This is a genomic window from Thioclava sp. NS-SX20, assembly GCF_057380695.1.
The window spans coordinates 1,775,832-1,831,296 of record NZ_CM170816.1 but is presented as its reverse complement, the minus strand read 5'-3'; the positions used below and the strand labels follow the sequence as shown (position 1 = coordinate 1,831,296).

Here is a 55,465-nt window from a genome sequence, read left to right as displayed (position 1 = left end):
CAGGCCAACGCGATGGCGCGCAAGCTGGCGGATGGTCTGGCAAGCCTGCCCGAGGTGCGGATGCTGCATCCCACGCAGGCCAATGCGGTTTTTGTGGCCATGCCGCGCCATTTGCACCAGAAGCTCCACGATCACGGTGCCTATTACTATTTCTGGCCCTTCGATCAGGATCTGGAAGGCGATGCGGAAGAGGTGCTTTCGGCGCGGCTGGTATGTTCGTGGTCGACCACGACGCCCGAGATCGAGACCTTTCTGGGGCTTCTGGGCTGGGTTGCGCCTGCCAGATCGCTGCCCGAAGCGCCGCGCAGCCTAGCGCCGCAGGAGGCCGAGCCCGATCCCGCCCAGCACGAGGGCTCCCGCTAGCCAGAAGCGCGGGCCGGGCAGTTCGGCCAGAAACACCGCGCCGCCCAATGCGGCGATCAGCGGCACGCTCAACTGCGCGAGAGCCGCCTGCGTCGCGGGGATCTGCGGCAGCACCCGATACCACAGCGCATAGCCTAAGCCCGATGTTATCGCCCCCGACGCCAGTGTGGCCCAAAGCCCGTAGGAGGCCCCCGCCATCGGGCCGCCGGCCCCGAGCCACCAGAGCAGCGCAAGAGGCGTGGCAAGGGCGAAGTTGAACGCCGTGGCCGTCAGCGCATCGCGTGCCTTTGCCCCGTTCAGCGAATACAGCCCCCAGCCCATGCCTGCCGCCATCATCCATGCCAGTCCGGTCATGTCGATACGCAGATCTCCTTGCGGCCACAGCAGAACCGCCAGCCCCGCGAGCGCCATGCCTGCCCCCAGCCAGCGTAGCGGGGGGATGTGTGTCTTGCGGAAGACCGCGGCCCCGAACATGGTGATCTGCACGGTGCCGAACAGCGTCAGCGCGCCCACACCGGCATCCAGCCGTCCGGAGGCGCGTGAAAAGCCCCAGATATACAGAAACAGGGTCGCCACACCCAAAGCCAGCATGGCAGGCGGGGGCGGATGGCGCAGGCGCATCCCGCTGAGCAGGCATAGCACCACCGCCCCCGCCCCAAGCCGTAGCACCCCGACAAGCGCCGGATCCCAGCCCGCCCCGAACACGGCCATCCGGTTCAGCACCGAATTGGCCGCAAAAGCGATCATCACAAGGCAGGTGGTCAGAAACAGGCGCATCCTGTCACTCTGCCGGTCCTAAGCCAGCTTGGCAAATGCGACTTTCGGGCAATGAAAAAGCCCGGCACTTTGGCCGGGCTTTCGGATCGTATCGGAGGCGGTCTTACGACTGGCTATACATGCCTTCGTAGATCGGCTTGATGGTTTCGGTTTCAAACAGCGACGAGACCGAGGTGCCCGACCATGTGTTCAGGATGGCTTGGGCAAACATCGGCGCGGTCGGCACGATGCGGATATTGGGGCATTTCTTCACCGCTTCGGTCGCTTGGATCGAGTCGGTGATCACCAGCGATTTCATGACCGATTTCGACACGCGCTCGACAGCGGGGCCCGACAGGACACCGTGGGTGATATAGGCATGAACCTCGACAGCGCCCGCTTCCATCAGCACTTCGGCGGCTTTGCACAGCGTGCCTGCGGTATCGCAGATGTCATCGACGATGATACATTTCTTGCCGGTCACATCCCCGATCACGGTCATGCCGGCCACTTCGCCCGCTTTCTCGCGGCGTTTGTCGACGATGGCCAGCGGCGCACCGATGCGCTTGGCGATCTCGCGGGCACGGGCCACACCGCCGACATCGGGGGAGATGACCATGACATCATCCATATCGCCTTTGAAGTGGTGCATGATATCGAGCGAGAAGACCGGCGAGGCATAGAGGTTATCCACCGGAATATCGAAGAAGCCCTGAATCTGCGTCGCATGCAGATCCAGCGTCAGGATACGGTTCACACCGGCTTCGGTCAGCAGGTTCGCCACCAGCTTGGCCGAGATCGGGGTGCGGGCCTTGGTGCGGCGGTCCTGGCGGGCATAGCCGAAATAGGGGATCACGGCGGTGATACGATCCGCCGAGGAGCGTTTGAGCGCATCGGCCATGATCAGCAGTTCCATCAGGTTGTCATTGGCCGGATTGGAGGTGGGCTGGATGACATACATGTCTTCGCCACGAACGTTCTCGTAGACTTCGACGAAGATTTCCTGATCGTTGAACCGCTCGACGCGGGCATCGACGAGGCCCACGGACATTCCGCGATGCATCGACATCCGGCGGGCAATGGCTTCGGCCAACGGGCGGTTGGCATTGCCGGCGATCAGTTTGGGTTCAGTCATGGCGGACATGGGCTTTGGCTCCGGGCAGCGCCGCAAGGGAAGGTCGCGGCAGAGATTCGCTTACATTGCGCCTGCCTTAGCACCGAGGTAGCGTCTGGGCAAATCCAAGGGTGCAAGGGAGACATGCGAATGTCACATATTGATTACTACTTCTCGGTTTTTTCGCCTTATACCTATTTCGCGGGGCTGCGTCTTGAAGAGATTGCAACCCGTCACGGGGCGCAAGTGACCTATCGGCCGCTGGACCTGATGGCGCTGTTTGATCGCACGGGGGGCACCCGTCCGGCGGACCGCCATCCGTCGCGGATGCAATATCGCAATCAGGAGGTCACGCGCTGGTCGCAAAAACTGAGGCTGCCGATGCCCAATATCTCGGTGCCCGTGCCCAATGCCGCCCCCGCCTCTTATGCGATCATCGCGGCCCAGAAGGCCGGTGGCGGCGATCTGGGGGGGCTGGTCCATGCCATTGCCCGCGCCCGTTGGGCCGAAGGGCGCGACATCGCCGAGGAAGGGCTGATCCGCGCGGCGCTGGAGGCCAATGGTTTTGACGGCAATCTGGTGACGACGGGGTTGTTTGACGGGGCGATTGCCTACGAGAAAAACCTTGAAGACGCGGTGGCCGCAGGGGTCTTCGGCTCGCCCTTCTATATCGTGACCGACACCGACCAGCGCTTCTTCGGGCAGGACCGGCTGGCGTTTCTCGACAGCTATCTGGGGACATGTGCATGATCGATGACCGCAGGGGCGTCCAGATCGCCTCGGAATTGCTCGGGGGCGGCGAACGCCCGGCTTTGGCGATCCACTGCATGCTGGGCAATGCCCGCGCATGGGAGCCGTCCTTCGCGCTGCTGGAAGACCGGATGACCGCGCGGGTCTTCGACCTGCCGGGGCACGGGCGGTCGGGCGAATGGGCCGTAGAAGAGGCCGCCGGTGCCTTCGAGAGGCTGGTGACACAGATTGCGGCCAGTTTCATCGACCGCCCGCTTGATCTGATCGGGCATAGCTTCGGCTCCAGCGTGGCGCTGCGGCTGGCGGTTGCGGCCCCCGAGGCCATCCGCAGCCTGACGCTGATCGAGCCCATTCTTTTTGCCGCCATCGAAGGCACGCCGGAATATGATGCGGTGGCCAAGGACCAGAAACATCTGATGCAGCTTCTGGCTGCAGGAAAGCGCGAAGAGGCGGCACGGGCCTTTCTGGCGCAATGGGGCAGCGGTGTGCCTTGGGAGGCTTTGCCAGAGCATCAACGCGCGCGTTTCATGGAGCAGATGCCCATTCTGGCCAATACGACCACAGCAAATTTCGCCGACCCCGGGCAGATCCTGCGGGCGGACGGGATCGAGGCGATTGACGCGCCGGTCCTGCTGGTTCACGGCGACCAGACCCACCCTTCGGTGCCGCTGGTCTGTGCCGAACTGGCGGTGCGGATGCAGAATGTCGGGACGGCGACGGTGCCGGGGGCAGGGCATATGCTGCCGCTGACGCATTTTGAAAGTCTGGCCGATCTGATCGGCGTCAATCTCGACCGCTCCTGAAGCGGACGCCGCGCTGATCGGGCGCGGCGTTCACTCTCATATCAGCCTGTTTACATGGCCCATCTTGCGGCCTGGCTTGGCCTCGGCCTTGCCGTAAAGATGGATCTGCGTGCGCGGGGTCTTGGCAAATTCGGGCACGCGCAGCACATCATCGCCGATCAGGTTGAGCATCTCGACATCGGCATAGCGCGCGCCATCGCCCAAGGGCCAGCCCGCGATCGCGCGGATATGTTGCTCGAACTGGTCGACGGCACAGCCCGCCTGCGTCCAGTGGCCCGAATTATGCACACGCGGCGCGATCTCGTTGACGATCAGCCCCCCCTTGGTGACGAAAAGCTCGACCCCCATCACGCCGACATAGTCCAGCGCATTCAGGATCTTTGCCGCCATCAGAACGGCATCCATGCGCAGGCTGTCAGGGATTTGCGCCGGCACGGTGGTGGTGTGCAGAATGCCGTTCTTATGAACATTCTGACCGGGGTCGAAACAGGCGACCTCACCGGTGGTGCCACGCGCGGCAATCACCGAAATCTCCATCGAGAAGTCGATGAACCCCTCCAGAACCGCCTCGGCCCCTGCCATCGCGGCCAGCGCCTCGGGGGCATCTTCGGGCGCCATGATCCGCGCCTGACCCTTTCCGTCATAGCCCAGACGGGTGGTTTTCAGGATTGCGGGCGTGCCGATCTCGGCAATCGCCGCGTCGAGGCTGGCCGTATCGGTGACCTTGGCCCACGGTGCGGTCTTCAGCCCGATCTCACCCAAGAAGCTCTTCTCGATAATCCGGTCCTGCGAGGTCGCCAGGGCGCGCCGGTTGGGATGCAGCGGGCGGATGGCCTCGAGGATATCCAGCGCCGAGGTGGGGATATTCTCGAACTCATAGGTGATCACGTCCACCGAGCGGGCGAAGGCGCGCAGGGCCTCGGCATCCTCATAGGACGCTGTGGTCACCTGATGTGCCACATCGGCTGCGGGCGGATTGGCGCCGGGTTCGAAGATATGGGTCTTGAAGCCCAGACGCGAGGCCGCAACCGAGAGCATGCGTCCCAGTTGTCCGCCGCCCAGAATGCCGATCATGGCTCCGGGTTGCAACGAGATGTCGGTCATGGATGAACGTCCTGCGGCTCGTCAGGGATCGAGTCGGACAGGGTCGTGCGCCATGTGTCCAGCCGCTCGGCCAGCGCCGCGTCCTGAAGCGCCAGAATGCCCGCTGCCAGAAGGGCCGCATTGGGCGCACCGGCAGAACCGATCGCCATTGTGGCCACAGGGTAGCCTTTGGGCATCTGGAGGATAGAATAGAGGCTATCGACCCCCGAAAGCGCCTTTGTCTGCACCGGTACACCGATCACGGGCACACGGGTCTTGGAGGCCATCATGCCGGGCAGGTGGGCCGCGCCGCCTGCACCTGCGATGATCACTTGCAGCCCGCGCTCGACAGCGGTCTTGCCATAGGTCCACAGGCGATCGGGTGTTCTATGTGCCGAAACGATCTTCGTCTCGTAGCTGACCCCGAGATCGTCAAGGATCTGTGCTGCGCCCTTCATGGTCGGCCAATCGGACTGGCTCCCCATGATGATTCCGACTTTTACGCCCAATGGTACCTCCTGAAACTTTGAAAGCGCACTATAGGCGCGCAGCCGTTCTGAGCAAGACCAAAGGGGGGATTCGGGGCTTAGGCGAGGATGTCGGGGATCAGTTTGTCTTCGATACGGGCGATCTCGTCTTTCAGTTGCAGCTTCTGCCGCTTCATGCGCGACAGACGCAACTGGTCGCAATGGGCCACAGCCTGAAGGGCTGCAATGGCTTCATCAAGATCGCGATGTTCCTGACGTAGCACCGCAAGTTTGACCCGCAGGACTTCTTCGTGTTCCATTTCGACATGCGCATTCATGATGGCGTTCCGTAGATTGCTGTATGGCGCCGGCCTTAAAGGGTGACTCGGCAGGTGTTCATTTTTATTAATACACGATTTTTTGGAATTTCGGAAGAAAATCGACGTTAATCCTTCTCTGGCAGGGTCTTGCGGTATGCGCTGCGGCTGACCATATTCATAGGGAAGGGCCGCCGGTGCATGGGGCCCGTTCGCTGCACGTCGCTTTGAAAAGGGCTTGCCTGATGACGAAACTAGGCTTTGGGTCGCATCCGTATCTGCTGGGCTTTGACCAGCTGGAACGATTGGTGGAACGGACGGCCAAAACAGGGTCGGATGCCTATCCGCCCTATAATATCGAACAGTCGGGGCCGGATTGCTACCGGATCACTCTGGCGGTGGCGGGATTTGCCGAAGAGGATCTGTCGATCACGATGGAGGATCGCGCGCTTGTGATCCGTGGTCGGCAGGGTGAAGACGGTGCGGACCGCGTTTATCTTTACCGTGGAATCGCTGCACGCGCCTTCCAGCGCAGCTTCGTGCTGGCGGATGGGGTCGATGTGGCGGGCGCGTCGATGGAAAACGGGCTCTTGCATGTCGATCTGCGGCGGGTGGTGCCCGATCCCGTCGTGCAGACGATCCCGATCTCGAAAAAATAACATCAGGCAGGAGGACTTGCGATGCATACGAAATTCGACTTTGCGCCCGAAGGCCAGACGGACCGGATTGCCTATATCCGTGCGGTGGATGCGGGCGATCTGCCCGAAGAGGTGAAAGCCCAGCTGGGCGATGTCAAACAGCTTTACGCGCTGCATTCTTCTGACGGCGAGCGGCTGGCCTTGGTCCGTGACCGCGAAATGGCCTTTATCCTTGCGCGGCAGAACGACCTTGCGCCTGTGACGGTGCATTGATCGCAAGGGCCGTCGGCAGAAGACAAATCCAGCCTCTGGAGGCGGGAGGCTGACTGATATCGGGGTGCCGCATAGGCGCCCCGTTTTATTTCGGTGTGAGGCGTGTCCGGCGGCTGGTCCCAAAGGGGGGGCATGGCCCGCCGGACCCTCAGGCCACGCCTTTTTCCAGGCCCCGCGATTGGGTATGTGGCAGCAGCGCCGGACCCAGTTCGCGGCAAATTCTGCCGGAGAGGGCCGGATAGGCCAGCGGGCCGTAATCTGCGGGTAGGCGGGAAAGCTGGGGCAGCGATTGCCGGATCAGCTTCTGGCAGGCGGGGCCGAGCATCGCCCATGCCTCGGTGCCGGGATAGAGGGTTTCGGCCCATGCGCCTTCGGCCATGATGACCTGATGATGCTCGGTCAGGATGTGCCAGTATCGCAGCCGCGGATAGGCGACGGGCTGGATGCCGGACCTGAGCCCGACAAGGTGACGCGCCGCAGCCAGACCCTGCCTGTATCCCGTAAGGTCTTCTAAGGCGGGATGGCTGACCAGCACCCGATGGTGGGCCGAAACAAGCAGCGCCCGCGTGTTGCCCAATATGCCTTTCGCAAAGCGGATAGGCGCGGCGCGCCCGAGGGCCGCGACCTCGCGGCAACCGATCCAGAGAATACGGGCGGGCGGACCGTGAGGGGTGATCAGCCTGTCGCGCGGGGTCAGGTTTTGCACGGGGCGGGGGCCATCGACTGTCATGATGCGGGTGTCCTGCGCAAAGCAGACGAAGGGAGCATCGACATGGGCGATGGTCACGCCATCATATTCGACCCCGTCCCATGTGCCCAATGTGATGGACTGGACATTACTGTAATGCACCCCCGCCGGAATGGAACTGTCCATCAGGCGGGCGCCCCATGTGCCATCGGTGAACAGCGTGACCTCGATCTCCAGTCCGCTATAGGTGACCCCGTTCACCACCATCGTCGAGTTGGTATAAAGCGCGATTTCCTGCGGATAGAGGTTGAGCGAGGGGCCCGAGATATATTCGGCGGGATCGGGGCTATGCACGTCATCGGTGTCATAGTCCCAGATAATTCCGTCGTTATTGGTGTCATGTAGCGTGATTTCGGTATAGCCCGCCGGATCGACCGAGCGGCCATTTCCGCTGGCATTGAGGTTGTCCTGCGAGGCTGCGGAATAGCCCGGCCATGTGCTGGAGGAATACCATCCCCAAGAAGATGTATCTGCCATAGGTTACAATCTATGCTTCAAAACCCCGTTCTTCGGGAGATTGGCAAACAAAGCTTAAATTGCGGTGAAATGCGCCGGAGGCCGCAGGCCATAGGGGGCGGCAGAACGGAGCGGGCCTGAACAGGGCAGGGGAAACCGGAAGGCAAAAAACCGCCCCGAGGGGGGGCGGCTTTCCAGAGGTTTGTCAGGTTCCGTGTGTGACAGGGTTATTCGGCCAGACCCTGCTCGGCCAGCCAGCGTTCGGCATCCAGCGCGGCCATGCAGCCCATGCCTGCCGAGGTGACCGCCTGACGGTAGGTGTGATCGGTCAGATCGCCTGCGGCAAAGACGCCCTCGATCGAGGTGCGGGTCGAACCCGGCTCGACCCAGACATAGCCGCCCTCCTGCAGTTTGAGCTGGTCCTTCACCAGTTCCGAAGCGGGCGCATGGCCGATGGCCACGAAGAAGCCGTCACAGGGGATCTCGCGTTCCGCGCCATCGGCGGTGGATTTCACCCGCACGCCGGTCACGCCCAGGGGCGCCTCGGTGCCAAGAACTTCTTCAACGGTGTGGTTCCAGACCACCTCGACCTTGGGGTTCTTGAACAGGCGTTCTTGCAGGATCTTCTCGGCGCGGAAGCTGTCGCGGCGGTGGATCACGGTGACCTTGGAGGCGAAATTGGTCAGGAAGAGCGCCTCTTCCACCGCCGTATTGCCGCCGCCGATCACCACGACCTCCTTGCCGCGATAGAAGAACCCGTCGCAGGTGGCGCAGGCCGAGACGCCGAAGCCCTGGAATTTGTCTTCCGAGGGCAGGCCCAGCCATTTCGCCTGAGCGCCGGTGGCCAGCACGACCGCATCGGCCACATAGGTGGTGCCCGAGTCGCCTTGCGCGGTGAAGGGGCGTGCGCCCAGATCGAGCGAGGTGATGTAATCACCGATGATCTCGGTGCCCATCGCGCGGGCATGCTCTTCCATCTGCACCATCAGGTCGGGGCCTTGCACCTCGGTATGGCCGGGCCAGTTCTCGACCTCGGTGGTGATGGTCAGCTGGCCGCCCGGTTGCAGGCCCTGCACCAGAACGGGCTGGAGCATGGCGCGCGAGGCATAGACGCCTGCGGTATAGCCAGCGGGGCCGGAGCCGATGATGAGCAGTTTTGTTTTCTTGGTCGTCTCGGACATGCCGGTCTCCTGAGATTCCTGTCTTGCAGCGCGTTTGATGCGGATATAGACACCGCAACCTGCGACGAAAACCCCCCGCCGAGCTCGACGGAAGGATTGATGCGATTGTGCCGCGCGGCGGATCAGGTCTGCCTTTGCGAAATCAGGGTGCGATTGCGCTTGCAGATAAAGATGTGAAATATTATTGCGCAGCTGCGATATTTTCGATAGTTTTCGGCGCAAGGCGGAGGTGTGATCATGGCCAGTTCAAAGCTTGACGAAATCGACCGGAAAATCTTGGCCGAGTTACAGGCCGACGGGCGTATGACGAATGTGGAGCTGGCAAAGCGTGTGGGGATCTCGGCACCGCCCTGCCTGCGGCGTGTGCGCACGCTGGAAGAGGCGGGATATATCCGCGGCTACCATGCTGATGTGAACCCGCGCGAGCTGAATTTCGAGGTGCAGGTTTTTGCCTCGGTCCGGCTGCATTCGCAATCCGAGGCCGATCTGGCGCAGTTCGAGGCGCGTTGCAATACATGGCCGCTGGTGCGGGAATGCCATATGCTCAATGGCGAGATCGATTTCATCCTGAAATGCGTGGCCCCCGATCTCTCGACCTTCCAGAGCTTCCTGATGAGCGATCTGACCGCTGCGGAAAACGTGGCCAGCGTGAAAACCTCGCTGGTGATCCGCTGTGCCAAGGACGAGCCCGGTGTGCCTTTCGACGTGCTGGAAAGCCGTCTGGCCAAGCAGGCCTGAACCTGTCTGGCCACGGGGCGGGGCGCGTGAAGCCCCTGACGGCCAAGAAGGTAGCCCCGAGCGAAGGGGCCGCATCTGGCAGCCGCGCATAAATTCGTGAGCCTCTGTGCAAAAATCGCGGTGTGCAGTCGGGCTGTTTCGGGCTAGACTGGCTGCATGGACAAGCCTCTTTCTCTATGGTCGCGCATCGCGGCGGCACTTGCTTCCCTGACGCGGGGGGAGGCGCTTTCGGATGTGTTCGACCAACTGCGCGCGCCGCCCGAACGGTCGGTGGCCTTCACCATTGCGGTGATCGCGCTGGGGGCAAAGATGGCCAAGGCCGACGGGCAGGTGACCCGTAACGAGGTCGAGACATTCCGCCGGATTTTCTCGATCCCGCCGGGCGAAGAGACCAATGCCGCGCGTGTCTTCAACATGGCGCGCACCGATGTGGCCGGTTTTGATGCCTATGCGCGCAAGATTGCCGCGATGTTCGGTCCGGGCAACGGGGTGTTGAAAGACGTGCTGGAGGGGCTGTTTGCCATTGCGGTGGCCGATGGTGATTTCCACGAGAATGAAGAGATCTTCCTGAAAGAGGTGGCGCGGATCTTCGGTTTGAAGGACTGCTGCTATAGCGCCATCCGTGCCAGCTACGTGGCAGGGCCCGATCCGGACCCTTGGGCCGTGCTGGAGGTCGCGCCGGATGCGAGCCTTGACGAGGTGCGCAAGGCGTGGAAGGCGGCGATACGCGAGGCCCATCCCGATCGCGCGATTGCCCGCGGGATGCCGGAAGAGGCCGTGCGTCTGGCCCAAGACCGGACAGTGGCGCTGAACCGTGCGTGGGAAGAGATTCGCACGCGGCGGGAGATGGCCTAGGGGCATCATGCAGCGCGATATCAATTTGCGGATCGCGACCTATAATGTGGAGTGGTTCACCAATCTGTTCGATGCGCAGGGCGAGCCGTTATTTGACGGGCGGCCCACGCGCCACGAGCAGACGACCGCCGCCGGTCAGGCGCGGGCGGTGGCGCGGGTGATGGCCTCTGTCGATGCCGATCTGATGCTTGTGGTCGAGGCCCCCGATGACGGGGTCGGGCGGCATACACGGGTCAGTCTGGAGCTGTTTGCCGAGTATTTCGGGTTGCGCACCCGTGCCTGTCTGCATGGGGCGGCCAGTGTGACCCAGCAAGAGATCGCCTTGCTCTATGATCCTGATCGGGTGGCGGTGAGGCTTGATCCGGAACCGGGAAGCCATCCGGTGCCGCGCGTGCACGGGCTGAGTGCGGCCGATCATGTCTTCGACAAGCCGCCGCTTGAAGCGATCATCGAGAGTGCGGGCAGTACTTTCCATCTGATCGGGGTGCATATCAAATCGAAGGTCTCGCATGGCCAGACCGCGCGGAACATGCACCGGCTGGCGTTGCGCAGCCGTCGCAAGCAGCTTGTGCAATCGCTCTGGCTGCGCGAGCGGGTGGAGGACCTGCTACGGCAGGGGAAGTCACTGATTTTGCTAGGAGATCTGAACGATGGTCCGGGGCTGGACGAATATGAAGAAGTGCTGGGCCAATCCGCGCTGGAAGTGATTTCGGGGCAGCTCGGGCCGGGGCGGTATCTGCTGCATGATCCGCATGCCCGCCTGCAGGTCGGGCCGACGCTTGCCCAACCCGCATCGGCGCGGTTCTGGTCTGTGGCCGATCAGCATTATTTCGGCGCGATGGTCGATTACATCATGGTGTCGGGGGATCTTTGCGCCAACCGGCCTGCATGGCGGATCTGGCATCCGTTCGACGACCCCGCCTGTTATCGCAATGCCGAGTTGCGGGAGGCGCTGCTGACCGCTTCGGACCATTTTCCGGTATCGCTGGATCTGGTGCTGCATGCCCCCGCCGAAGCAGGGGCAGCACAAGGCCGCCCTTAGGCGGGCTGGCGGATGACCGGCTTCACGCCAAGCGAATTGCATAGCGAGGTGAAGCGCGATTCGGTGACTTCGCCAAACAGGTCCGCGCCCTTGCGGGTCAGGCTGAGTTCCAGCCGCTTGTCCTCGCGGTGATGGGTCAGCACGCCCGCCTCGGTCGGGTCGTCAATCGAGAACATGGCCGCAAAGCGCATGGCCTTGCCCAAGATTTCGGCCTCGCGGATCTGGTCTTTCGAGAGCAGTTTGAAAAGGGCCTGATGCGCCGAGTTCGAGCGGTTGTTCTTGTAGCGATGCAAAAGCGCCAGCCCGACCAGAATCCGCTCCGGATGGGACAAGGCCGCCATATTGGCGCGGGTGACGTTTTCGAAACAGGCATCGGCGCGGTAATCGGGATGGGTGCGCCATGTCGTGTCATGCAGCAGGCAGGCCGCACGGATCAGACGGTAGGTTTCGGGCGGCACCTCGCCCCAGATCGGCTGGATGAAGCTGTGCATCTTCTTGCCAAAGCCGGGCAGGCGGGCGGCACGGCGTTCGGCATGACGGCACGCCTCGATCAGCGGATCGCGGCGGCGCAGACGGTCGGGCATCTGTTCGTAAAGCAGCCCCTCGCGGATCCCGTAAGAGGACACGTCGATTTCGGCGGGCTGGAACAGCGCGACCAGTTCGCGCAGCACGATGGCCGCATAGGGCACCAGATCCATCCGTGCCGAACCGATGCCGGTGCGGGTGCGCAAATCCGAGAGATTGGTGCTTTCGATCATCTCGAGGGTTTTGCCCACCGCCTCCGGTGTCATCCGGTATTCATGCAGCACCAGAAGCGGATAGGCCTCGCGCTCCATATCGATGCGGGCAATGGCGCGCCACGATCCGCCAACCAGATAGATCCGCTCGTAATCGGTGCCCACCTCGGCGGCCAGCCGCTGCATGGTCTCTTTGACATGGGCAATCTGCGCCGCACGGTCGCCCACAAGCTGCAAACGGAACGGCCCGAGCTGCGAGGAAACCCGCCGCCAGACCTTGCCATCTCGCACCTCTGCCAGTTCCATCGAATTGCCGCCGATGTCGCAGATGAGACCGTTGGCATCGGGCCAGCCCAGCAGCACGCCCTGTGCCGACAGTCGCGCCTCTTCGGGACCGTCCACCACATGGATGGTCAGGCCGGTTTCCTGCTCGATCAGCTTGTGGAAGTCCGGCCCGTCTTCGGCATCGCGCATGGCGGCGGTGGCCACACAGGTCAGTGAATTGACCTTCATCCCCTTGGCCAGCGCGGCAAAGCGGCGCATCGCGGTCAGGGCGCGGACGCGCCCTTCGGGGTTCAATCGGCCCGTTTCGGCCAACCCCTGTCCGAGCCCCGCCATGACCTTCTCATTGAAAAAATAGGCAGGCGAACGCGCCGCGCCGTCAAAGACGACCATGCGGATAGAGTTCGAGCCTATATCGACGACCCCAACACGGCTGAGCGCGCGAATCGAGGGGTCGTCAAAGAGCGGTTTTCCGAAGGGATCCCACTCGTCATTGTCAGTGCTGCTACCGACGGCCACCATATCTGCCATCTGTGCCTTCCGGGCTAAACAAACATCGCCCAAATTCTAGGCTCAGTCGAAGCTATGAGCAAGCTTTGGCACGTCGCTTGCCCCTGCGGAACCCCGTCCCGAAAGCGACGGGTTTTCCATGAAGAAGCGGTGACAGCTGAACAGCGTCTGATTGTCCTCGGGCAGATAGCGGATGAATTTGCCATCGGGCTGCAAAATCCAGCTTTGAGCCTCATCGGCCATATTCGCCGCCATGATCTGTTCGGTGATCTGCGCCTTGACGGTGGGGTTTGTGGTCTCCACCAGCGTTTCCACGCGCCGGTTGAGGTTGCGCCCCATCCAGTCGGCCGAGCTGAAAAAGACCCGCGCCTTTTTCGAGGGCAGCCCGTGGCCATTGCCAAAGCAGACGATCCGCGAATGCTCCAGATAGCGCCCGACGATGGATTTCACGCGGATATTCTCCGACAGGCCCTTGATGCCGGGGCGGATGCCGCAGATGCCGCGGATCACAAGGCTTATCTTCACGCCTGCATTCGAGGCGGCATAGAGCGCGTCGATCACCTCGGGGTCGATGATCGAATTCATCTTCGCCCAGATTTCGGCGGGTTTGCCGGCTTTGGCATGTTCGGCCTCACGGGCGATCAGCTCCAGCAGGCGCGGCTTCAGCGTATGGGGCGAGATTGCAAGGTTCTCGAGATTTTCCGGCTGCACATAGCCCGAAAGATAGTTGAAAACCTTGGTCGCATCGCGCCCGAGCGCATCGTCACAGGTGAAGAAGCTGAGATCGGTATAGATTTTGGCCGTGATCGGGTGGTAGTTGCCGGTGCCGTAATGGGTATAGGTTACAAGGCTGTCTCCCTCGCGACGCACCACGGTGCTGATCTTGGCGTGGGTTTTGTAATTGGTGAAACCATAGACCACATGCGCGCCCGCGCGTTCCAGCATCCGCGACTGGCGGATATTGGCGGCCTCGTCGAAACGGGCTTTCAGCTCGACCAGTGCCGTGACCATCTTGCCGTTCTCGGCGGCCTCGCAGAGCGCGGCGACAATGGGGGAATCCTTCGAGGTCCGGTAGAGGGTCTGCTTGATGGCCACCACATTGGGGTCATTGGCCGCCTGTGCCAGAAACCGCACCACCATATCGAAGGTCTCGTAGGGGTGATGCAGCAACATGTCTTTCTGGCGGATCGCCGCGAACATATTGCCTTCATGGTCCTGCACCCGTTCGGGAACGCGGGGGGTGAAGGAGGGCCAGAGCAGGTCGGGGCGGTCGTCAAGGATCAGCTCCTTGAGATCGGCCACGCCCAGAAGGCCGCGCACTTCCACTACCTCGTCTTGCGTGACATGCAATTCCTCGCGGATCACCTGATGCAGGCTTTCGGGCGCACCTGCCGTGATTTTCAGCCGGATCACCTGACCGCGCCGCCGCCGCTTCAGGGCGGTTTCAAATTCGCGCACCAGATCCTCGGCCTCGTCCTCGATCTCGAGATCGCTGTCGCGGAGCACGCGGAAGGCACAATGGCCGCGCTCGCGGAAGCCGGGGAAGAGCGAGTTCAGGTGCAAGAGCAGCACGTCTTCCAGCGGCAGGAAGCGCGCCTCTCCGGGCAGGCGGACAAACCGGTCGATCTGCTGCGGAATCGGCAGAAGCGCCTGCATGCGGCGCTTGTCGCCGGGGCGTTCCAGCTCCAGTGCCAGACAGAAGCCCAGATTGGGGATGAACGGGAAGGGGTGGGCCGGATCAATCGCCAGAGGCGAGAGCACCGGAAACACCTTTTGCAGGAAGTGATCGCGCAGGAAAACCAGATCGTCTTCGGTCAGCGTCGCGCGGGTCACCACATGGATGCCCGCCTCGTCCAGTTCACGCCGGATGGTGTTCCAGCTCGATTGCTGCATATCCATCAGCTGGCGGGCGTCTTCATTGATCAGTTGCAGCTGTTCGCGCGGGGTGAGCCCGTCATGCGAGGGGATATTATTGCCCTCGCGGACCAGTTCGCGCAGACCGGCCACGCGCACGGTGTAGAACTCATCAAGATTGGTGGCCGAGATCGAGACGAAGCGCAGCCGTTCCAGCAGCGGAACGCGCGGATTGGTGGCCTCTTCCAAGACCCGCCAGTTGAACGCGAGCCATGACAGCTCGCGGTTGAAGAAACGTCCGGGACCGGAGATGACTTCCTCGGGAAGTTCGACGGGCACGGGAAACGGGGTTTTGAGAAAATCAGCCTGTGTCATGACCGCGGTTATTGCCCTGAAATGTATCGGAAAGATGACAGTTTGATCAATCTTCCTCGTGAAGACCAAGACTGTCCAGAACGTCCGAGGCCAAAGAGCGGGTAATCGCGCGTTTTTCCGACAGTGACCTTGCGTCAAGAGCGGCCACCAGTGCCCGCGCCGTCGCCAGAGACCTGTCCATCCGGCTGACAAGCCACGGGATCAGCGTCACCGGCACATGAATCTGGCGGTCTGCAAACATTTTCACCAGAACGGCAGCCAGCAGCGCATCATCGGGTGGCATGATCTTGGCGCTGGTCGTGGCCTCCATACGCGAGCGCAGGTCCGGCACCACAAGCCCCCAGTCACGCGGCGCGGTGCGGGCGGTCAGCAAAAGCTTCACCCCCTCCGCCTGACACAGATTGCACAGGTGGAACAGCAGTGATTCGCGTTCGCGGGTGCCCGCGATGTGATTGGCGTCATCCACGACGATTGCGCCCGCTGTTGCCAGCCAGGGCGCATCATAGTTCTGCAATTCGGCGGCGGGGATCAGCGGCGCGCGGTTCGCATCGGCCCAGATCTGCGCCAGATGGGTTTTGCCCGCGCCGGCATCGCCGGTCAGGATCATGCGCCCCGAGGTCCAGCTTTCGGGCGTGTCGAGCATCGCCAGCGCCAGCGCATTGGCCTGTGCGACATAGTAATCCTCGCGCCCCTGCGACTGGCGCAGCGGCAGGTCGAATATCAGCTGTTTGCCTGTCATCCTGCCTCCCCCGGTCTGGCCGGGTCGTGCCTTTTCACTTGGTGAAATCTTCCGGCGGAAGATCCTTGGCGCCGACCCCTTTGTAAAGCGGTCCTTGCATGTACTGCTGGATGCCAAAACGTGCAAGCACACCCAGCATCGCCGCGACAGGCACCGCAACCAGCATCCCCACAAAACCGAACAGCGTCCCGAAGGCCGACAGGGCGAAGATCAGCCACAAAGGATGCAGCCCGATGGAATTGCCGACAAGCTTCGGCGTGATGATATTGCCTTCCAGAAACTGCCCCAGCGCGAATATGGCCGCCACAATCGCGATATGGCCCCATTCGCCCCAGAACTGGAACAGCGCAAGCCCGATGGCAAGGCTGCCGCCGATAATCGCACCGACATAGGGGATAAAGGTCAACGACCCCGCAATCGCCCCCGCGATCAGGCCGAAGTTCAGCCCCGCAAGCATCAGCCCGACGGCGTAGAACGTCCCGAGGATCAGGCAGACGGTCACCTGCCCGCGCACGAAGCCCGACAGGACGCGGTCGATATCGCGCGCGAGGCTGCGGATGGTGGCGGCATGTTCGCGCGGCAGCATCCGGTCGACCTTGGCCACGATCGGGTCCCAGTCGAGCAGCATATAGAAGGCCACCACCGGCACCACGACGATGAAGACGATGAAATTGACCACGCCCATAGCCGAGCTGAGCAGGGTGCTGGCCAGCTCGCCGCCGCGCTCCTGAATGGTCTGCCCGATCGAGACCAGCGCCTCGTTTACCGGCGAGCCGCTTTGTGCCAGTTCGGGGAATTGGGTCGTCAGGAAGTCTTTCAACTGGTTGAAAATCTGCGGCGCCGTTTGCACAAGTTGCGTCAGCTGGTCGACCAGAAGCGGCACGATGGCCAGCGCCGCAATCACGAAGATCAGCGTGGCGGTGACGGCAATCACGGTGGTGGCCAAGGCGCGCGACATGAATTTTTCCAGCCGGTCGGCCACGGGATCAAGGAAATACGCGATGGCACCGCCCACGATAAAGGGCAGGATCACATCTCCCATCAGCCAGAGCGCCAGCACGAAAACGACGATGACGATGGACCAGATGAGCGCTTGGTTGCGCATGGTAAAAGACATGATTGCTCCTGATATGGGTCTTGCGCAGAATGACGAAAAATCGGGCAAAGGCAACCGCCCGCACCGGACAGTGTCCCCGACGCCCTCGCGGTTGCGCATGTCAGGGCGCTTGAGAAGACGTGAACATAAGATAGGCGGGCGGGGCTTGCATCCAAGGGCGGCGGGCGTCACTCATGACGCGCCACAAACAGGAGCGTAAAATGAAGACCTTCTTTGTGATGGCGATGGTTTCGCTGGGGCTTGCACTTCCAGCCGCCGCAGAGACGGCCCGCGCCGATCTGGTCGATGCACAGGGGCAGGCATTGGCCTCTGTGACGGTCGCCGATCTGGCCCCCGAGGAGGGGTCTGTGCGTCTGGCGCTGGCCACGGTCGAACTGGCGGCAGGCGACAGGCTCGGGGCAGGGGTCGAGCTGGCCTCGGCCAGCGCCTGTCCGCGGGGGGCGGCGGGCACGCTGCTGATCCCGCAGTCGGATCTTCCGCCCGACCCCAAGGCACAGGCCGACCGCCAAATGCAGGCGCAGGGGCAGGCACCGAAATTGCTGCTGCCTGCCGCCGGTCGTCAGAAGGCCGAATATCTTCTGCCCGATACCGATGTGCGCAGCGCCTTCCTTTCGCGGCAGCCGCGTGCGGTCAGCCTGCGCCAGAACGGTGTGCAGCTTGCCTGTGCGCTGTTCCAGACCGTGCCAGACACTGCGGAGCAGGCGCAAGATCTGTGATGCGCGTGGTTGCTCTTGCCTGACCGCGCCGAATGGGCTAGCCCGAAGGCCAGTTTCACCTAACCGACAGGGGCCGTCCCTCATGCGTCTTTCCCGTTACTTTCTTCCCGTTCTGAAGGAAAACCCGTCCGAGGCGCAGATTGCCTCGCACCGGCTGATGCTGCGTGCCGGCATGATCAAGCAACAGCAGGCCGGTATCTATTCGTGGCTGCCGCTGGGCTATAAGGTTCTGCGCCGTATCGAACAGATCGTGCATGAGGAACAGATCCGCGCGGGCCATATTCCGGTGCTGATGCCGACGATGCAATCGGCGGAACTCTGGCAGGAATCGGGCCGTTATGACGCCTATGGCCCCGAGATGCTGCGCATCAAGGACCGTCATGGCCGCGACATGCTTTACGGGCCGACCAATGAGGAGATGATCACCGACATCTTCCGCGCCCATGTCGAAAGCTACAAATCGCTGCCGATGACGCTGTATCAGATCCAGTGGAAATTCCGCGACGAGGTCCGCCCGCGTTTCGGTGTGATGCGTGGCCGCGAATTCTTCATGAAAGACGGCTATAGCTTCGATCTGACCCGCGAAGACGCGCTGCATGCCTATAACCGCCATATGGTCTCCTACCTGCGCACCTATGAGCGTATGGGCCTGACCGCCATTCCGATGCGCGCCGATTCCGGCCCGATTGGTGGCGACAATACCCATGAGTTCCTCGTGCTGGCCCCCACGGGCGAGTCGGAGGTGTTCTATGACAGCAATGTCACCGACCTCACCTTGGGCGACCGCGAGGTCGATTACGACAACCGCGAAGAGGTGGAAGCGATCTGCAAGGAGTTCACCACGCTTTACGCCCGCACCGACGAGACCCATGACGAGGCGATCTTCAACGAGGTCCCCGAAGAGCGCCGTAAATCGGCCCGCGGGATCGAGGTCGGCCAGATCTTCTATTTCGGCACCAAATATTCGGAATCGATGGGCGCTGTTGTCCAGACGCCCGACGGGTCGAAAGTGCCGGTCGAGATGGGCTCGCACGGGATCGGTGTCTCGCGTCTGGTCGGCGCGCTGATCGAGGCGAACCACGACGACAAGGGCATCATCTGGCCCGAGGGCGTGACCCCCTTCCACGTGGGGATCGTCAACCTCAAGCAGGGTGACGCGGCCTGTGACAGCGCCTGCGACGCGCTTTATGCCGCGCTGGTGAAGGCGGGTCTGGACCCGCTTTACGATGACCGCAATGAACGGGCGGGCGCGAAATTCGCCACGATGGACCTGATCGGTCTGCCGTGGCGGATTACCGTGGGGCCGCGCGGTCTGGCGGCCAATAAGGTCGAGCTGACCTCGCGCCGTAGCGGCGAAAGCGAGGAAATGTCGGCAGATGCCGCCGTGGCCAAGATCATCGAGATCTACGCCCCCCACCGCTAAGGTTCAGGCCCCCGCTTCTTGCAAGCGGGGGTTTTTCATGCGGTCATCCGTCTCGAGGCGCCAGCTGCAGATGCAGATGGTCGTCATGGCGCGCCGCCCGACAGCCCTGAAAGCGGATCTTGGGCTCGTTTGCGCCGATCTCTGCCACCAGATGCGGCTCCAGAAAGACCTTGCCGATGGCAGGGTCGGCCTGAAGAACCGCCAGCAGATCGCGGGTCCGCTGGGGGTCCAGCTGATAGTCGGGAAAGAGCCCCTGTAGCCAGCCCATATCCCAGCGCAGCGTCGGCCATGTGCGCGGGCAGTCCGAGGGCCCCTGCTGGAAGGCGAAATAGCCGATGGGCGAGCGGGTTTTGCCCGCCAGATACTGGCCGTCGCGCATATAATACAGCGCCAGATCCGCCTTGCGCCCGTCCTTATGCGACAGGTGCGGCAGCAGCGGAAAACCGTCGATAAAGGGGAAATTGGCGTCCAGCACCTGCGTGATCGTTCCCGGATGGCGGTCCTGCATGGTCTGGGCCGTGCGTTCCAGCGCGGCTTTCAGATCGGGCGTCACATAATTGCGGTTGAGTGCACAGGTCAGCCAGCTACGCATTTCCAGCGGGCCAGTGGCGTGGCCAGTGCCGTGGCAGGGGAGGGCCACCCGACCGCCCAGCGGTGCAAGCCACAGGCCGGCCGCCCATAACACCAGATAGCTCAGCGCAAAGAGCGCCAGACGCAGAGTGCGCCGTGGCATGGACAAAGAAAGCAGCCACGCCACCCCGCCGATCTGGGTCAGGAATGTCAGCCCGAGAATAAGAAAACCTTGCAGAATATAGCGCATCAGAAACAGCCCGTCATTGCTTTGTGGCATCTGGCACAGGGTGGGATCGCAGGCAATATGCAAGATCTTGATTGAAAAAATCAGGAAAATGCGGCATGGGCTTGGTCTGTAGGTTTATAACATCCCGTGATGCCGATGCCCGTTCTGTTCCGTCTGTCCGCGTTTGTCCTTGGCGTTGCCTGTGCGGCACCGCTTGCCGCGCCACTTGCCGCGCAAGAGGCGGCACCCGCGCCTTGGGCCGCGTGGGGCGAGATGCTGTTTCACGACACCGAGCTGTCGCAGAATGGCACGCAATCCTGCGCTACCTGCCATGATCCGGCGCTGGCCTTCACTGATCCACGTGAATCACAGGCGGGGCGGGCGGTGTCTTTGGGCGATGACATGACAAGCCTGGGCGACAGGAACGCGCCGACTTTGGGCTATGCGCGCTTTTCCCCCGCCTTCGGTCAGGATGGCTCGGGGATCTATCGTGGCGGGCAGTTCCATGACGGGCGTGCCAAGGATCTGACCGAGCAGGCGCGTGGCCCGCTGTTCAACCCGATCGAGATGGGGCTGGCATCGGCGGGGCTGTTTGCCCGGCGACTGGCTGAGAACCCCGATCAGGCGCGGCTGGCCCGCGATCTGGCGGGCATTGCCGACCCCGAAGCCGACCCCGAAGCCACTTTGGCCGCCGCCACCAAGGCGATTGCCGCCTTCGAGGCCACGGACGAATTCGCCCCTTTCGACAGCCGCTATGACCGTTTTCTGCGCGGCGAGATCGACTTGACGGATGAAGAGGAACTGGGGCGCATCCTGTTCTTTTCGCAGCAGTTTACAAATTGCAACCAGTGCCATCAGCTGCGCGCGACACCGGGCGAGGCGGGGGAGACCTTCTCGAATTACCAATACCATAATATCGGTGTGCCGGTGAATATTGCCGCGCGCGGGCTGAATGGTGTGGCCAGCGATTTCCACGATCAGGGGCTTCTGGCCAACCCCGCCATCACCGACCCCGCACAGGCGGGCAAGTTCAAGGTGCCGACCCTGCGCAATGTGGCGGTCACCGGCCCCTATATGCATAACGGGGTGTTCTCCGACCTGCGCACGGTGATCCTGTTCTACAACACCTATAACACCAAGCGCCCCGAGCGGCATATCAACCCCGAAACCGGCAAGCCCTTTGCGCCGCCGGAAGTGGCGGGGACGCTGTCCCTTAAAGAGCTGGAAATCGGGCCTGCGCTGGATGACCAGCGTATCGACGCGCTGGTGGCGTTTCTCAAGACCCTGACCGATGCGCGCTACGAGCCGCTGCTGGAGCCCTAATATCGGCAGTTTGATGCAGGTGGCACCGGCCAGCGCTTGACCTTTCCCCCGCGTGCCGCAACTGTGCCGCGCGATTACGATTATCCGGAGAGACCATATGGCTGGCCAAAGCAGGCCCTTCTCGGCGTTTGAATTCATGATTGCCTGGCGCTACTTGCGGGCACGTCGGGCCGAAGGCGGGGTCTCGGTGATGACCTGGATCAGCCTGATCGGCATCACGCTGGGGGTGGCTGCGCTGATCATCACGCTGGCCGTGCGCGCGGGCTTCCGCGCGGAATTCGTGGATACCATTCTTGGTGCAAACCCCCATGTCACGGTCTATTCGGCACCAACCGAGGTGGTGGAGGGCTCGGGCGTCTATAGCCGGATCATCCGTGATTATGACGCACGCGCCAAGCGCATCGCTGCAATTCCCGGTGTGACAGATGCCGCGCCCTTGGTGAAAGGGCAGGTGATGGCCACGTTCAACGACCGCAACAATGTGGGCGAGGTGTTCGGCATCCGCAAAGCGGATCTGGAAAAAATCCCCGGCGTGGCGCATTCGGATCAGGCCATTGGCAGTCTGGACAATTTCGATCAGGGCATCGCCATCGGGTCCGGCATGGCGCGCGACCTTGGCATCGGTCTGGGGGACAAGCTGCGCCTTCTGTCGCCCGAAGGGGCCAAGACCGCCTTTGGCACCAGCCCGCGGGTCTCGGCCTATACGGTGACCTATATCTTCTCGGCGGGGCGCTATGACATCGACCAGACCCGTATCTATATGCCCTTCACCGAGGCGCAGAGCTATTTCAACCGCGAGGGTGGGGCCGACGAGATTGATGTCAGTGTGACCGACCCCGAGAATGTGGATAACTGGACGCCCCAGCTTATGGAGGCGGGCGGCGAGGGCACCATGCTCTGGACATGGCGCGACAGCTCGGGGAGTTTTCTCAAGGCGCTGACGATGGAGGATAATGTGATGTTCATTATCCTGTCGGTGCTGGTGCTGATTGCCTCGATGAATATCACCTCGGGCCTGATCATGCTGGTCAAGAACAAGGGCCGCGACATCGGGATCTTGCGCACGATGGGGCTGACCGAAGGCTCGATCCTGCGGGTGTTTTTTCTGTGTGGCGCCTTTACCGGCGTGATCGGCACCCTTGCGGGGCTGGTCGTGGGGGTGGTGTTCTCGCTGAATATCCAGCACATCATGGACGGGCTGAATGCGCTTAATGGCGGCGATGTCTGGGATGCCTCGGTGCGCGGCATCTACGAGCTGCCCGCCAAGCTGCAGGTGATGGATGTGGTCAAATCCGTGGGCCTGTCGCTTGGGCTCAGCTTTGTGGTGACAATTTTTCCGGCCCGTCGTGCGGCGCGTCTGAACCCTGTGGAGGCCCTGCGCTATGAGTGATGTGTTGAAGCTCTCCGGCATCGAGAAAATCTATAACCGTGGCACGGCCAAAGAGATCGCTGTGCTGCGGGGCCTTGATCTGGCGATTGCACCGGGGCAGGTGGTGGCACTGGTCGCGCCTTCGGGCACCGGTAAATCGACGCTTCTGCATATCGCGGGGCTGCTGGATACGCCCGATACCGGCGAGGTGCAGATTGACGGTGAGGATCTGGGGCGCGCCTCCGACAAGTGGCGTACGGCGGCACGGCGGAATTCGCTGGGCTTTGTCTACCAGTTCCATCATCTGCTGCCCGAATTTACCGCCGAGGAAAATATCGTGCTGCCGCAACTGGCCAATGGGGTCGCCCGTGCCGAGGCGGTGTCTCATGCCCGCTCCCTGCTGGAGCGCGTCGGCCTGAAAGACCGCGCCAGCCACCGCCCCTCGGCGCTTTCGGGCGGCGAACAGCAGCGGGTAGCGTTTTGCCGCGCCTTGGCCAATAAACCGCGCCTGCTTCTGGCGGATGAACCCACCGGCAATCTTGATCCGGCGACCTCGGATACGGTATTCGCGGCGCTGATGGATCTCGTGCGCGAGACGAATCTTTCGGCGCTGATTGCGACCCATAATATGGAGCTTGCACAGCGTATGGATCGGGTGCTCCGGCTGGATGGGGGGCTGTTGAGGGACTGATATGGATCTATATGGCATCAAGACCTGCGATACCTGCCGCAAAGCGCGCAAAGCCTTGGAGGCCGCAGGCAAGACCGTGATCTTTCACGATATTCGCGAAACGCCTCTGTCGGCGGAAAAGCTGGCGGCCTTTTACGAGGCTTTCGGGGACAAGCTGCTGAACCGATCCTCCACCACATGGCGGGGGCTGGACGAGGCCGAACGCGCCACGCCCGTCAAAGACCTTCTGGCCCTACACCCTACCTTGATGAAACGTCCTGTGCTTGAGGAGGCAGGGCAAATGACGCTGGGCTGGGCGAAAGATGTTCAGGGGCTCTGGCTGGCATAAAAATTTGGGCTGGGCGGGAACTTTGTTTACCAGCTTATGTTTCTTTCCTGATGTATCAGTTTTCCGCGTCGGAATTTTTAACCTCTGTCGTTCAGAGTAATGAAAAGACGCAGTAACGGAAGGATTCCGTATGGTTCAGCTTGCAAGCCCCGCCCAGCTTATGGGTGCGCCGGTTACCCGTGTGACTTCCGTCCGTCCCGATTATTGGGTGCATCTTGCCTGGATTACTGCGGGCGCAACGCCGCTTTGCGCATGGCGTCATGCGGCCAATCTGTCGACTGCGGGTCTGGCAGATGCGGTCGGGATTTCGCCGGAACAGCTCGCGCGGATCGAATGCCGCAAAGAGGCGCTGGGATCCGATCTTCGGCTGCGGGCGGCTGCGGCTTTGGGTGTGCCGGAAGGTGATCTGCGCGAATAAGCCTTGGCCTTTCGATACTCTGCTTTCTGGACAAGCTCCTAGACCTGCGCGCCTGATCCGGCGCGCTTTTGCTTTGTTCCGGAACTGCGGGGGCAGGTGTGCCCGAGTGGGTCTTCGGGGCAGGGAGGGTGCCGACAAAATAAAACGGCCCGATGATGGAATCGGGCCGTCTCGTCATCTGACTATGAAGCTCAGAGAACCTTGAGCTCACCAGCAGAGGCACGACCGTCACGGCCGCTGATCAGTTCGTATTCGATCTTTTGGTTGTCGGCGAGGCCGGTCAGCCCTGCGCGCTCAACTGCAGAAATATGGACGAACACATCTTTGCCGCCTTCATCGGGGGCGATGAAGCCGTAGCCTTTGGTGGTGTTGAACCATTTTACGGTGCCAGTGGCCATTCCCGTAGTCTCCTTCAGGTCTTCCCGGCGGCGAGATTGCAACCGGGCCGTGCTGCCTGGTCTTCCAAGTCGCCCGGCAGCCCTTAGGACACGGGGTAGAAAGTCAGCGTTACACGCGAGTACGAACATGAACCATGCGTATGAAAATGCAATGACGAAATGGCGAGAGAGCGAACTCTCTCACCTTTCTGTGATATGGCGTCACGGCGCATGGCATTTTGCCCGAAAAATTAGCGCAGATCGGGGGCCAGGGCTTCCGATGCAAGCGTTGCGATAATTTCGTCCAATGCGACGGTCTCGGTGCGGTTCTCCCCCAGACGACGCACCGAAACGGTCCGGTCCTCAACTTCTTTCATCCCGATGGCAAAGATATAGGGCACTTTGCCGAGGCTGTGCTCGCGCACCTTATAGTTGATCTTCTCGTTGCGCGTATCGGCTTCGGCACGGATGCCACGGGCCGTCAATGCAGCAGTGACCTCGCGCACGAAGTCATCGGCATCCGACACGATCGAGGCCACAACCACCTGACGCGGCGCCAGCCACAAAGGCAACTTGCCGGCGAAGTTCTCGATCAGCATGCCGATGAAGCGCTCGAACGAGCCCAGCACGGCGCGGTGCAGCATGACGGGGCGGTGACGCTCGCCATCCTGCCCGATATAGCTGGCATCCAGACGCTCGGGGAGGTTGGGGTCCACCTGCAGCGTGCCGCATTGCCATTCGCGGCCAATCGCATCGGTCAGGGTGAATTCGAGTTTCGGCCCGTAAAACGCCCCTTCGCCTTCCTGAATCTCGTATTCATAGCCTGCGTGGTTGCACGCATTGCCAAGCGCCGCCTCGACGCGGTCCCAGCTTTCTTCCGTGCCGATGCGCTTTTCGGGGCGGGTCGAGAGCTTGATCGTCCAGTTCTCGAAGCCCAGATCGGCATAGATGCCCGCAAGGAAGCTGATGAACTTGGCGGTTTCTTCCTCGATTTGCGCCTCGGTACAGAAGATATGCGCGTCATCCTGCGTAAAGCCGCGCACCCGCATAATGCCGTGCAGTGCGCCCGAGGGCTCGTAGCGGTTGCACGACCCGAACTCGGCCATACGCAGCGGCAGGTCGCGATAGGATTTCAGCCCCACGTTGAATACCTGCACGTGGCAAGGGCAGTTCATCGGCTTCAGCGCATTGACGGTTTTCTCGCGGGCATGATCCTCGTCCACTTCGACGATGAACATGTTCTCCTGATAGTTTTCCCAATGCCCCGAAGCTTCCCAGAGCTTGCGGTTCACCACCTGCGGGGTGTTCACCTCGACATAGCCGTCGGCGCGCTGCTTGCGGCGCATATAGTCTTGCAGCGTGGTGTAGATGGTCCAGCCATTGGGATGCCAGAAGACCTGACCGGGGGCCTCTTCCTGCATGTGATAGAGGTCCATCTCGCGGCCCAGACGACGGTGGTCGCGCTTGGCGGCCTCTTCCATCATGGTGGTCCAGGCGTTCAGGTCCTTCTTGGTCTTGAAGGCCACGCCATAGATCCGCTGCAGCATCGGACGGCTGGAATCACCCAGCCAATAGGCGCCCGCCACATGGGTCAGCTTGAAGGCATCGGCGGGCACCTGGCCGGTATGGACAAGGTGCGGGCCACGGCAGAGGTCCTGCCAGTCGCCATGCCAATACATCCGCAGGTCTTCGCCTTCGGGGATGCGGTTGACCAGCTCGACCTTGAAGGGCTCGCCACGGTCCTCGTAATATTTGATGGCGTCTTCGCGCGACCACAGCTCGGTTTTCACCGGCTCGCGGGCGTTGATGATGTCGCGCATCTTCTTCTCGATCACCGCAAGGTCTTCGGGGGTGAAGGGCTCGGCGCGGTCGAAATCATAGAACCAGCCGTTGTCGCGGACCGGACCGATGGTCACTTTCACATCCGGCCAGATCTCCTGCACGGCGCGGGCCATGATATGGGCCAGATCGTGGCGGATCAGTTCCAGCGCGGGCGCATCATCGGACATGGTGTTGATGGCGATCTGCGCATCTTCCTTGATCGGCCATTGCAGATCCCAATGCTGGCCATTCACCTGCGCAGAGATCGCCTTCTTCGACAGGGATTTGGAAATGCCCTCGGCGATTTCCATCGGCGTGATGCCGGCATCGACCTGCTTCTGATTTCCATCGGGGAAGGTGAGGGTAATCTGGGACATCTGAGTCCTCCTCGTCGGTTTGGCGCCCACGGAACGCCCGGTTGCAAGTTATGTATTCGGGGGCCTTGTGGAACCCGCAGGAAACGGTGTCAAGTCTTCGATAAAGAATGTCCATAAAAACGGGTGCCTATGGCGGAACTTCCCCATTCACAGCACCGTTATCTATGGAAGTCTCAGCGAGGTCTACATGCCCAGCCAGTTCAGCCGTTCCCTCTTCCGCCGCCTTGTGGACGACCCCGACCGCGACGGCGGCCTGAAACCCGCCCCCCGCAAGGCCGAGCCTTCGAATTTTCTGCGTCATATCGTTGGCTTGGCGGGGACGAAATCGGCGGATGGGCTGATTGACCCGAAGCTGGTGCTCAGCTGGCTTCTTAGCCATCTGGGGGCAGGGGCCTTCTATACGGGGCTTCTGGTGCCCGTGCGCGAGGCGGGGGCGCTTTTGCCGCAGATCTTCACGGCGGCGCTGATCCACGGGCGGGGACGGCGTAAATGGGTCTGGGCTTTGGGCTCGGCGGTGCAGGGGCTTGCAGCGGGCGGCATCGCGCTGGCGGGGCTGCGGCTTGAGGGCGCTCTGGCGGGTGCGGTGATCGTGGCACTTCTGGCGGTGCTGGCGGTGGCGCGCTCGGCCTGTTCGGTGGCCTATAAGGATGTGCTGGGCAAGACGATTGGCCAAAGCCGCCGCGGCACGGTGACAGGCACGGCCTCGACGATCGGCTCTGCGGCGGTGGTGATCTTTGCGCTGGTGCTGCTGTTTGTGCCGGTGGATCGCTATGCCTTGGTCGAATGGGCGATCTTTCTGGCTTCTATCGGCTGGGGGATTGGCGCGGTGATGATGGCGCTGATGGTCGAGGATGACGATGGCGGCACGGGTGACCAGGGACTGCCCAACCCTTGGACCCTGATGCGCGAAGACCGCCAGCTGCGGCTGTTCATTATGGCGCGCGCGCTTCTGGTCGGTACGGCTTTGGCGCCGCCCTATCTGGTGCTTCTGGCCTCCAAGGGCAGTCAAGATTTTGCCGAATTGGGCGGGCTGGTGCTGGCCTCCTCCGTGGCAGCCTTTCTGTCGGCCTATATCTGGGGCCGGCTGGCGGACCGCTCCTCGCGCCGCGTGCTGATCTATGCGGGGCTTGCGGCGGCGGTCAGCTTGGCGCTGGCCTTGGGGATGAACGCTATGGGGCTGGCGCAGACCATCTGGGCGATGCCTGTCGTGCTGTTTTGCCTGATGCTTGCCTATCATGGGGTGCGTCAGGGGCGCTCTACCCATCTGGTAGATATGTCGGGGCCGGGCGAGCGGGCGGATTACACGGCGGTCTCGAATACGGTCGTGGGCATCTTCCTGCTGGTGGCGGGGGCAGGGGCTGCCGCACTGGGAAGTGTCTCGGTGCCCCTTGTCATCGGGGTGTTTCTTGTGATGTCTGTGGCAGGCGCTTGGATTGCAACGAAATTGACCGAGGTTCAGACATGACCGATTTCCTGACCACACCCGAAGGCCGCAAGATCGGCTATAACCGTATCGAGGGCAGCGAGCCGGGCATCGTGTTTCTGGGGGGCTTGCGCTCGGATATGGAGGGCACCAAGGCGCTGGCGCTGGAACAATGGGCGAAGGCTCAGGGCAAGTCCTTCCTGCGGTTCGATTATTCCGGCCACGGGGTGTCTTCAGGGACCTTCGAGGAAGGCGCGATTGGCGATTGGTTTGAGGACGCGATGGCGGCGATCACCACGCTGACCAAAGGGCCGCAGGTTCTGGTGGGCTCGTCGATGGGTGGCTGGGTCTCGCTTCTGGTGGCGCGCACGATCCCCGACCGTGTGGCCGGTCTGGTGACGATTGCTGCGGCACCTGATTTTACCGAGGACGGCTATTGGGCCAGTTTCGACAAGGACACCAAGCATAAGCTGGAAGCCGAAGGGCAGATCGCGATCCCCTCGGACTATGGCGAACCGATGATCATCACGCGCCGCCTGATCAACGAGGGCCGCACCCGTCTGGTGCTGCGCGACCCGCTGTCGCTGCCCTTCCCGACGCGGCTTCTGCAGGGCACCAATGACGAGGCTGTGCCCTATGACTGGGCGATCCGGCTGCTCAATCACGCCGATTGCCCCGATATGACGCTGCAACTGGTGAAGGGCGCCGATCACCGTTTCTCGGATGAGGCTTGTCTGAAGATGATCGAGCGTGCCGTCGCCGATGTGCTGGCCCGTATTCCGTAAGGGATCACCCCTGATCCGGTCGCTTGCGGCCGCCGTTATAACCCCGAGATGACATTTCCGCTTCAATCTCCACCGCCCTTGCGTCACATTGGCGTCAAGAGCGGTGAAGCCGCCACAAGAGGAAGAGGGAATTCGAGCGATGACAGCTGAACCACTGGTTCTGCTTCCGGGCTTTATGTGCGATGCCCGTATGTATTGGCATCAGGTTGCAGAGCTTTCCGCAGAACGATCGGTGATGGTCTGTCCGCTGCGGGGCGAGAGCGTCGAGGCGATGGCGCAGGCGGTGCTGGCGGATGCGCCGCCGCGTTTTGCTTTGGCAGGGCATTGGCTGGGCGCGCTGGTGGCGATGGAAATGCTCAAGCAGGCCCCCGAGCGGATCAGCCGTATTGCCCTGATGAACGTGTCGCCCCTGACAGAAACACCCACAATGGCGGGGTTGCGCGAGCAGCGGATCCTGCGGGCCAAAATCGGGCGTCTGGATGATGCCATGCTGGAAGAGGTGCCTGCGGAGGCTCTGGCTGCGGGCGAACATCGCGCTACGGTTCAGGCGATCTTGCTGGATATGGCAGGCAGCCTGGGTGCTGACCGGTTTGCCGCCCAGTCGCGGGCGCTGATGCGCCGCCCCGACCAGCAGCGGTCGCTGCGCACGGCCCGCCTGCGGGCGCTTTTGCTCTGCGGCGAGGCCGATACGATTTGCCCGCCGCGCCGTCACCAGTTTCTGGCCGAACTGATTCCGCATGGCGTTTACAAGGAAATCCCGCAGGCGGGGCATCTGGCGCCGCTCGAGCAACCGGAGGTGGTCACCGAGGCGCTGCGGGACTGGCTCAACCTGCCAGAATCTTTCAAATAATAGATACTTTCTTTGGGTTTTTTTAACGTTTGCACTGGAACATCTTCCTGAGAGGCAGAAAGAACTTTTGCGCCTCTATTCTCTTGTCTACGGTGAATAGTGGGTTCGGTTATTTCAATTGCCTTGCACGAAGGCGATCGATGGCAGGGAGGGCCTGATGATCCGTATCGTGAGTTGCACTTTCAAAGCGAACGACCCCGTTTACGATCATCGATATTTTCAGGGCAGCTCTGTGCGCATTGCTTCCTTGGAAAAGGGGTGTGATCTGGTGAGCTACAGCGCACCGCAATATGAGAACGACGCGGCGCGTCCACAGCCTGCAAATGATGCCGTGGCGCAGATGGCGCGCCTGAGCCCGCCGGCGCGGGGCAGCAACAGGCGTGGGGCGATCCGTGTGGAAGCCGATGCGGGCGCGGTTCTGGAACGTCACATGGCAGAGGCGCGGCGGGCGGCCGCTTTGGTCAAAATGATCGAGGGGGCGTTGATGGGCGATGTCTTCTTGCAAGATCCGCCCTGACCGGTTGCACAGACATTTCGAAGCCAGACATTCCGAAGGCGTCATTCCGGAAGCGGGTGTGCCGGAATAGACTAAAGGCGCGGCAGGACAGCCGCGCCTTTATGTATTTCGGGGCCAGTGACGCGGTGGTCGACGCGGTGGTCAGATCCCGCGCGACAGCGCCGCAACACCGGTGCGGGCCACATCGCTGAGCCCCAGCGGACGCATCAGCTCTGCGAAGGCGTCGATCTTCTCGGGCGCGCCGGTCATCTCGAAGACAAAGCTCTCCAGCGTCGAATCCACCACATTGGCGCGGAAGATCTCGGCCAGACGCAGCGCCTCGATACGCTTGTCGCCCGCGCCCACCACCTTGATCAGCGCCAGCTCGCGTTCAACGGCTTGACCTTCGATGGTCAGGTCGATCACCTCATGCACCGGCACGATGCGGCCAAGCTGGGCCTTGATCTGTTCGACGACGGCCACGGTGCCGCGGGTCACGATGGTGATGCGCGAACGGTGGCCCTTATGGTCGATCTCGGCCACGGTGAGGCTGTCGATATTATACCCGCGACCGGCAAACAGCCCGATCACACGGGCCAGAACGCCCGCTTCGTTTTCCACGATCAGCGCCAGCGTGTGGCTTTGCACGACCTCGGAATGGAAATCCCGTAGGTCATAGGCCGAATGGCTCGTCGAGCCCTTTTTGATGTTCAGAGCGGCCATAGCCTGTCTCCTTTCAATCCATGCATTTCAGCGCTCGGGCGGGGCGGACCCGCCCGATCAGGCTTACACGAGGGCTGCGCCCTCTTTGAAGGCCTGCGCATCGGCGGCCAGTAGCATCTCGTTATGCGGCTTGCCCGAGGGGATCATCGGGAAGCAGTTCTCATGCTTCTCGACAAGGCAGTCAAACAGCACCGGACCATCGTGGTTGAGCATCTCCATGATGGCATCATCCAGATCGGCGGGGTTGTCACAGACGATCCCTTTCCAGCCGAAGGCCTCGGCCAGCTTGACGAAATCGGGCAGGCTTTCGGACCAGCTCGAGGAATAGCGCTCGCCATGCAGCAGCTCCTGCCACTGGCGGACCATGCCGAGGCGCTCGTTGTTCAGGATGAACTGCTTGACCGGCACGCGGAATTGCGAGGCGGTGCCCATTTCCTGCATGTTCATCAGCCACGAGGCCTCACCGGCCACGTTGATCACCAGCGCCTCCGGATGCGCGATCTGCACCCCGATCGAGGCAGGGAACCCATAGCCCATGGTGCCCAGACCACCGGAGGTCATCCAGCGGTTCGGTTTGTCGAAATGCAGATATTGTGCGGCCCACATCTGGTGCTGGCCCACTTCGGTGGTGATATAGCGGTCGCGGTCGGCGGTCAGCGCCTGCAGGCGCTCAAGCGCATATTGCGGCTTGATGGTCTTTTCCGAGCCGGTATAGGCAAGGCAGCGCACGGCGCGCCATTCGTCCACCTGCTTGTGCCATGCGGCCACGGCCTCTTTGTTGGTCTTGCGGCCACGCGCCTTCCAGACCTTCAGCACGTCTTCCAGCACATGGCCCACATCACCCACGATCGGCAGATGCACGGGGATGATCTTGTTGATCGAGGAGGGGTCGATGTCGATATGCACCTTGGTGGACTCGGGCGAGAAATCCGCCACGCGGCCGGTGATCCGGTCATCGAAACGCGCGCCGATATTGATCATCAGGTCGCAGTCATGCATCGCCAGATTGGCCTCGTAGAGACCGTGCATCCCCAGCATCCCCAGCCAGTTCTTGCCCGAGGCCGGATAGGCACCCAGACCCATCAGCGTCGAGGTGATCGGGAAATCGGTGCCATCGACCAGCTCGCACAGAAGCTGGCTTGCCGCCGAGCCGGAATTGATCACGCCGCCGCCAGTATAGAAGACGGGCTTCTTGGCAGTTTCGATCAGCTCCACCAGCTTGGTGATCGCCTCGATATCGCCCTTCACCTTGGGGGCGTAATGGCTGACATCCACCTGTTTCGGCTCGCAATAGGTGCCAAGCGCGAATTGCACGTCTTTGGGCAGATCCACCAGCACGGGGCCAGGGCGGCCAGAGGTCGCCACATGGAAGGCCTCGTGGATCGTGGCGGCCAGTTCCTCGGTCTCTTTTACCAGCCAGTTATGCTTGGTGCAGGGACGGGTGATGCCCACGGTGTCGGCTTCCTGAAAACCGTCAGTGCCGATCAGGAAGGTCGGCACCTGACCCGACAGAACCACCAGCGGGATGGAATCGAGCAGCGCATCGGTCAGGCCGGTGACGGCATTCGTCGCCCCGGGGCCAGAGGTGACCAGCACCACGCCCGGCTTGCCGGTCGAGCGGGCATAGCCTTCCGCCATATGGACCGCCGCCTGTTCGTGGCGGACAAGGATATGGCGGATGTCGTTCTGCTGGAAAATCTCGTCATAAATCGGTAGGACAGCGCCGCCCGGATAGCCGAAGATAACTTCGACACCCTGATCCTTGAGCGCCTGAACCACCATTTTCGCGCCAGTCATCTGCCGTGACATCGCATACTCCATCCATTGCCCAATATCGGGCCCGTTCCAATCCAACCCAGTGTGTCGATACGAAAAAGCCCCCGACCTGTGGCGGGGGCGCATGGGAACCATCATGGTCTAACCGCTTAACGGCCCATGCGCTTCCTTCTAATGACGACGAGGAGCGAGTTCATCGCTAGTCCTTTCACTGTGGTTGCTGGCACATTATGTCCCCGCGCAAGGGCCGTCAATCTCAAAATCGGAAATAAAGTAACCCTGAGGGCATATAATTCGGTTCTTTATTGCGTAAATGCCGGGGCTTGTCGGAATAATCGCAAATTGACCACGGCCGGGCGGGCGGATTTGCGGCAGATTCGGAGAAAGGCCACGCGCTCGGCGGCGAATGGGTGTAAAACGGCGCCGGACGTGGTAATCGGAAGGTATGCGCCTGAATGGGGAGCAAACGGCCCGATTGGTTGCGGTAAAAGTGCAAAGTGGTCAATTAATCTCACCAGATTTAGGCATTCCCCTTGACCTGAGACGGCTGTCTGCACCAAGAGGGGGGGTGTCATAGTGCGGTCCTGCCCATCGGGACCCGATGTGAGGGAGGAAACTTATGGGTGCCATGTTGGCATTCGCGCGGGCTGTTGACCGCGTGAATGAATTCATCGGAAAATCTGTGTCATGGTTGATCCTGCTGGCAATCCTTGTCAGCGCGGTCAATGCGGTGGTGCGCAAGGTGTTTAGTGTCTCGTCCAATGCGTGGCTTGAACTGCAATGGTATCTTTACGGGGCGGCTTTCCTGTTGGCGGCGGCCTATACCCTGCAAAAGAACGAACATATCCGGATCGATATCCTTTATGGCGCGCTGAAACGGCGCACCCAGAACTGGATCGACCTATTTGGCCATGTCTTCTTTCTGCTGCCGTTCACATCGCTGATGCTGTATTTCCTCTATCCCTATGTGATGCTGTCGATCCGTTCGGGCGAGGTTTCGACGAATGCGGGCGGGCTGATCCTGTGGCCCGCAAAGCTTCTGCTCCTGATCGGCTTCGTGCTGCTCTTTGCGCAGAATATCGCAGAAATCATCAAGAAGATCGCCATTTTGCGCGGTCTGACCGAAGACCCGCATGCGGGCCAGTCCAGCCACGGCGATATGTCCGATGAGCCTGTCGTGAAAGAGGAGGCTCTGTAATGTTGATGGAGCTTATCGCGCAGAACCTTGCGCCCATCATGTTCGCCTCGCTGGTGATCTTCCTGCTGCTGGGCTATCCGGTGGCGTTCTCGCTGGCGGCCAATGGTCTGCTGTTCTTTGTGATCGGGGTCTATCTGGCGCCGATGTCGGGCGGCTCGATCCATCTTAGCTGGCCGCTTCTCAACGCGATGCCGGAACGGATGTGGGGGGTCTTGTCGAACGAGACATTGCTCGCCATTCCCTTCTTTACCTTCATGGGGCTGATGCTGGAGAAGTCCGGCATGGCGGAAGACCTGCTGGACACCATCGGTCAGCTGTTCGGCCCCGTGCGTGGTGGTCTGGCCTATGCCGTGGTCATCGTGGGCGCGCTTCTGGCGGCAACCACGGGGGTCGTTGCGGCCTCGGTGATCGCGATGGGGCTGATCTCGCTGCCGATCATGCTGCGCTACGGCTATGACCGCAAGATCGCCTCGGGGGTGATTACCGCCTCGGGGACACTGGCGCAGATCATCCCGCCGTCGCTGGTGCTGATCATTCTGGCCGACCAGCTTGGCCGGTCCGTCGGCGATATGTATAAAGGCGCGCTGATCCCCGGTATGATCCTGATGGGGCTCTATCTGGGCTATGTCTTCGTGATGTCGATCATCCGCCCGAACGCCATGCCGGCGTTGCCGAAAGAGGCGCGTACGCTGGGCTCTGGTGTCATGTCGCTGGTTGTCGTGCTGGCGATCGCGGGCGCGGTCTTCTATGGCACCGATCTTTATCTGGCGACCAATCACGCGGCCAATGATGCGGGCATTCTGGCGGTCTTTGCCGCTGTGATCGTGGCCTATGTCATCGCGCTGGCCGACCGCGGGCTGAAGACCAACCTCATGAGCCGTCTGGCCCAGCAGGTGGTCATCGTGCTGATCCCGCCGCTGGCGCTGATCTTCCTCGTGCTTGGCACCATCTTCCTTGGCGTGGCAACGCCCACCGAGGGTGGGGCGATGGGCGCGGTTGGCGCGCTGATCCTTTCGGCGATGAAGGGGCGGCTGAAGCTGGATGTGGTGCGTGACGCGCTGACCTCGACCACGCGTCTGTCGGCCTTCGTGATGTTCATCCTGCTTGGGGCGCGGGTCTTCTCGCTGACCTTCTACGGCGTGAACGGGCACCTCTGGGTCGAGCATCTGCTGACCTCGCTTCCGGGCGGCCAGCTTGGCTTCCTGCTGGTGGTCTCGGTGATGGTGTTCTTCCTGGCCTTCTTCCTCGATTTCTTCGAGCTGGCCTTCATCATCGTGCCGCTTCTGGCCCCTGCGGCAGAAGCCATGGGGATCGACCTGATCTGGTTTGGCGTGATCTTGGGCGTGAACATGCAGACCTCCTTCATGCACCCGCCCTTCGGTTTCGCGCTGTTCTTCCTGCGCTCGGTCGCGCCGAAAGTGCCCTATCTCGACCGGATCACCGGCAAGACGATTGCGCCGGTGAAGACCTCGCAGATCTATTGGGGGGCGGTGCCCTTCCTCTTCATCCAGATCGCGATGATCGGGCTGGTAATCGCCTTCCCGCAGATGGTCATGCATTACAAAGGGCCGACCATCGATCCGTCGACGATCGAGATGAAGCTGCCCGATATGCCGGGTCTTGGCGGAATGGGCGGCCTTGCGCCGCTGGGCGGGGCGCCTTCGGGCGGTGATAGCAACCCGCTTGGCCTGCCGCCGCTGGGCATGCCGGGTGCGCCTACGGGCCAGCCCGCCACGCCGCCGCAGGGCGGGGATGCAAGCCTTGGCATTCCGGCTCCGGCAGGTCTGGGTGGCCTGAACTAACCCGCCCGGACGCTTTCAGACCAGAACCGGCGCTTGCAAAGGCGCCGGTTTTTTCGTGGGCTGGCAGGACGGGCGGCAGGCAGGCGATGCGCCCGCATGATTTGGCCGCCAGACCAGGGAGGACGCGGATGCAGGATATGAGAGTGGCGCTTGTCGGAGGGCGGGGAATGCTTGGGCGCGCTTTCGGGCTGGGGCTGATGCGCGCGGGGATGCCGGCGCGGAATATCACCGTTTTCAGCCGCTCGGACCAACCGCTGCCAGAGGGGCTGGAAGCGGTTGCCCTGATGCAGGATTACCGACAGCTTGCGGCGCGATGCGATTTGGCGGTGCTGTTGCTGCCGCCCGCACAGGCGCGGACATTGCGTCTTGATCTGGCGGGCAAGCCGGTTCTGTCGGTCATGGCCGGAATAGATCTGGCCCAGCTTGCACGGATCGCCCCCGAGGCCCAACTGGCCCGTGCGATGTCCAGTCCGGCGGCAGAGCAGGGGCTTGCCTATTCGCCCTGGGTGGCGGGGGCAGGGCTGGGCGCGCGCGGCATGGCGCAGGTCGGGACGTTTCTGGGGGCTTTGGGGCAGGTGGAGCGTCTGGAAAACGAAGAGCTTCTGGCGCTTTTCACCGCATTGACCGGCCCGGTGCCGGGATTTGTCGCGCTTTTTGCCGAAATGATGCAGGACTATCTGGTCGCGCGCGGGGTCGCAGAGGCGGTGGCGGACCGTGCGATCCGTCAGCTCTTTCTAGGCGCGGGGCAGATGATGGCGCACCAGCCCGCCACCGCCTCGGCCCATGTGCGGGACATGCTTGCCTATGGCGGCACGACAGCGGCGGGGTTGCAGGTGCTGCGCGACGCGCCGCTGCGCAGGATGCTTTTTGAGGGGCTGGATGCGGCGGCAGAGCGGGCCCGCAGCATCGGCCTGCCTTCTGGGGAAACCTCCCCAAGCCGTGAAGCCTAGGGCGTAAAAAAGGGCGCGGTGTGGCGCGCCCTTTCTATGGAGTTATGGTCGAGGCTGTCTCAGGATTTGTTGCCCTCGGCCTTTGCGGCAGGAAGCGGATCTGCCGCCTTGGTGGCAGAGCTGGCCGGAGCGGTTTGTGGCGCTGCGGATGCGCCCTCCGGTTTCTGGGCGACGGTCTGTGCCACAGGTGCCGGTGTGGCGGTTACAGGCGCTGCAGCGACAGGGGCCGCCACAGGCGCGGGCTGGACGGGGGCAGGGGACGCGGCGGGCGCGGCCTCTTTGGCGAGCTCTTTGACTGGCGCGGTTTTTGCCGGTTCTGCCTTGGTTTCGGAGGTCTTGGTTTTGGGGGCCTCGGTTTTGGAAGCGGCGGGTTTGCGCCCGCGACGGGTCGCCGCCTTGGGGGCTGCCGTTTCGGAGGCCGCCGCCTTGCGGACCGCAGCTTTGCGCGGTGCCATCGGAGTGACCGCGCTATTGCCCTTGATCTCGCGATCCGCATCTTCTGGCGCGGCATGCTCGTCGATGAATTTCAGCACGATCGGGCGGATATTGTTGCGCCATGCGCCGCCTGCAAAAATGCCGTAATGGCCGGCATTCGGCTCCAGATGCTGGCCTTTCATATGGTCGGGCACGCCGGTGCACAGATCCAGCGCCGCCACACATTGACCGGGGGCGGAGATATCGTCTTTCTCGCCTTCGACCGTTTTGACCGCCACTGTGGTGATCTTGCCGATATCGATCTTCTTGCCATCGATGCTGAACCGGTTGCGGGCCACTTCCAGCCCCTTGAAGATCCGCTGCACCGTCGAAAGATAGAATTCCGCCGTCATATCCATGACGGAGAGATATTCATCATAAAAGCGGTTGTGGCGGTCACGCTCGGCAGGGCCGGTTTTCGCATCGGCCATGATCTTGTCGAAGAAGGACTTGGCATGGGTCTCGGCATTCATCGAGATGAAAGAGGCAAGCTGCATCAGGCCGGGATAGACCATGCGGCCCACGCCCTTGTAACGATAGCCCACGCGCTGGATCACGCTATGCTCCAGCTGGCCCATCGTGATGCGGCGTCCGAAATCGGTGACCTCGGTGTCGGCGGCATCGGGGTCGATCGGCCCGCCGATCAGCGTCAGCGTGCGCGGCTGCGCCTCGGGATCTTCCTCGGCCAGATAGGCGGTCGCGGCAAGTGCCAGCGGGGCCGGTTGGCAGACCGCGATCACGTTGATATCGGGGCCGAGCTTGCGCATGAAATCGACCAGATAGCGGGTGTAATCCTCGACGTCGAACTTACCCTCGCTGACCGGAATGTCGCGCGCGTTCTTCCAGTCGGTCACATAGACCTCTGCATCGGGCATCAGCGAGATGACCGTCGAGCGCATCAGGGTCGCGTAATGGCCCGACATCGGGGCCACCAGCAGGATGCGGCGCGGCATAGGGTCGCGGCCCTGCACCTTGAAATGCACAAGCGACCCGAAGGCCTTGTCCATCAGGGTTTCTATTTCCACTATGTGATCGCGCCCGTCGGCAGCGGCGATGGCACGGATGCCCCAGTCGGGTTTCATGACCATGCGCGAGAAGCTGCGTTCGGTCACCGCACCCCATGATTCCATGATGCGGAAAGCGGGGTTGGGCGAGAGGCCGAACACCGGGTAAGAGGCGATGGCACGGGCGGAGGCGCCGATCCATTCATTGGTGTTTCTGATGCTCTCCATCAGATCGTAGCTGTAGATGCCTTTCATCGTGTCGCTCCTTTGGCCGACCAGTCCGGACATTTCACACGCCTGAGGTGAAAATCTGCTGAATGCCCGCTTTACCCTAGAGAAGAGAGGTCTATGGTTGGGAAAAGGATAGGAGGAGCGAGAAGGCATGACAACAGGGGAGGCGCAGGTTTCTGCTGCATCGCAGAAAATGCAGGAAAATCTTGCAAAGATAGAACAGCTTTCGCAGCGACTTGTCGATGCGTTAAGCCATCGGCGCATGCCGAATCCCTCTTTGGAAGGACCCGGCGTCGATTTGTATATGTCGACGACCGCGGCGCTGATGCGGGAATTGTCGGATAAGCCGGCTCAGATTCTCGAAGCGCAGGTGAAATACTGGGGCGATGCGATGAGCCATTATATTCAGGCCACGCATGCTCTTGCCACGCAAGGCTTCCGTCCGCCCGAGGATCCGGGCCCCGAGGACAAGCGCTTTTCCAATCCGCTCTGGACGACCCATCCCTATTTCAACTTCGTCAAACAGCAATATATGATCGCCTCGCGGGCCATTGACGAGGGCACCGACGCCCTGCCGGGCCTTGCCGATGTAGATCGCAAGCGGCTGAAATACTTCACCAAGCAGTTGGTGGATATGATGGCCCCCACCAATTTCTTCGCCACCAATCCCGACGCGCTGGAACGCGCCATCGAAACCGAAGGCGAAAGTCTGGTGCGGGGATTGGAGAATCTCGTGCATGATGTCGAGCGCAATCACGGCGATCTGCTGGTGACATTGGCAGACCGCACCGCCTTCGAGGTCGGGCGCAATCTGGCCACGACCGAGGGCAAGGTGATCTACCGCTGCCGCATGTTCGAACTGATCCAGTACACGCCACGCACCGAGAAAGTGTATCGCACGCCTTTGCTGATTTTCCCGCCCTGGATCAACAAATACTACATTCTGGATCTGAAAGAGCAGAACAGCTTCATCCGCTATGCGGTGGAGCAAGGGTTCAGCGTGTTTGTCGTGAGCTGGAAAAACCCCGATGCCAGCTTTGCCGATGTGGGCTTTGACGATTATGTCGCCAGCTATCTGGAGGCCATTGCGCAGGTCAAACAGGAGACCGGCGTCGCCAAAATCAACGCAATCGGCTATTGCATCGCGGGCACCACTCTGGGGCTGACGCTGTCTTTGATGAAAAAGCGCGGTGATCATTCGATCAATAGCGCGACCTTCTTCACGACGCTGACCGATTTTTCCGATCAGGGGGAGTTTGTCTCGTTCTTGCAGGATGATTTCGTGGACGGGCTGGAGGTGCAGTGCCGTGTGGACGGTGTGCTTTCGAGCTATTTCATGTCGCGCACCTTCTCTTTCCTGCGCTCGAACGACCTGATCTGGCGTCCGGCGATCCGCAGCTACATGATGGGCGAGGCCCCGCCCGCCTTCGATCTGCTTTACTGGAACGGCGATGCGACCAACCTGCCGGGCAAGATGGCAATGGAATATCTGCGCGGCCTGTGCCAGCAGAACCGCTTTGCCGAGGAGACCTTTACCCTGTTGGGCGAGGATCTGCGACTGGCCGATATTGATGTGCCGCTTATGGCGATTGCCTGCGAGACCGACCATATCGCGCCGTGGCGTGCCTCGTTCAGGGGGGTGGCGCAGATGGGGTCGAAAGACAAACAGTTCGTCTTGGCAGAATCGGGCCATATCGCAGGGATCGTGAATCCGCCCGACAAGAAGAAATACGGCCATTACACCAGTCCGGCCCCGATCGAGGATGCCGACGACTGGCATGCGGCTGCCGAATATCACGAAGGCACGTGGTGGCCGCGCTGGTCCGAATGGCTGGCCGGACGGTCGGGGCGGCAGGTTGCCGCGCGCGTGCCCGGAGCAGGCGGGCATGAAATTGTGGCGGATGCTCCCGGAAGTTACGTTCGCGAGACAATTTTGTTGTGAAAATTTTTCCGAGTGGTTTAAGACTTGTCCTGTGCTTTACCTAGTGTAAATTTTCTGCAATGCAGCATAAAAGACTTGATTTTCTGCGCTGCAGCATATACTCTTCATTGTAGCGAATAGGGCCGCGCAGACCGAACCCCTGGCCCTTCTATCTCAGATCGGAGCGACGAAATGGCCGCAACTACCCAAGATTTCACCAAGATTATGCAAGATATGATGTCCTCGATGCCGATGGACATGTCGAAGTTCCAAGAGGGCTTCAAAGCGCAAGCGGCTTTCGGTGAGAAAATGTCCAAAGTGGCTTTGGATGCTGCCGAGAAATCGACCGAGATTTCGGCAAAATGGACCAAAGAAACGCTCGCCAAAATGAGCGATATCGCAACCACCAAATCCGAACCGGCAGACTATGCTAAAGCTGTCAGCGACTTCGCGTCGGCTTCGGCAGAAATCGCGTCGGAAAACATCGCCGCTTTCGCAGAAGTTGCGAAAAAAGTGCAGATGGAAACCGTCGAACTGATGCTGGCCGCCGGTAAGGATTTCTCGGAAGATGCCACCGCTGCCATGAAATCGGCAACGTCTTCGGCAACTTCGGCTGCGAAAAAGACCACCGCAGCAGCGACCGCGAAGTAATCTCTTCCTCCCGGGTCTCTGGCAAGATCCTCCCAGTCAGGGAACGGACTTAGGGGCGGGCTTCGGCTCGCCCCTTTCTTATTGATTTTATGGCATTTGCGCCTCATGATAGCGTTTCATACGATATCCTGGGGAGGATCATCATGGCCGATGCGGAAAAGCCTCTACTGATCAAACGCTACGCGAGCCGTCGTCTGTATAATACGGAGACGAGCGATTATGTGACGCTGGAAGATATTGCCCGCTTCATTCGCGATGGCCGCGAGGTGCAGATTGTCGATCTGAAATCGGGCGACGATCTGACGCGCCAGTATCTTCTTCAGATCATTGCCGAACATGAAAGCCGCGGCGAGAGCGTTCTGCCGGTGGATGTGCTGACCGATCTCGTGCGCTCTTACACCAGTTCGGCGCAAAGCGTTGTGCCGCAGTTTCTGGCGGCAAGTTTCGACATGCTGCGTCAGGGCCAGTCCCAGATGATGGAGAATATGGGCCGTATGCCGATTGCTTCCATGCCGGGGTTCGAGGCGCTGCAAAAACAGCAGCAGGCGTTCTTGCAGACGATGATGGGGGGCTGGCCCAAAGCGGGCACCGGCCCCGAGCGGGAAGCCCCCGCCGCTTCCGAGGACCGCGAGGAACTGGAAAAGATCAAGAAACAGCTTTCCGAATTGCAATCGAAGCTGTCCAAGCTCTGATCACACGCATCCCAGCGCCCTTAGCGCTTCGCCAAGAGCGGTTTTGGGCAGAAGGACCAGACAGGGGCCTGTCATCTGCAAGGTGACGGGCCCTGTGACTTCATTCGAGGTGCCGATCTGGCCGCAAGGCTCCAGCGTCAGGCCGTCGATGGGCCAGCGCAGCCCCGTGGATGTTCCGGCAGAGGGGCCTAGCGGATAAAGGGAAAAGCGGCTTTGGACCGGCAGGGTCAAAGCCATTTCCGGTGGCGCGCAGAACACGATATCTTCCGCGTCGATCAGGATGATCTTTTTACGTGGCGGGTGGGCCAGCGCCGACAGGGCCGCCAGCGTATGGTCGAGCCGCCGCCCCGTAAAGCCGAGCCCCAGATAGAAAGGGGCTTGTGTCAGGCGCAGGCATTTGCCGAAATCGGTGCTGTCCTGTTCGGCGATGTGGTGCAGCCGTTCTGCCGTGATTCTGCCGCGATGGGCCGGATCGAAGCTATCCATATCGCCGATCACGGCTTCGGGCATCAGTTCCAGCGCCAAGGCCTGATTTGCGCCGCCATCTGCCGCGACCAAATGTGGCGCGATTGTCATGGCATGGTAAACGTCCTGAGGGTCGATTTGCCCGCCACCCAGCAGCGTAATGCCGGTTTTTCTTGATAATACAGGCGATTCCGTCATTATTTGATCCTGTCAGGGGCGCTGGATTGGCCTCTGAATAGGTAAAATTCCTTGTAATTGCCATTATTCGTTCACTGAATGGCACCAATTTCGAAACATGGTTAGCCGAACAGAAGTCCAAAGAGGCGAGCAAATGGTCGGTGCAAATAAGATTCTCACTGTTTCTTACGGGACATTCTCCTGCACGCTTGAGGGCTTTGACGAGCCGTTCCAGACGATGCAGGCGATTGCGGAATATTTCCGCGACCTCGCCGCCGAGGACCGATATTTCGGTGCCGAGCCTCCCCAGCCCGATGCGGAGATGCTGCACCGGATTGCCGAGCGCGAGATCCAGCGCCGCGTTGATGCCAAGATCCAGAAAAACGGGGTGATTCTGCGTGCTTCGGAAACGGGCTCTGTGCCTTCTGTCGCTGCCAGGCCCTTGGCACCGGAGAAGCCCGAGGCTGCTGTCGCCGCGCCGGAAGAGGCCGCGGCAGTTCAGGTGCCCGTGCAAACACCGGTGCAAACACCCCTAAAAACGCCTGCGCCGATGGCGGCCCGGATGGAGGAGTCTGTGGCTGCGAAGCTGGCGCGCATCCGCGATGTCGTGGCCCGTTCCAAAGCGGAGGCCGCGGCGGCTGCGGCTCCGGAGCTTTCGGGAGCCGAGTTCATGGAAGATCTGGCCGGTGTGCCGGAGGATCAGGACTATATCGGGAAAGGGGGATTTGGCGATCCGCTCGATATTTCCGGGCCGGTATCGGATGACGAGTTGACACAGATGGCCGAGAGCGACCGCACCTCGCCCGACGAGCTGGAAGCCTCTGCTCGTGCCGAGGCCGAGGCGCTGCAGGAAGCGGCGCGTCAGGCCGAAGAGGCTGAGGCAGAGGCCGCGCGTTTGGCTGCGGAAGAAGCGAAAGCCGCAAAAGAGGCCGCACGGGTTGCCGCAGAGCAGGCTGCGCAGGCGGCAGAGGCAGAGGCCCGCGCGAAAGCCGAGGCCGAGGCAAAGGCAGCCGAAGAGGCCGAAGCAGCGGCCAAAGCCGAAGCCGAAGTCAAGGCCAGAACCCTTGAAGCCGAAGCTGAGGCCCGCGAGGCTGAGGCCCGTCTGGCAGCAGAGCTTTCGGCCTTGGAAGAAACGGCGGAGGATGCCGAGCACACGCCGCAGACGGTTGAAGCCCCTGCCGCGCCGGAGGTCACGGAGGACGATGCTGCAGAGGCCGCGCCGCGCCCTGTGCGTCCGCAGCTTCGGACCCGCGTGATCAAGGTTCGGCGTGTTGCCCCGCCCCCTGCGGCAGAAGAGCCTGCGCCTGCTATGCCCGCAGCCTTGCCGAATGTGCCGACCAATGATCTGCCGGGGGCCGATCTTTCGCCCGAGGATGAGGAAGATCTGCTCAAGACCTTGGCCGAGCTGGATGTCCCCGAAGAGGCGGCTGACCTGCCCCCGCAAGAGGCGGTGCCGCAGCCGCGGATGCCCGAAGAGGATGCAAGCGAAGCCGCAATCGCCGACTTGCTTGCAGATGAGGTTGCGGATGCGGGGGAAGAGGTTCCTGAGGGCGACGCTGACGAGGCATCCGCGCCGGTCGAAGAACTCGCGCCTCAATCTGCCGAGGCAGAGCGGCCACAAGAGCCCGAGGGCGCGGCCAAGGTCACGCCGCGGCGTGGCCCCAGCCTGACCGATATCCTGCGCCGCCGACGCGCTGATGACAAACCCGCCGAGGCTGCGGCAGAGGAGCCCGAGGCGGAACCGGCTGTGGTGAAGGCGGGCATGGGGGAAGGGGCCTCCGAGGCGGATGTCTCGCGTCTGATGAAAGAGGCCGAAACCCAGTTTGCAGGGCGTGACAACCGGCGCAGATTGTCGGCGATTGCGCATCTGAAAGCCGCAGTGGCTGCGACGGTGGCAGAGCGCCGTCTGAAAGGCGAGAAAGCCCAGCCCGACGAGACGAAAGCCTATCGCGAGGATCTCGACCGTGCGGTGCGCCCGCGCCGTCCGGTTGCCGGAGAGGATCGCGACAACCGCCCCGAAGCGCCGGAAGCGGTGCAAACGGCCGCCGAGCCGCGTCGTGAGGCACCGCTGGTGCTGGTGTCGGAGCAGCGGGTGGATGATCCCACGGCCACGGCCAAAGCGGCGGAAGAGGCGATCCGTCCGCGTCGGGTGACCACCGCCGAGATTGCGCAGCAGATCGATGACGCTGCGGAGGACATTCAGGACAGTCTCCCGCAAGGGGGGGCAACCAGCTTTGCCGAATTTGCGGACCGTGCGGGGACGCGTGGTCTGGCCGATCTTCTGGAGGCCGCAGCCGCCTACACCGCACAGATCGAGCAGCAGCCGCATTTCACCGCGCCGCAGATCATGCGCAAGGTGACCGCATTGGAGGAAGGGGCAGGCTATTCGCGCGAGGACCGGATGCGCAGCTTCGGGAAACTCCTACGGCAGGGGAAGATCGCCAAGATCAATCGCGGTCAATATGTGGTCTCGGAGCAGTCGCGCTTTCTCGAGGAAAAACGCGCCTGAGAGACCGGCACGCAGGCCCTGAAGCCGACTGGAAAGCCAGAAAAGAGACCCGAAACGGTGCGTGCCGTTTCGGGGCTTCCGCATTGGACGGCGCGCGCCCGCGCCCGTGCGCGGGCGGCGGCATGCCGTGTCTTTGCTGATGGTCTCGACAGGGGGGAATGTGAAAAAGCTCCCGAAGCGGTTTCGGGAGCTTTTGAAGAGGTTTGATGGGCAGTTTACGGCGTGGTATCGGACTGTTTCGCGGGATCGGCCTTGCCGACCCCCATGAAGACCGGCTTGCACGGGAAAATCCATGCGACGCCAAGGCCGATATACAGTGCCAGTTCGGCCCAGAGCGGCAGACGCCCGAAGCGGGCCTCCAGCCAGTTGGCCAGTGTCACCGCCACCACGACATAAAGCGGCAGGGCGATGACCAGCACCAGAATCGCCAGCCTGCGCCGCGTCGTCCAGCTTAAGTGTCGCCCCGCCATCGCGATCAATCCGCGAAGGGGTCGGTGACGAGGATCGTGTCGTCGCGCTCGGGCGAGGTGGACAGCAGGGCCACGGGACAGTCGATCAGCTCTTCGATGCGGCGGACATATTTGATGGCCGCAGCCGGAAGGTCGGCCCAGCTCCGCGCACCTTCGGTCGAGTCGCTCCAGCCTTCGATCTCTTCATAGATCGGGGTGCAGCGCGCCTGTTTGTCTGAAGCCGTCGGCAGATAGTCCAGACGCTCGCCGTCCAGCTCGTAGCCCACACAGATCTTGATGGTCTCGAACCCGTCGAGCACGTCCAGCTTGGTCAGCGCAATCCCGTTGACACCCGAGACCGAGCAGGTCTGACGCACGAGAGCCGCATCGAACCAGCCACAGCGGCGCTTGCGGCCGGTGACCACGCCGAATTCATGACCACGGGTGCCGAGGCGCTCGCCATCATCGTCTTTCAGCTCGGTCGGGAAGGGGCCTTCGCCGACGCGGGTGGTATAGGCCTTCACGATGCCCAGCACGAAATCGATCGATCCCGGACCGATGCCAACGCCGGTTGCGGCCTGACCTGCGATCACGTTCGAGGAGGTCACAAAGGGATAGGTGCCGAAGTCGATATCCAAAAGCGAGCCCTGCGCACCTTCAAAGAGGATGCGTTTGCCGGCTTTGCGCTTCTCGGCCAGAACTTTCCAGACGGGAGCGGCATATTGCAGGATTTCTGCCGAAATCTCGCCCAGCTTGGCGATCAGCGCATCCTTGTCGATGGGCTCAAGCCCCAGACCGGCGCGCAGCGCGTTGTGGTGCACAAGGGCGCGATCCACACGCAGTTCCAGCGTGGCGGGGTCGGCAAGGTCCGCGACGCGGATCACGCGGCGGCCAACCTTGTCTTCATAGGCCGGACCGATACCGCGACCGGTGGTGCCGATCTTGGCCACTGCCACCTGCGCCTCGCGGGCACGGTCAAGCTCGCCGTGGAACGGCAGGATCAGCGGCGTGTTCTCGGCGATCATCAGCGTCTCGGGCGAGATATCCACACCCTGTTCGCGGATTTTCTCGATTTCCGAGATCAGATGCCACGGGTCAAGCACGACGCCATTGCCGATGATCGACAGCTTGCCGCCACGCACCACACCCGAAGGCAGCGCGTTCAGCTTGTAGACCTTGCCGTCGATGACAAGCGTGTGGCCGGCATTATGCCCGCCTTGGAACCGTGCGATGACGTCGGCACGTTCCGACAGCCAATCTACGATCTTGCCTTTCCCCTCGTCACCCCACTGGGCACCGACGACGACGACATTGGCCATGAGACTCTCCTTGGCGCTGCGAAAAACCTCGGGCGGTATACAGAAGCCAAGCCCGAGGGGGAACCAGTTTCTTGGGAAAACTGCCGTGAATGCGGTGAAAAAAACATCTCGGGGGGAGGGGCGCGTATATATAAGGAGTGCGCAGCCCCCCTGCGGGCCCCCTCTGCTGTGGGATAAGGGGTTGCGCGATGGGCGGCATATGAATAAGTAGGCGCAAGCTTTGCAAGAAGGTCCGTCTCCATATGCAGAACATCATCCTTACCGTTCATCTGATCCTCGCGCTGTTGATGATCGGCGTTGTTCTGTTGCAACGCTCCGAAGGCGGTGGCCTCGGGATGGGCAGCTCGGGCGGTGGCGCGGGCGGCGTGATGACCGGTCGTCAGGCGGCCAATGCCCTGTCGAAAGCGACATGGGTTCTGGCGGCGGGCTTTCTGTGCACCTCGGTGGCGCTGACGGTTGTTGCCGCACGCGATGCGGGCGAATCTTCGGTTCTGGACCGTCTGGGTGCTGGCAATTTCACCGTTTCGGGCAAGGACGAGGCCAAGCCGGATGCCGCATCCGAAAGCAAGACCGATGATGCCGCGATCCCGAGTGTTGACCTGACCCCGCCCGCCGCGACGGATTCTCCCGTCACGCCTCCGGCCGCGCAGTAAGACATCTCACAACTTCTGTGCGCCCCTTTGTCGGGCGCACAAGTGGTAGCGTAACCACATAAAATTTACCCAACTGCTTGCGGTCCGATTGCGGGCTGGCCGCGAATCATGTAAGCATCAAATCCCGTGATCCCGAAGCCTTTGGCCTCGGGAGTGTTTATAATTTTTGTCAGGTCCGCTGCTGGACCGGCAAACCCAAGCAAACTCACGGGGGCTTTCATGGCACGTTATGTCTTCATCACCGGCGGTGTGGTGTCTTCTTTGGGGAAGGGGCTGGCATCGGCGGCGCTGGGGGCTTTGCTGCAAGCTCGCGGCTTTTCGGTGCGGCTGCGCAAACTCGATCCCTATCTGAACGTCGATCCGGGCACGATGAGCCCGTTCGAACATGGCGAGGTTTTCGTGACCGATGACGGCGCGGAGACCGATCTGGATCTTGGTCACTACGAGCGGTTCACCGGCGTTCCGGCCCGCAAGACGGATTCGGTTTCGTCGGGGCGTATCTATTCCAACGTTCTGGAAAAGGAACGCCGTGGCGAATATCTGGGCAAGACCATTCAGGTCGTCCCGCATGTCACCAATGGCATCAAGGACTTCCTCGCCGTGGGCGATGACGAGGTCGATTTCATGCTCTGCGAGATCGGTGGCACGGTGGGCGATATCGAAGGTCTGCCCTTCTTTGAAGCCATCCGTCAATTCGCGCAGGAACGTCCGCGCGGCCAATGTATATTCATGCACCTGACCCTGCTGCCCTATCTGGCAGCCTCCGGCGAGCTGAAGACGAAGCCCACCCAGCACTCGGTCAAGGAGCTGCGTTCCATCGGGTTGCAGCCGGATGTGCTGGTCTGCCGCTCGGAACAGCCGATCCCCGATAAGGAACGCGCCAAGATCGCGCTGTTCTGTAATGTCCGCCCCGATGCGGTGATTCCGGCCTATGACCTGAAAACCATCTACGAGGCCCCCTTGGCCTATCACCGCGTGGGTCTGGATCAGGCGGTTCTGGATGCCTTCGGGATTTCGCCCGCGCCCAAGCCCGATCTGTCGCGTTGGGAAGACGTGATGGACCGTCTGGAAAATGCCGAGGGCGAGGTGAAGGTTGCCATCGTCGGGAAATACGTCCAGCTGGAAGACGCCTATAAGTCGATCGCCGAGGCGCTGACGCATGGCGGCATGGCCAACCGCGTGAAGGTAAAGGCCGAATGGATCGATGCCGAATTGTTCGAGAAAGAAGATCCGGCCAACTTCCTGAGCGATTATAACGCGATCCTCGTGCCGGGCGGCTTTGGCGAACGCGGCACCGAGGGCAAGATCCGCGCGGCGCAATTCGCCCGCGAGAAGAAGATCCCCTATCTGGGCATCTGCCTTGGTATGCAGATGGCGGTGATCGAGGCCGCGCGCCACCTTGCGGGCATCGAGGATGCGGGGTCGGAAGAGTTCGACCACGAGGCAGGCAAGCGCCGCTTCGAGCCGGTTGTCTACCACCTGAAAGAATGGGTGCAGGGTAATCACCGCGTCGAGCGCAAGGTCAGCGACGACAAGGGCGGCACCATGCGTCTGGGCGCCTATTCCGCCGTGCTGAAGGCCGATTCGAATGTGGCGGCTGTCTATGGCACCACCGAGATCGAAGAGCGTCACCGTCACCGCTATGAGGTCGATGGCCGCTACCGCGAGAAGCTGGAGGAATGCGGTCTGGTGTTCTCGGGCATGTCGCCCGACAACCGCCTGCCCGAGATCGTCGAGCATAAGGACCACCCGTGGTTCATCGGCGTGCAGTTCCACCCCGAGCTAAAGTCGAAACCTTTCGCGCCGCACCCGCTCTTCTCGGGCTTCGTGAAAGCCGCGAAAGAGCAAAGCCGGTTGGTATAAGGAAAGGGGCCCTCGGGCCCCTTTTTCATTTGGTGGTTGGTGTGACGAGGTCGAGTAGGGCGGCGTGGGTTGCGCGGTATTCTGCGATGTCGTCACTGACGCGCTCTTTTGCGCGTTGCTTCCATATCTCTGCGGAGTCCAGATCATGCTTCGAGTGAGCACAAAGCCAGAGAAGCCATGAGAGCAGATGGATCCCTTCTAGACAAAGGGCAAACTGCTTTCCCCTCTGACCTTCATAGGTTCCGGCCGCGTTGTCTTCGTCTGCCCTATCTTTATAATCCCAAAGCTCTTTGCGCTTTCTGCCAGCACCGCGTGCCAGTTTATGCGCTAGGTTTTCGTCTCGGAAAATCTTGAGTGGGGAGCATCGATCATCCCAGTCTTTGAATGAAATGCGCCACTCTTCGTAGGCGCTTTCGTCTGGGAAATTCTTCCAGCCTATCTGTCCTTCTTTGTGTTGGATGAATTTTGTAGGGGATATTACGTCAGTGGTGCCGTCGAGCAGTTTAGCGGTCTCAAGCAGAAGGCTGTTTTCATAAGTCTTGAACGTCATCCATGCTGACTGCTGAACGGGAGTTAGAGCAACAAGTTCGTGCCGTTTGAGCTTGCGCGGGTTTCGTTCGAGATATTCCTGTACAAAGGCAATGTCGACGCAGAGGTCATCCAACGCTAGCTGGAGTTCATGCACAAATTCGTCGAAGTTTGGCACTTTTTTCCGAGGGTTTCCCAAATTCTGAAGCTTTGAATCAATTGAATTTACTTCGTCGAATTGGTGGTTAGCCCTAAAATTATCAAGAGGCCTCGCGCCCCTCCCCCAAATCGAAAAGGGGCGCCCGAGGCGCCCCTTCTATTCAGCCCATTCGTTCCGAGGCATAGGAGCCCGGGGAGGCAGGGAAGACCACCGTTTTATTGCCGTTGATGAAGGCGCGGTGGTGGATATGGGCGTGGATCGCGCGCGAGAGCACCTGTGCTTCGACATCGCGGCCCAGCGATACGTAATCGGCGGCCGATTGGGCATGGGTGATGCGCACCGTGTCCTGCTCGATGATCGGGCCTTCATCGAGATCGGCGGTCACGTAATGCGCCGTCGCGCCGATCAGCTTCACGCCGCGTTCATAGGCCTGTTTGTAGGGGTTCGCGCCTTTGAAGGAGGGCAGGAAGGAGTGGTGGATATTGATGATCCGCCCCGACATTTTCTGGCACAGATCATCCGACAGCACCTGCATATAGCGCGCCAGCACGATCAGGTCGGTGCCGGTTTCCTCGACCAGTGCCATAAGGCGGGCTTCGGCTTGGGGTTTGTTCTCTTTGGTGACCTTGATGTGGTGGAAGGGGATGTCGTAATTGACCACGACCTTCTGGTAGTCGAAGTGGTTGGACACGACGCCCACGATATCCACCGGCAGCGCGCCGATGCGCCAGCGATAAAGGATGTCGTTGAGGCAATGGCCGAAGCGCGACACCATCAGCATGACCTTCATCCGCTGCGACGGATCGTGGAATTTCCAGACCATAGCGAAGGGGGCCGCTACCGGATCGAAGCCTGCCGAGATATCCTCCAGCGCCATACCGCCCTCGCTGCGGAAGGTCATGCGCATGAAGAACTGCCCCGTCAGCGCATCGTCATATTGCTGCGCGTCGATGATATTGCAGGATTTTTCCGCCAGATAGGTGGTGACGGCGGCCACAATTCCGCGGGCGGTCGGGCATTGCACGGTCAGCACAAAGGTCTGTTCGGCGGTCTTTCCGGCTGTTGTCTCGGGGGCGGTCATCGGATGTCCTCTCGCATGGCTTGTTGCCATGACCTTCATCCGAACGGCCATTCCCTTCGCGGTGATTTGCGACAGGCTGACGGGAAAAGGCGACGCCCGCCTGCGACATTGCCAAAAGAAACGCCCGAAGCGGGGGCCTCGGGCGGGGAGCTTAGATCTGTTTCTCGGGCAGCTGCACCACAAGGCCGTCCAGATCCGGCGTGACCTTGATCTGGCAGGTCAGCCGCGAGGTCTCGGGGTCGGGCTGATAGGCGAAATCGAGCATGTCCTCTTCCATACTGTCTTTCGGCGGCAGGCGGTCGACCCATTCTTTGGCGACATAGACATGGCAGGTCGAGCAGGCACAGGCCCCGCCGCAATCGGCATCGATGCCTGGCACGCCGTTGTCGCGTGCGCCTTCCATCACGGTCAGACCGGGTTTGACATCGATTTCATGTTTCGTGCCGTTATGTTCGATATAGGTGATCTTTGCCATGGCTGTGCTTTGCGCCCCGAACTTGCTTTGGTTGTCAGTGGAACTGGTGTAGGGCATGATGGAAGGCTTGACCAGTGCGCGGGCAGGGGCTCTGTGGTGCAAAGCGGCAGGTCAGGCGAAGTTGAACGGAATGCGGATGGCGGGAATGCGTAAATATGTGGCGGCTGTCTCGGTGCTGGCCATGCTGGGCGGTTGTATGACGGGCGATCGCCAGATCGCACCGCGCGATGATTCCGAAATCCCGCTGACACTGGCCAATGAATGGCGCGACACCCCGCCCGATCCGGCGGCGGCAGGGTGTTATGCGCGTCAGACCAGTCCGGCGGTGGTCGAAACGGTAACCGAACAGCGGCTGGTCTCGCCCGAGATCCGCGACCCCGAGACCGGCAAAATCACGCAGGCTGCCGCCTATCACACCGAAACCCGCCACCAGATCGTGACGGCGCGGGGCACGCGCTGGTTTGCCGCGCCCTGTCCGCCGGTCTTTACGCAGGATTTCGTGGTGATGCTGCAACGCGCTCTGGCGGCGCGGGGCTATTATCACGGGGGGCTGTCGGGCAGTCTGGACCGGTCCACGGGGCAGGCGATCCATGCCTATCAGAAAGCGCGCGGGCTTTACAGTGCGACCCTTTCGACACGGGCGGCACAGGAGCTGGGGCTGACGCTCTGGTCGGACAAGACCGCCCCGACGGCTTCGGCCACGCCCGGTGTTGCCGCGCCCTATCCCGGCCAGATGGGACCAACCTGACCTCTGGGGCCATACCCATTGCCAAGATCGGTTGAAGGGCGCCCCGTGGGGCGCCCTTCTCTCTACAGGTGGGGATGTGCGGTGATTATTTCACCGGCAGCGCGACAAAGCGCGGCTCACCCCCACGACGGATCAGCAGAAGAAGCGATTTTCGCCCCTCATCCTTGGCCTCTTTAACGCGGTCTTGCAGGTCGGTGACGCTGGTCACATCCTGCTGACCGGCTTCGGCAATCACATCTCCGGCGCGCAGGCCCTTGTCATAGGCATCGCTTTCCTCGTCGAGATCGCTGATGACCAGACCTTTGGCATCCGAGGGCAGATCCAGCTGGCCGCGCAGGTCGTCGTTCAGCGGTTCGATAGACATGCCCAGAACGGTATCGCTGTCTTGCGACTGGCTTTTTGCCGCCGCCGGAATGGGCTGGTCTTCCGAGGTCTCGCGGCGGCCCAGCGTGACGGTCAGGGTTTTCTCTTTGCCATCGCGCTGGACGATCACCTGAACCTTCTCGCCAATCGGGGCCTTGGCCACGCGGCGCACCAGATCGCGGGTGTCGGCGACATCGCCCCCGTCGAATTTCACGATCACGTCGCCCGCCTGCATGCCCGCATCCTTGGCCGGACCGTCGGGTACTTCCGAAACCAGCGCGCCTTTGCTCGAGCTCAGACCCAGCGCTTCGGTCATGTCATCGGTGACATCCTGAATTTTCACACCCAGCCAGCCGCGACGGGTTTCGCCATATTGCTGTAGCTGCGACACCACGTTTTTCACGACATTCGACGCCATCGAGAAGCCGATCCCGATCGAGCCGCCATTGGGCGACAGAATCGCGGTGTTCACGCCGATCACCTCGCCGTTCATGTCAAATAGCGGCCCGCCCGAGTTACCACGGTTGATGGCGGCATCGGTCTGGATATAGTCATCATAGGTGCCCGAAAGCTCGCGGTTGCGCGCCGAGACGATCCCCGCCGAGGCCGAGAAGTTCTGGCCCAGCGGGTTGCCCATCGCCATGACCCAGTCACCTACCCGCATCTTGTCGCTGTCACCGAAGGGGACGAAGGGCAGCGGCTTGTCGGTTTCGACCTTCAGAAGCGCGATATCGGTTTTGGGATCGGTGCCGATCAGCTTGGCTTTCTTGGTGGTGCCATCGAAGAAGGCCACCGTGATGTCATCGGCATTTTCGATCACATGGTTATTGGTCACGATATAGCCGTCTTCCGAGATCACGAAGCCCGATCCCAGCGCATTCGAGTGATGCGGGCGCGAGGGGCTTTGCTGGCCCTGATCGGGGAAGCCGAAATCGCGGAACAGATCATCGAAGGGGCTGCCTTCGGGGAACATCGGGTTCGACTGGGTCGGGGTCGAGACGGTCATCGAGGTGGTGATCATCACCACCGAAGGCGAAACCTTCTGCGCCAGATCTGCAAAACTGTCAGGCGCGGCTTTGGCAAATACCGGCGTGGCATGAAGCGGGGTCAGGGCGATTGCAGCCGCCACGGCCGCGGCCCCGAAGGCACCACGGACATTTTTTGCGGACAGGAAGGCGGGGGTCTGGATTGTCATGCTCTCTCTTGCTCCGAAGATGCGGTTGGCCGGCACCTTTAGGCTTCCGACCTCGGTATGCCAGTTTAAGAACGTCGTGACGGAAATCACAAATGAAAGCCCCGTCTCATTGGGACAATTGGCTGTGAAACGCCGGTGACCACCTGTCTGGCCGGATCGTGATTTGACACGGGCTCTGCTGTGAGGGGGGCGGTTCTGTGTCGCCGCGGTCGGTATCGCGGGCGATGATCCCTCTGATCCGGTCCGGTAACCGGCGCGGTCGTCCATGAGAAAGGCCGCAGCCTTGCGGCTGCGGCCTTTCTGTGATGCGGGGCCTATTGCGCGGCTGGCGGCTTTGCCGTCTGTGCTTGGCTGGGGGCTTCCCCAAGCGATTGCAGGAAGCGGTCATAGTCGAAGTAAAGACTATCGGGCTGCGCGATGATCCGCGAGCTATCCGACTTCAGCGTATTGGCGTAGAAATCCAGCTGGCGGGTGAAGGCGAAGAAGTTCGGGTCCTTATTATAGGCCTCGGCATAGATCTTGTTGGCCTGTGCCTGTGCCTCACCACGAACGATCTCGGCCTGACGTTGCGCATCCGAGGTCAGTTCGGTGCGGGTCCGGTCGGCGCTGGCGCGGATCCGCTGGGCGGCCTCGTTCCCGCGTGCGATCTCGTCAGCCGCCTCCCGCTCGCGCTCGGCGCGCATACGGGCATAGGTGGCCTCAAGGTTCTGGTCGGGCAGGTCGGTGCGGGTCAGACGCACGTCGATCACCTCGACCCCAAGGGCCTGTGCCTCGGCGCGGGCGGAATCGCGGATCTTCACCATCAGGCTGATCCGGTCATCCGACAGAACCGCAGTCGAGGGCACGCCCCCCAGCACTTCGCGGATCTGGGCGGTGATGATATTGTCCAGCTGTTGCTGCGCCCAGGGTTCGCCGCGGCCACGGGTGGCTGTGTGGAATTTCACCGCATCGGTGATGCGCCAGCGGGCAAAGGCATCCACCACCAGACGGCGGTCATCCAGAGGGGTCACCTCCAGCGGGCGCGTCGTCAGCGACAGGATGCGGTCCTCATAGGTTTTGACCGTCTGGATCAAGGGAAGTTTGAAACCCAGACCGGGGGTGGTCTTGACCTCTTTCACCTGCCCGAATTGCAGCACAAGCGCCTGTTCGCGCTCGTCGACCACATAGACAGAGCTCAGGCCGACAGCGGCCACAAGGGCGATCACAGGAATGGCGATTGCGAGTTTTTGCATCAGTTCGATCCCTCGCTCGACGTGTCGGTTTTGGCTGCAGGTTTCATGTCGGGCAGCGGCAGATAGGGCACGACCCCCTGAGCGCCCTCGGGCTCGTCGATAATCACCTTATCGACCCCGCCCAGAACGCTTTCCATCGTCTGCAGGAACATCCGGCGCTTGGTCACATCGGGCGCGTTGACATATTCATTATAGACCGAGGTAAAGCGCGCGGCCTGACCCTCGGCCTCGTTCACGGTGCGGGCACGATAGGCTTCGGCCTCTTCTTTCAGCTGGGCGGCCTGACCACGGGCCTGCGCGGTGACGCGGTTGGCATAGGCGTCGGCCTCATTGGTCAGACGGTCCCGCTCTTGCTGGGCCGCCTGCACCTGACGGAAGCTGTCGATCACCTCCTGCGGCGGATCGGCCTTGTTGAAGTTCACACGGATCACA

The 55,465-nt window shown here is 61.6% G+C and carries 54 protein-coding genes and 1 pseudogene (2 of these 55 only partly in view); 29 read left to right on the top strand and 26 right to left on the bottom strand.

Annotated elements, in window-relative coordinates; genetic code table 11:
• A protein-coding gene (locus AC2ISB_RS08855; protein ID WP_486574738.1) for a threonine aldolase family protein crosses the window boundary here: on the top strand, positions 1-363 show its 3' end. The gene continues 777 nt to the left of window position 1, outside the view; the window shows 363 of its 1,140 coding nt (coding positions 778-1,140); the start codon falls outside the window, past its left edge; the stop codon is at positions 361-363.
• On the opposite strand, the gene AC2ISB_RS08850 is transcribed toward AC2ISB_RS08855, so the two are convergent.
• Both AC2ISB_RS08850 and AC2ISB_RS08845 read right to left on the bottom strand, forming a co-directional pair.
• Entirely contained in the window at positions 310-1,140 is an 831-nt protein-coding gene (locus AC2ISB_RS08850; protein WP_486574737.1) for a DMT family transporter, read from the bottom strand. The two genes, AC2ISB_RS08855 and AC2ISB_RS08850, sit on opposite strands and share 54 nt — an antisense overlap.
• A 103-nt stretch (positions 1,141-1,243) precedes the next feature.
• Positions 1,244-2,263 (bottom strand): ribose-phosphate pyrophosphokinase, encoded by a 1,020-nt coding sequence (locus tag AC2ISB_RS08845; protein ID WP_339107868.1) that lies wholly within the window; start codon positions 2,261-2,263, stop codon positions 1,244-1,246.
• 120 nt (positions 2,264-2,383) lie between these two features.
• Here AC2ISB_RS08845 and AC2ISB_RS08840 point away from each other — a divergent pair, with 120 nt between their 5' ends.
• Positions 2,384-2,983, top strand: a complete 600-nt coding sequence (locus tag AC2ISB_RS08840) for a DsbA family protein (protein WP_486574736.1) — start codon at positions 2,384-2,386, stop codon at positions 2,981-2,983.
• Positions 2,980-3,786 (top strand): alpha/beta fold hydrolase, encoded by an 807-nt coding sequence (locus AC2ISB_RS08835; protein WP_406721093.1) that lies wholly within the window; start codon positions 2,980-2,982, stop codon positions 3,784-3,786. Before AC2ISB_RS08840 ends, AC2ISB_RS08835 begins: the two co-directional genes overlap by 4 nt.
• A gap of 36 nt (positions 3,787-3,822) precedes the next feature.
• Here AC2ISB_RS08835 and AC2ISB_RS08830 read toward each other — a convergent pair whose 3' ends face one another.
• The 3 genes from AC2ISB_RS08830 to AC2ISB_RS08820 all read right to left on the bottom strand — a co-directional run bounded on the left by AC2ISB_RS08830 (position 3,823) and on the right by AC2ISB_RS08820 (position 5,674).
• Entirely contained in the window at positions 3,823-4,890 is a 1,068-nt protein-coding gene (locus AC2ISB_RS08830; protein ID WP_406721092.1) for a 5-(carboxyamino)imidazole ribonucleotide synthase, read from the bottom strand.
• Positions 4,887-5,378 (bottom strand): 5-(carboxyamino)imidazole ribonucleotide mutase, encoded by a 492-nt coding sequence (purE, locus tag AC2ISB_RS08825; RefSeq protein ID WP_339107864.1) that lies wholly within the window; start codon positions 5,376-5,378, stop codon positions 4,887-4,889. The genes AC2ISB_RS08830 and purE overlap by 4 nt, the downstream gene beginning before the upstream one ends.
• 77 nt (positions 5,379-5,455) lie before the next feature.
• A complete protein-coding gene (locus AC2ISB_RS08820) occupies positions 5,456-5,674 on the bottom strand; it encodes a YdcH family protein (protein ID WP_339107863.1) in 219 nt (72 codons plus the stop codon).
• Positions 5,675-5,898: 224 nt separating this feature from the next.
• On the opposite strand from AC2ISB_RS08820, the gene AC2ISB_RS08815 reads away from it, so the two are divergent.
• Both AC2ISB_RS08815 and AC2ISB_RS08810 read left to right on the top strand, forming a co-directional pair.
• On the top strand, positions 5,899-6,312 hold the full coding sequence (locus AC2ISB_RS08815) for an Hsp20 family protein (protein ID WP_339107862.1): 414 nt from the start codon (positions 5,899-5,901) through the stop codon (positions 6,310-6,312).
• 21 nt (positions 6,313-6,333) lie between these two features.
• Entirely contained in the window at positions 6,334-6,564 is a 231-nt protein-coding gene (locus AC2ISB_RS08810; protein WP_339107861.1) for a DUF1150 family protein, read from the top strand.
• A gap of 148 nt (positions 6,565-6,712) precedes the next feature.
• On the opposite strand, the gene AC2ISB_RS08805 is transcribed toward AC2ISB_RS08810, so the two are convergent.
• Positions 6,713-7,789, bottom strand: a complete 1,077-nt coding sequence (locus tag AC2ISB_RS08805) for a Hint domain-containing protein (protein ID WP_339107860.1) — start codon at positions 7,787-7,789, stop codon at positions 6,713-6,715.
• Positions 7,790-7,995: 206 nt separating this feature from the next.
• A complete protein-coding gene (gene trxB / locus AC2ISB_RS08800) occupies positions 7,996-8,949 on the bottom strand; it encodes a thioredoxin-disulfide reductase (RefSeq protein WP_339107859.1) in 954 nt (317 codons plus the stop codon).
• 237 nt (positions 8,950-9,186) lie between these two features.
• Here trxB and AC2ISB_RS08795 point away from each other — a divergent pair, with 237 nt between their 5' ends.
• The 3 genes from AC2ISB_RS08795 to AC2ISB_RS08785 all read left to right on the top strand — a co-directional run bounded on the left by AC2ISB_RS08795 (position 9,187) and on the right by AC2ISB_RS08785 (position 11,584).
• Positions 9,187-9,687: an Lrp/AsnC family transcriptional regulator gene (locus AC2ISB_RS08795; RefSeq protein ID WP_339107858.1), complete on the top strand. Its 501-nt coding sequence runs from the start codon at positions 9,187-9,189 to the stop codon at positions 9,685-9,687.
• Between the two features lie 156 nt (positions 9,688-9,843).
• Positions 9,844-10,542 carry a TerB family tellurite resistance protein gene (locus tag AC2ISB_RS08790; RefSeq protein WP_339107857.1) on the top strand — a complete coding sequence of 233 codons (699 nt, stop codon included), beginning with the start codon at positions 9,844-9,846 and terminating at the stop codon, positions 10,540-10,542.
• A 7-nt stretch (positions 10,543-10,549) separates the two neighbouring features.
• Positions 10,550-11,584, top strand: coding sequence for an endonuclease/exonuclease/phosphatase family protein (locus AC2ISB_RS08785; RefSeq protein WP_486574735.1), 1,035 nt, complete (start codon positions 10,550-10,552; stop codon positions 11,582-11,584).
• On the opposite strand, the gene AC2ISB_RS08780 is transcribed toward AC2ISB_RS08785, so the two are convergent.
• From AC2ISB_RS08780 to AC2ISB_RS08765, 4 genes are read right to left on the bottom strand one after another with little or no spacing between them, the layout of a single operon-like run.
• Positions 11,581-13,134 (bottom strand): Ppx/GppA family phosphatase, encoded by a 1,554-nt coding sequence (locus AC2ISB_RS08780; RefSeq protein WP_486574734.1) that lies wholly within the window; start codon positions 13,132-13,134, stop codon positions 11,581-11,583. The two genes, AC2ISB_RS08785 and AC2ISB_RS08780, sit on opposite strands and share 4 nt — an antisense overlap.
• A gap of 42 nt (positions 13,135-13,176) precedes the next feature.
• On the bottom strand, positions 13,177-15,342 hold the full coding sequence (locus AC2ISB_RS08775) for an RNA degradosome polyphosphate kinase (protein ID WP_339107854.1): 2,166 nt from the start codon (positions 15,340-15,342) through the stop codon (positions 13,177-13,179).
• A 46-nt stretch (positions 15,343-15,388) separates the two neighbouring features.
• Positions 15,389-16,081, bottom strand: coding sequence for a P-loop NTPase family protein (locus tag AC2ISB_RS08770; RefSeq protein ID WP_339107853.1), 693 nt, complete (start codon positions 16,079-16,081; stop codon positions 15,389-15,391).
• A 34-nt stretch (positions 16,082-16,115) separates the two neighbouring features.
• Positions 16,116-17,198, bottom strand: coding sequence for an AI-2E family transporter (locus AC2ISB_RS08765; protein WP_339107852.1), 1,083 nt, complete (start codon positions 17,196-17,198; stop codon positions 16,116-16,118).
• Positions 17,199-17,398: 200 nt separating this feature from the next.
• Between AC2ISB_RS08765 and AC2ISB_RS08760 the strand changes: the two genes are divergently transcribed.
• Both AC2ISB_RS08760 and proS read left to right on the top strand, forming a co-directional pair.
• Positions 17,399-17,914, top strand: coding sequence for a hypothetical protein (locus AC2ISB_RS08760; protein WP_339107851.1), 516 nt, complete (start codon positions 17,399-17,401; stop codon positions 17,912-17,914).
• An 82-nt stretch (positions 17,915-17,996) separates the two neighbouring features.
• On the top strand, positions 17,997-19,337 hold the full coding sequence (gene proS, locus AC2ISB_RS08755) for a proline--tRNA ligase (protein WP_339107850.1): 1,341 nt from the start codon (positions 17,997-17,999) through the stop codon (positions 19,335-19,337).
• A 43-nt stretch (positions 19,338-19,380) separates the two neighbouring features.
• Here the strand turns inward: proS and AC2ISB_RS08750 are convergent, their stop codons facing one another.
• Positions 19,381-20,157 (bottom strand): hypothetical protein, encoded by a 777-nt coding sequence (locus AC2ISB_RS08750; protein ID WP_486574733.1) that lies wholly within the window; start codon positions 20,155-20,157, stop codon positions 19,381-19,383.
• Between the two features lie 129 nt (positions 20,158-20,286).
• Here AC2ISB_RS08750 and AC2ISB_RS08745 point away from each other — a divergent pair, with 129 nt between their 5' ends.
• From AC2ISB_RS08745 to AC2ISB_RS08725, 5 genes are all read left to right on the top strand, one after another.
• The gene (locus tag AC2ISB_RS08745; protein ID WP_406721084.1) at positions 20,287-21,459 is read left to right on the top strand and encodes a cytochrome-c peroxidase; all 1,173 of its coding nucleotides are present in this window, start codon (positions 20,287-20,289) and stop codon (positions 21,457-21,459) included.
• 97 nt (positions 21,460-21,556) lie between these two features.
• Complete coding sequence (locus AC2ISB_RS08740; protein ID WP_339107847.1) at positions 21,557-22,849, top strand: lipoprotein-releasing ABC transporter permease subunit; 1,293 nt, start codon at positions 21,557-21,559, stop codon at positions 22,847-22,849.
• Positions 22,842-23,519, top strand: a complete 678-nt coding sequence (locus tag AC2ISB_RS08735; protein ID WP_486574732.1) for an ABC transporter ATP-binding protein — start codon at positions 22,842-22,844, stop codon at positions 23,517-23,519. The genes AC2ISB_RS08740 and AC2ISB_RS08735 overlap by 8 nt, the downstream gene beginning before the upstream one ends.
• 1 nt (position 23,520) lies before the next feature.
• Positions 23,521-23,847, top strand: coding sequence for an arsenate reductase family protein (locus AC2ISB_RS08730; RefSeq protein ID WP_339107845.1), 327 nt, complete (start codon positions 23,521-23,523; stop codon positions 23,845-23,847).
• 130 nt (positions 23,848-23,977) lie between these two features.
• Positions 23,978-24,265, top strand: coding sequence for a helix-turn-helix domain-containing protein (locus AC2ISB_RS08725; protein WP_339107844.1), 288 nt, complete (start codon positions 23,978-23,980; stop codon positions 24,263-24,265).
• A 191-nt stretch (positions 24,266-24,456) separates the two neighbouring features.
• Here AC2ISB_RS08725 and AC2ISB_RS08720 read toward each other — a convergent pair whose 3' ends face one another.
• Both AC2ISB_RS08720 and thrS read right to left on the bottom strand, forming a co-directional pair.
• Entirely contained in the window at positions 24,457-24,663 is a 207-nt protein-coding gene (locus tag AC2ISB_RS08720; RefSeq protein WP_339107843.1) for a cold-shock protein, read from the bottom strand.
• A gap of 230 nt (positions 24,664-24,893) precedes the next feature.
• Positions 24,894-26,840, bottom strand: a complete 1,947-nt coding sequence (gene thrS / locus AC2ISB_RS08715) for a threonine--tRNA ligase (protein ID WP_486574731.1) — start codon at positions 26,838-26,840, stop codon at positions 24,894-24,896.
• A gap of 187 nt (positions 26,841-27,027) precedes the next feature.
• On the opposite strand from thrS, the gene AC2ISB_RS08710 reads away from it, so the two are divergent.
• From AC2ISB_RS08710 to AC2ISB_RS08695, 4 genes are all read left to right on the top strand, one after another.
• Positions 27,028-28,305: an MFS transporter gene (locus AC2ISB_RS08710; RefSeq protein WP_486574730.1), complete on the top strand. Its 1,278-nt coding sequence runs from the start codon at positions 27,028-27,030 to the stop codon at positions 28,303-28,305.
• Entirely contained in the window at positions 28,302-29,048 is a 747-nt protein-coding gene (locus tag AC2ISB_RS08705; protein ID WP_486574729.1) for an alpha/beta hydrolase, read from the top strand. The genes AC2ISB_RS08710 and AC2ISB_RS08705 overlap by 4 nt, the downstream gene beginning before the upstream one ends.
• 139 nt (positions 29,049-29,187) lie before the next feature.
• Positions 29,188-29,898 carry an alpha/beta fold hydrolase gene (locus tag AC2ISB_RS08700; RefSeq protein ID WP_339107839.1) on the top strand — a complete coding sequence of 237 codons (711 nt, stop codon included), beginning with the start codon at positions 29,188-29,190 and terminating at the stop codon, positions 29,896-29,898.
• A 268-nt stretch (positions 29,899-30,166) separates the two neighbouring features.
• On the top strand, positions 30,167-30,415 hold the full coding sequence (locus AC2ISB_RS08695) for a hypothetical protein (protein WP_486574728.1): 249 nt from the start codon (positions 30,167-30,169) through the stop codon (positions 30,413-30,415).
• A gap of 141 nt (positions 30,416-30,556) precedes the next feature.
• Here the strand turns inward: AC2ISB_RS08695 and ilvN are convergent, their stop codons facing one another.
• Both ilvN and AC2ISB_RS08685 read right to left on the bottom strand, forming a co-directional pair.
• Complete coding sequence (ilvN, locus tag AC2ISB_RS08690) at positions 30,557-31,117, bottom strand: acetolactate synthase small subunit (RefSeq protein WP_339107837.1); 561 nt, start codon at positions 31,115-31,117, stop codon at positions 30,557-30,559.
• Between the two features lie 63 nt (positions 31,118-31,180).
• Entirely contained in the window at positions 31,181-32,926 is a 1,746-nt protein-coding gene (locus tag AC2ISB_RS08685) for an acetolactate synthase 3 large subunit (RefSeq protein ID WP_339107836.1), read from the bottom strand.
• Between the two features lie 586 nt (positions 32,927-33,512).
• Here AC2ISB_RS08685 and AC2ISB_RS08680 point away from each other — a divergent pair.
• From AC2ISB_RS08680 to AC2ISB_RS08670, 3 genes are all read left to right on the top strand, one after another.
• A complete protein-coding gene (locus AC2ISB_RS08680; protein WP_339107835.1) occupies positions 33,513-34,091 on the top strand; it encodes a TRAP transporter small permease subunit in 579 nt (192 codons plus the stop codon).
• Positions 34,092-34,093: 2 nt separating this feature from the next.
• The gene (locus AC2ISB_RS08675) at positions 34,094-35,893 is read left to right on the top strand and encodes a TRAP transporter large permease subunit (protein WP_406721679.1); all 1,800 of its coding nucleotides are present in this window, start codon (positions 34,094-34,096) and stop codon (positions 35,891-35,893) included.
• A gap of 128 nt (positions 35,894-36,021) precedes the next feature.
• A complete protein-coding gene (locus AC2ISB_RS08670; RefSeq protein ID WP_486574727.1) occupies positions 36,022-36,843 on the top strand; it encodes a pyrroline-5-carboxylate reductase family protein in 822 nt (273 codons plus the stop codon).
• 491 nt (positions 36,844-37,334) lie between these two features.
• Here the strand turns inward: AC2ISB_RS08670 and phaZ are convergent.
• Positions 37,335-38,576: pseudogene (gene phaZ / locus AC2ISB_RS08665) on the bottom strand (polyhydroxyalkanoate depolymerase); the annotation flags it as partial.
• Between the two features lie 127 nt (positions 38,577-38,703).
• On the opposite strand from phaZ, the gene phaC reads away from it, so the two are divergent.
• The 3 genes from phaC (at position 38,704) to phaR (ending at position 41,816) form a co-directional block, all read left to right on the top strand.
• Positions 38,704-40,494 carry a class I poly(R)-hydroxyalkanoic acid synthase gene (phaC, locus tag AC2ISB_RS08660; protein WP_339107833.1) on the top strand — a complete coding sequence of 597 codons (1,791 nt, stop codon included), beginning with the start codon at positions 38,704-38,706 and terminating at the stop codon, positions 40,492-40,494.
• A 171-nt stretch (positions 40,495-40,665) separates the two neighbouring features.
• Positions 40,666-41,124 (top strand): Phasin, encoded by a 459-nt coding sequence (locus AC2ISB_RS08655; protein ID WP_339107832.1) that lies wholly within the window; start codon positions 40,666-40,668, stop codon positions 41,122-41,124.
• Between the two features lie 143 nt (positions 41,125-41,267).
• Positions 41,268-41,816: a polyhydroxyalkanoate synthesis repressor PhaR gene (phaR, locus tag AC2ISB_RS08650; protein ID WP_406721078.1), complete on the top strand. Its 549-nt coding sequence runs from the start codon at positions 41,268-41,270 to the stop codon at positions 41,814-41,816.
• Here the strand turns inward: phaR and AC2ISB_RS08645 are convergent, their stop codons facing one another.
• The gene (locus tag AC2ISB_RS08645; protein WP_486574726.1) at positions 41,817-42,479 is read right to left on the bottom strand and encodes a thiamine diphosphokinase; all 663 of its coding nucleotides are present in this window, start codon (positions 42,477-42,479) and stop codon (positions 41,817-41,819) included.
• Between the two features lie 133 nt (positions 42,480-42,612).
• Between AC2ISB_RS08645 and AC2ISB_RS08640 the strand changes: the two genes are divergently transcribed.
• Positions 42,613-44,967: a hypothetical protein gene (locus AC2ISB_RS08640; RefSeq protein WP_486574725.1), complete on the top strand. Its 2,355-nt coding sequence runs from the start codon at positions 42,613-42,615 to the stop codon at positions 44,965-44,967.
• A gap of 215 nt (positions 44,968-45,182) precedes the next feature.
• Here AC2ISB_RS08640 and AC2ISB_RS08635 read toward each other — a convergent pair whose 3' ends face one another.
• On the bottom strand, positions 45,183-45,437 hold the full coding sequence (locus tag AC2ISB_RS08635; protein WP_339107828.1) for a DUF2842 domain-containing protein: 255 nt from the start codon (positions 45,435-45,437) through the stop codon (positions 45,183-45,185).
• Positions 45,438-45,442: 5 nt separating this feature from the next.
• Positions 45,443-46,735, bottom strand: coding sequence for an adenylosuccinate synthase (locus AC2ISB_RS08630; protein WP_339107827.1), 1,293 nt, complete (start codon positions 46,733-46,735; stop codon positions 45,443-45,445).
• A gap of 242 nt (positions 46,736-46,977) precedes the next feature.
• Here AC2ISB_RS08630 and secG point away from each other — a divergent pair, with 242 nt between their 5' ends.
• Both secG and pyrG read left to right on the top strand, forming a co-directional pair.
• The gene (gene secG, locus AC2ISB_RS08625) at positions 46,978-47,388 is read left to right on the top strand and encodes a preprotein translocase subunit SecG (RefSeq protein ID WP_339107826.1); all 411 of its coding nucleotides are present in this window, start codon (positions 46,978-46,980) and stop codon (positions 47,386-47,388) included.
• Between the two features lie 219 nt (positions 47,389-47,607).
• Positions 47,608-49,251, top strand: coding sequence for a CTP synthase (gene pyrG / locus AC2ISB_RS08620; protein ID WP_339107825.1), 1,644 nt, complete (start codon positions 47,608-47,610; stop codon positions 49,249-49,251).
• A 25-nt stretch (positions 49,252-49,276) separates the two neighbouring features.
• Here the strand turns inward: pyrG and AC2ISB_RS08615 are convergent, their stop codons facing one another.
• The 3 genes from AC2ISB_RS08615 to AC2ISB_RS08605 all read right to left on the bottom strand — a co-directional run bounded on the left by AC2ISB_RS08615 (position 49,277) and on the right by AC2ISB_RS08605 (position 51,495).
• On the bottom strand, positions 49,277-49,957 hold the full coding sequence (locus AC2ISB_RS08615; protein WP_486574724.1) for a hypothetical protein: 681 nt from the start codon (positions 49,955-49,957) through the stop codon (positions 49,277-49,279).
• Positions 49,958-50,099: 142 nt separating this feature from the next.
• Positions 50,100-51,020 carry a formyltetrahydrofolate deformylase gene (gene purU / locus AC2ISB_RS08610; protein WP_486574723.1) on the bottom strand — a complete coding sequence of 307 codons (921 nt, stop codon included), beginning with the start codon at positions 51,018-51,020 and terminating at the stop codon, positions 50,100-50,102.
• A gap of 151 nt (positions 51,021-51,171) precedes the next feature.
• Entirely contained in the window at positions 51,172-51,495 is a 324-nt protein-coding gene (locus tag AC2ISB_RS08605) for a 2Fe-2S iron-sulfur cluster-binding protein (protein WP_339107822.1), read from the bottom strand.
• A 55-nt stretch (positions 51,496-51,550) separates the two neighbouring features.
• Here AC2ISB_RS08605 and AC2ISB_RS08600 point away from each other — a divergent pair, with 55 nt between their 5' ends.
• Positions 51,551-52,243, top strand: a complete 693-nt coding sequence (locus AC2ISB_RS08600) for a peptidoglycan-binding domain-containing protein (RefSeq protein ID WP_486574722.1) — start codon at positions 51,551-51,553, stop codon at positions 52,241-52,243.
• 85 nt (positions 52,244-52,328) lie between these two features.
• On the opposite strand, the gene AC2ISB_RS08595 is transcribed toward AC2ISB_RS08600, so the two are convergent.
• The 3 genes from AC2ISB_RS08595 to hflK all read right to left on the bottom strand — a co-directional run.
• Entirely contained in the window at positions 52,329-53,801 is a 1,473-nt protein-coding gene (locus AC2ISB_RS08595) for a DegQ family serine endoprotease (RefSeq protein WP_339107820.1), read from the bottom strand.
• A 314-nt stretch (positions 53,802-54,115) separates the two neighbouring features.
• Positions 54,116-55,033 carry a protease modulator HflC gene (hflC, locus tag AC2ISB_RS08590; protein WP_406721072.1) on the bottom strand — a complete coding sequence of 306 codons (918 nt, stop codon included), beginning with the start codon at positions 55,031-55,033 and terminating at the stop codon, positions 54,116-54,118.
• Positions 55,033-55,465, bottom strand: partial view of an FtsH protease activity modulator HflK gene (hflK, locus tag AC2ISB_RS08585; RefSeq protein WP_486574721.1) — the 3' end only. It continues 713 nt past the right edge of the window; 433 of the gene's 1,146 nt are visible here — the last part of the coding sequence; the start codon falls outside the window, past its right edge; its stop codon occupies positions 55,033-55,035. The genes hflC and hflK overlap by 1 nt, the downstream gene beginning before the upstream one ends.

Coding starts and splice junctions, on each gene's coding strand:
- AC2ISB_RS08850 (WP_486574737.1), bottom strand. CDS start 1,140: ATGCGCCTGTTTCTGACCACCTGCCTTGTGATGATCGCTTTTGCGGCC.
- AC2ISB_RS08845 (WP_339107868.1), bottom strand. CDS start 2,263: ATGTCCGCCATGACTGAACCCAAACTGATCGCCGGCAATGCCAACCGC.
- AC2ISB_RS08840 (WP_486574736.1), top strand. CDS start 2,384: ATGTCACATATTGATTACTACTTCTCGGTTTTTTCGCCTTATACCTAT.
- AC2ISB_RS08835 (WP_406721093.1), top strand. CDS start 2,980: ATGATCGATGACCGCAGGGGCGTCCAGATCGCCTCGGAATTGCTCGGG.
- AC2ISB_RS08830 (WP_406721092.1), bottom strand. CDS start 4,890: ATGACCGACATCTCGTTGCAACCCGGAGCCATGATCGGCATTCTGGGC.
- AC2ISB_RS08820 (WP_339107863.1), bottom strand. CDS start 5,674: ATGAATGCGCATGTCGAAATGGAACACGAAGAAGTCCTGCGGGTCAAA.
- AC2ISB_RS08815 (WP_339107862.1), top strand. CDS start 5,899: ATGACGAAACTAGGCTTTGGGTCGCATCCGTATCTGCTGGGCTTTGAC.
- AC2ISB_RS08810 (WP_339107861.1), top strand. CDS start 6,334: ATGCATACGAAATTCGACTTTGCGCCCGAAGGCCAGACGGACCGGATT.
- AC2ISB_RS08805 (WP_339107860.1), bottom strand. CDS start 7,789: ATGGCAGATACATCTTCTTGGGGATGGTATTCCTCCAGCACATGGCCG.
- trxB (WP_339107859.1), bottom strand. CDS start 8,949: ATGTCCGAGACGACCAAGAAAACAAAACTGCTCATCATCGGCTCCGGC.
- AC2ISB_RS08795 (WP_339107858.1), top strand. CDS start 9,187: ATGGCCAGTTCAAAGCTTGACGAAATCGACCGGAAAATCTTGGCCGAG.
- AC2ISB_RS08790 (WP_339107857.1), top strand. CDS start 9,844: ATGGACAAGCCTCTTTCTCTATGGTCGCGCATCGCGGCGGCACTTGCT.
- AC2ISB_RS08785 (WP_486574735.1), top strand. CDS start 10,550: ATGCAGCGCGATATCAATTTGCGGATCGCGACCTATAATGTGGAGTGG.
- AC2ISB_RS08780 (WP_486574734.1), bottom strand. CDS start 13,134: ATGGCAGATATGGTGGCCGTCGGTAGCAGCACTGACAATGACGAGTGG.
- AC2ISB_RS08775 (WP_339107854.1), bottom strand. CDS start 15,342: ATGACACAGGCTGATTTTCTCAAAACCCCGTTTCCCGTGCCCGTCGAA.
- AC2ISB_RS08770 (WP_339107853.1), bottom strand. CDS start 16,081: ATGACAGGCAAACAGCTGATATTCGACCTGCCGCTGCGCCAGTCGCAG.
- AC2ISB_RS08765 (WP_339107852.1), bottom strand. CDS start 17,198: ATGTCTTTTACCATGCGCAACCAAGCGCTCATCTGGTCCATCGTCATC.
- AC2ISB_RS08760 (WP_339107851.1), top strand. CDS start 17,399: ATGAAGACCTTCTTTGTGATGGCGATGGTTTCGCTGGGGCTTGCACTT.
- proS (WP_339107850.1), top strand. CDS start 17,997: ATGCGTCTTTCCCGTTACTTTCTTCCCGTTCTGAAGGAAAACCCGTCC.
- AC2ISB_RS08750 (WP_486574733.1), bottom strand. CDS start 20,157: ATGCGCTATATTCTGCAAGGTTTTCTTATTCTCGGGCTGACATTCCTG.
- AC2ISB_RS08745 (WP_406721084.1), top strand. CDS start 20,287: ATGCCGATGCCCGTTCTGTTCCGTCTGTCCGCGTTTGTCCTTGGCGTT.
- AC2ISB_RS08740 (WP_339107847.1), top strand. CDS start 21,557: ATGGCTGGCCAAAGCAGGCCCTTCTCGGCGTTTGAATTCATGATTGCC.
- AC2ISB_RS08735 (WP_486574732.1), top strand. CDS start 22,842: ATGAGTGATGTGTTGAAGCTCTCCGGCATCGAGAAAATCTATAACCGT.
- AC2ISB_RS08730 (WP_339107845.1), top strand. CDS start 23,521: ATGGATCTATATGGCATCAAGACCTGCGATACCTGCCGCAAAGCGCGC.
- AC2ISB_RS08725 (WP_339107844.1), top strand. CDS start 23,978: ATGGTTCAGCTTGCAAGCCCCGCCCAGCTTATGGGTGCGCCGGTTACC.
- AC2ISB_RS08720 (WP_339107843.1), bottom strand. CDS start 24,663: ATGGCCACTGGCACCGTAAAATGGTTCAACACCACCAAAGGCTACGGC.
- thrS (WP_486574731.1), bottom strand. CDS start 26,840: ATGTCCCAGATTACCCTCACCTTCCCCGATGGAAATCAGAAGCAGGTC.
- AC2ISB_RS08710 (WP_486574730.1), top strand. CDS start 27,028: ATGCCCAGCCAGTTCAGCCGTTCCCTCTTCCGCCGCCTTGTGGACGAC.
- AC2ISB_RS08705 (WP_486574729.1), top strand. CDS start 28,302: ATGACCGATTTCCTGACCACACCCGAAGGCCGCAAGATCGGCTATAAC.
- AC2ISB_RS08700 (WP_339107839.1), top strand. CDS start 29,188: ATGACAGCTGAACCACTGGTTCTGCTTCCGGGCTTTATGTGCGATGCC.
- ilvN (WP_339107837.1), bottom strand. CDS start 31,117: ATGGCCGCTCTGAACATCAAAAAGGGCTCGACGAGCCATTCGGCCTAT.
- AC2ISB_RS08685 (WP_339107836.1), bottom strand. CDS start 32,926: ATGTCACGGCAGATGACTGGCGCGAAAATGGTGGTTCAGGCGCTCAAG.
- AC2ISB_RS08680 (WP_339107835.1), top strand. CDS start 33,513: ATGGGTGCCATGTTGGCATTCGCGCGGGCTGTTGACCGCGTGAATGAA.
- AC2ISB_RS08670 (WP_486574727.1), top strand. CDS start 36,022: ATGCAGGATATGAGAGTGGCGCTTGTCGGAGGGCGGGGAATGCTTGGG.
- phaC (WP_339107833.1), top strand. CDS start 38,704: ATGACAACAGGGGAGGCGCAGGTTTCTGCTGCATCGCAGAAAATGCAG.
- AC2ISB_RS08655 (WP_339107832.1), top strand. CDS start 40,666: ATGGCCGCAACTACCCAAGATTTCACCAAGATTATGCAAGATATGATG.
- phaR (WP_406721078.1), top strand. CDS start 41,268: ATGGCCGATGCGGAAAAGCCTCTACTGATCAAACGCTACGCGAGCCGT.
- AC2ISB_RS08645 (WP_486574726.1), bottom strand. CDS start 42,479: ATGACGGAATCGCCTGTATTATCAAGAAAAACCGGCATTACGCTGCTG.
- AC2ISB_RS08640 (WP_486574725.1), top strand. CDS start 42,613: ATGGTCGGTGCAAATAAGATTCTCACTGTTTCTTACGGGACATTCTCC.
- AC2ISB_RS08635 (WP_339107828.1), bottom strand. CDS start 45,437: ATGGCGGGGCGACACTTAAGCTGGACGACGCGGCGCAGGCTGGCGATT.
- AC2ISB_RS08630 (WP_339107827.1), bottom strand. CDS start 46,735: ATGGCCAATGTCGTCGTCGTCGGTGCCCAGTGGGGTGACGAGGGGAAA.
- secG (WP_339107826.1), top strand. CDS start 46,978: ATGCAGAACATCATCCTTACCGTTCATCTGATCCTCGCGCTGTTGATG.
- pyrG (WP_339107825.1), top strand. CDS start 47,608: ATGGCACGTTATGTCTTCATCACCGGCGGTGTGGTGTCTTCTTTGGGG.
- purU (WP_486574723.1), bottom strand. CDS start 51,020: ATGACCGCCCCCGAGACAACAGCCGGAAAGACCGCCGAACAGACCTTT.
- AC2ISB_RS08605 (WP_339107822.1), bottom strand. CDS start 51,495: ATGGCAAAGATCACCTATATCGAACATAACGGCACGAAACATGAAATC.
- AC2ISB_RS08600 (WP_486574722.1), top strand. CDS start 51,551: ATGATGGAAGGCTTGACCAGTGCGCGGGCAGGGGCTCTGTGGTGCAAA.
- AC2ISB_RS08595 (WP_339107820.1), bottom strand. CDS start 53,801: ATGACAATCCAGACCCCCGCCTTCCTGTCCGCAAAAAATGTCCGTGGT.
- hflC (WP_406721072.1), bottom strand. CDS start 55,033: ATGCAAAAACTCGCAATCGCCATTCCTGTGATCGCCCTTGTGGCCGCT.